We start from the raw sequence: 57,671 nt of genomic DNA on the forward strand, positions 1-57,671 counted from the left end.
CGCCGTTGAGGCCACCCACGGAGCGAGCCTTGTTGTCGCCGTCATAGATGGCGCTGGCGGCGATGCTCAAATCCGTGCCGCTGGCGATGTTGCCCTTCAGGGTTCCGGCGCTGATCGTGGTGCCGCCGGAATAGGTGTTGGTTCCGGAAAGAATCAGCGTTCCCGCGCCGGTTTTGGTTATGGAGCCGGAACCGGAAATAACGCCGTCAAAGGACACGTTGTTGGCATTGGTGTTCACTGTCACGCCGGAGAGTGCGCTGCCGGTCGGCGTGCTATCCAGCTCCCCAATGTTGGCGTTTCCGCTGTAGCCAAAATTTACTGATGCAAAGTTTCGTGCGATATGTACCGCGGCGTCGCTGTTTTTGTTCAACGTATTGCCGGTGAAGGCGTCGCTGCTTGAGATTCCGCCCGCTACGGTTGCAGTGCTCAGGTCTGCATTGCCGGAAATGTTCACAATATTGCCCGTGGCCTTGCCGCTACCCGAGGCAACAAAACCGCCATTGACGTTGCTTTGGACCGTCCCGCTGCTGATGCTTACTATGTTGCCCGTGGCACTGCCGGAATTGGATTCGCCGCCGCTGACGCCGGTCAGCGTGCCGCCGCTGACGTTCACGCTGTTGCCGATGACATTGCCGTTGGCGCTGTAGCCGCCCAGCAGCCAGTTGGCGGAACCGTTTGTCATGATCACGCTGTTGTTCTGTGCAAGGCCGGCTGCGCTCATCCCCCCGTAGATGTTGTTTGTCACGCTGCCGCCATTGAAGGTGACGCTGTTGTCCGAAGCCTCTCCGCTGCCGCTGTCCACATAGCCGCCGAAGGCATTGTTTTGTACCGTGCCGCTGTGGAGGGCCAGGCTGTTGCCCGTGGCGCTGCCGGAGCCGCTGTAGCCGCCCTGTACATATGTTGCCGTTACATTGGAGAAGTCGACGCTGTTGCCTGTGGCATTGCCGCTGGTCGTTTCGCCGCCGTTGACGCCGCCGCTCAATGTGCCGCCGCTGACCTCCACACGGTTGCCGCTCGCGTCGCCGCTGTCGCTGTACCCGCCCAGCAGCCAGTTGGCGGAACCGTTTGTCATGGTCACGCTGTTGTTCTGTGCAGGGCCGTTTACGCTCCGCCCGCCATAGACATTTTCTGTCACGCTGCCGCCGTTGAAGATGACGCTGTTGCCCGTGGCAGCGCCGTTGCCGTTTTGCACGTAACCGCCGATGAGATGTTCCCCCACTGCACCGCCGCTCATGGTCACGTGGTTGTCCTGAGCTTGCCCGCCGTCAACGGTGGCGATGCCGCCAAAAATTCCCAAGGTCACGCTGCCGTTTTTCATGACAACGGCGTTTTCCCGGGCAGTGCCCTGTTCCACGCGTCCGCCGTAAATGACGTTTGCTTGGGACGCCGCGCCGTCCAACGTCACGCTGTTATTCAGAGCGTTCCCCTTACCGCTTTGACCGCCGTAGATATCTCTTACGGTTCCGCCGCTGATGGTAACTGTGTTCCCGATAACATGAGAATTTACCGAGCGGCTGTAGCCGCCGAGGACGTTGCCGGTTACGGAACCAGAATCGAAGATGGAGACGTCGTTTCCGTTTACGGTTCCCTCTGCAGCGCCGTAGCCGCCATAGACGCTGCCTAATACTGAACCGAAACCGGAGATGGAGACCTTGTTGCCGGTCACGGCACCATTGTTGGCTCCGCCCAGGATGTCGCCGCCGACCGAGCCGCCCGACAGAATGACCGTATTATTGCTGACCGGGCTGAACGCGGCGTCCACGTCATTGCCATAAACGTCGCCGCTCACATTGCCGCTGTTGATGGTGACCTTATTATCGCTGAGGCTCCCCGCAGGAAAAAGGCTGTTGCCGATATTCCAGAGGGGGCCTTTGTCAAGGTTTGAGCCGGGGTAGGTAACGTCAGCGGCGTTGGCCGAAGGCGCAAAGCCGGGCGGCCCAACCAGCAGGGCGGCCAGCGCGCAGGCTGGAAGAAGCCTTGTGCAGGTAAAGCGGAATCTATGCGTCATAGGTAGCCTCCTCATGTTGTAAGGGTGAAGGATGCGGCTTGCGGCAAACGGCGCGCAACGCAAAAGGCCTCACCCCGAGAAGGGGCAAGGCCATGTTTTTGGACGGAGTGGAAACGCGGAAAGCCGCGCTACGCCTGGACGCGAGCGCGGTGGATGGGCGATGAGCTGTGTGTGTGTGTGTGTGTGTGTGTGTGTGTGTGTGTAGCAAGAAGCGGACCGGAACGCGCTTGCGTTCAGGGCCGCTTCCGCCAGCCACGTTCCTTGCTTACACGCAACCCGGCCCACCGTCAAAGGATGACGGCGGAAGGACGGCGGATGGTGAAGCGGAACACGCGGCATGGAAGACATCCGATGATTACGGGCAAAAAGGTATTTATGTCAGTTTATGTTTCCTTTTGGGAAAAAAAGCAAATAATTTCTGCGTCTCACCCTTTTGGGGTGATACCAGGATGCCGTTGAGCGAGTCGCACCTCATTGTATTTTGAAAGGGCACAAAGGACAATAAACAGTACAAACGTCTCTTCAGGGGCCATACTGAGGATAAGGCGAAGCGTGTATCAGTCCGCTTCTCCTTCCTTCGCCCGTCTGTTGCGACGATTTCGCTATTTTTCCCCGTGGAGAAGTCTTCTCAGTTCCGGGCGGTTGTTTGCGCCGCATTTCCGGTACACAGTCTTCAGGTGCGTTTTGACGGTGTTGAGGCCGAGGCCCACGCGGCATGCGATCTCCGGGCCGGTGCGTCCCTCGGCGGCGAGCCGCGCGATCTCATACTGTTTGACGGACAGACCGAACGGAATTTCCGAAGCGCGTGTTCCGGGCAGTCCCAGATGGCGCAGCCACGGTTCCGCCAGGGCCAGAATGCGCCGCACGCCGTCTTCATGGCGCGTCTCTTGCGGCGCGAGCAACAGCAGCAGGACAAGATCGGCGTTTTCCACAAAAGGCATGAGCACATCGTCCGGCAGGGCCGCGTCCAGAGCGGCGCGCAGAGACTCAAGCGCCTTTTCCCGCGCGTCGAGCATGGCATGGGCGGCGGCCAAGAAGATATGGGCGTAGATGAAGAACAGGCGGTGCTTGTCGAAGAGAGGGGGTTGCAGCAGGGCGTGGAACAGGCCGAGCACGGCGGCGGCATCCCCGGCCAGCAGCAGAGCGCGGCCCTGCGCCAGCCGGAAATCGCCCTGGGCGAAGGCGTACATGCGTTCACCCCTGCCCTCGTGCACCCACGCGGGGATTTCGTCCGGACGCCGGAGGAGGCCGGAAAGGCGCGCCGCGCAGACCTCCGCCGTGTGCAGCAGAAAATAATCCTGTTTTTTGGTGATCAGATCGCGCATTTCCCGCACGGCGGCGCAGGCCGTCGAGGTGTTTTTCCGCGCCAGAGCCAGACGCGCGCGCAAAAATAGGGCGCAAAGCGTATTGCATAGTTGCCCGTGCAGCGCGGCCACGGTCTCGGCCTGACGGCAGAGGCGGAGCGCCTCGGTAAAATTCCCCGCCATGTACAGGGCTTCCGCCTCGAAAAGCAGCTCGCCGCCCGCGCCGTGCCAGTCCGCCGCTTTGTAGTAATGCGGCATACATTCCCGCATCAGCCGGATTTCCTCCCGGAGTTTGCCGCTTTCCCTGTGGAACATGAACAGCACGGAGGGACAGCCCATGCTCCAGGTGGATTCCGGCGGATACAGCCCCGTGGGGCGGCCCAGCAGTTCCCATGCCCTGCGGTGGCGGACGGACATGGCCGCGATGTCGTTGTATTCCGCAAGAGCCAGCAGCATTTCCAGTTCGCCGCGCAGCACGGGCGTGGCGGGATGCGCCTCGTCCAGCGCCGCGCAGTAGCGCGCCAGCCAGCGGCAGCGGTCGGCAAAGGCCGGAAAGTCGGACGCGGAAAGCGCGGCCAGGGCGTGCTTGAACGCTGCCCTGGGGTGCCGGGACAGGACCTCCTCCGGGCAATCCTGAAAGAGCCGGGCGAAGAAGGCGGCGCTTTCCGTGACCAGATGGCGGGCCATGTCCCGTTCCATGACCGAAAGTGCCCGCTCGAAATCGCGCGCCGCGTGATAGTGCTCCATCGCGGGAATGAATTCGTCCTCCGCCGCGAACCAGTCGCCGCAGCGGCGGTGGACGGCCTGCCGCTGTTCGCGTGGAAGTGCACGGAACAAGCGCAGCAGCAGGCTCCGGAATATGGCGTGGACGGTGTACACGCCGCTCCCTTCCCGGCGGCGGACAAACGAGTTCTGTCGGACAAGCGCCTCCAGAGCTGCCCGAGTATCCGTGCCGCAGCAGAAATCCGCCTGCGGCAGGGTGAACTGCTCCAGCGGGCAGAGCGCGAAAAGCATGTCCCGCACGTCCGGGGAGAGTGGGCGATAAAGCTGTTCTTCCAAAAGGGCGGCCATATCCGGTGGCAGTTCGTTCTCGGAATACTGCGGGGAAGATAAGGAGGAAGATTGCGGGGAGGGCAGGGTGAAAGAACGGGCGAAGGCGGGCAGGGAAAAAGACCCGTGTTGCGCGTAATGGCGGCAATGCAGATATACGCCGCTGACCCATCCGCCCGTGGCCCCATGCAGGGCGCGGATCTGTTCCGAGCTGACCTTGAGGCCGCACAGGGCGCAGTATGCCCGGATGTCTTCTTCCGAAAACGCCAGCAGGGCCGGGCCGAGGCGGGCGAGCTCTCCCTTGAGGTCCGATAGCAGGGCGTCGTCCGTTTGGAAATGCCGGGTGGTGAGCACGATGTGCAGATTGCTCATGGCCTGCCGGGCCAGTATCTGGAAAAAGCGGACGCACGACGGCGCGGAAGCCAGCAGGTGCACATCGTCCACGACCAGCACGGTGGGTCTGGCAAAGTCGAGGCTCTCCAGCAGTTCCAGCGCCGCATCGCGTCGGGCCGCGTCATCGGGCGCGAAAGGCGGGCCGAGCCTGCGCAGCGCCCGCGCCGTTTCCGCCGTCTCGGGCAGACGCTCAAACTCCCTGCACAGGGAGCGCCAGAAGGCGCCGTCCGGGGAATCCAGCACGGAAACCCAGATCACGGCCAGGTTTTCCCGGCGCAGAAACTCGCGCACGGCCACGGTCTTGCCGTAACCCATCGGAGCCTCAATGACGGTCAGGGGTGAGGAAAGAATGCCCGTAAGCGCGGCCAGCAGACGCGGGCTGAAGTAACGGACATCCGAGATGCCGGTGTAAACATTGTGTTCCATAGGAACCGCCTGAGGAGGATTTTCCCTGACGGTATCCTGTTTGGTGCTCCCTTGGCAAAGCGTATTCGGTGGCATCCGAAGTGGACGGCGTTCGCTCCACATTCCTCATTCGGTCTATCCGGTTTGAGAGTGAAGCCTGAAGGAGGTTCCGTTTCATTCCGCATAGCCTTTTCTACATCCCTCGTCTCACTGTTCAGAGTGGAATATTCCTGTTTTTGGCCTGTCCATTTTTTCAGTAAGGAGAGCGGGGTACCCCTCCCTTAAAATAGTGGAGACCAAAACTGGAGACTTCTGGTAAACCCTCCCCAGGAGGGAGCCATGAAGAAGTCACGGTTTTCTGAACACCAAATCATCACAATCCTGAAGTCTGGCGAAGCGGGCAGGACTGCCAAGGACGTATGTCGTGAGCACGGTATCAGCAGCGCCACGTTCTACGCCTGGAAGAGCAAGTTCGGCGGCATGGAAGCTTCGGACATCAAGCGTATGCGCGACCTTGAGCATGAAAACGTCCGCCTCAAACAAATGTATGTGGACTTAAGCCTGGAAAATCGGCCCTTGAAGGATGTGATCGAAAAAAAGCTCTGAAGCCAGGCCGAGAAGCGTGACGTCGTGCTGTTCGTTCACGAAGAGCATGGACTTTCCGTCAGCAAGGCGTGCACGGCATTGCGCATAAGTCGAAGCATGTTTCTTTACAAACCAACGCTGCGTGACGGCAGCCTTGTGATAACGACGCTTCTTGAGCTGGCCGAACGCTACCCGCGATACGGATTTGCCAAATATTTTGCTGTGCTGCGTCGCGAGGGATATACATGGAACCATAAGCGCGTCTACCGAATTTATCGGCAGCTGCAGTTGAACATGCGCCGCAAAGGAAAACGGCGCCTGCCCAGCCGAGCTCCCGTCCGTCTGGAGGCGCAAACCGTCGTCAACGGTTGCTGGTCTGTGGACTTTATGAGCGATGCGCTGATGCACGGTCAGCGTGCTTGACGATTTCAGCCGTGAAGGCCCGGAATTTGTCTCGGCGCAACTTGCCGGATGGGCTGAACAACACGGGATTGACCTTGAGTTCACTCAACCCGGCAAACCCACGCAAAACTCATATGTGGAGCGGTTCAACCGCACCTTCCGCGAGGAGGTACTGAACTTCTATGTTTTTAGCAGGCTGAGTGAGATTCGCACCATCGTTGACGCATGGGTACAAGAATACAACGAGCAAAGGCCACACGAATCATTGGGCAATCTCACACCAGAAGAGTTTGCCCTCAACATGCCGGGGGCTCCAGTTTAGCTTTGCACTAACTGCGGGGGCTTTACACCCGGCCCTGGTATATTTATATAACTATAATAAATTAAAGAATAAATATCTATATTAGACGTGCTAGTCAGATATGTGAGGGACACACACTCTCTCTTCCACATGGCCTGACTGTGTTTTTCGCGCTCATATCTCTTTCGCAAACATGCTCAAGAACGCTATGATGAGAAAGAGGCAGCAGAACAGAATGGCTTTTTCAGCGAAGAGGGCGGACAAGGCGGCTCCCAGCGTCGCGCCGAGCGCGAAAAAGACGACGATTTCGTAGTAGCTGAGGATGGTTTTCCTTGTATCGGGGTCTCGTGTGCGGACATAATGGAATATCTGCTCGGTAGCGCTGCGGAGATTGCCGGTACACATGGTCGTCGCCACGCTGTGCCCGTTGACTTTCCTGAAACTTTCCACTTGTACGGCGCAGACGAAGGAAACCAGGATATTGACGGCTGTATCCCACATCCCCGAGGCCATGAAGGCCGGAAAAAACAGGAGAAGCGCCTCGAAGAAAACAACGATCTGCCTCCAGTGCAGCAGATCGTATTCCTTGAACTTGGCCCGTATCCATTCCGTGAACAGGATGCCCAGGGCAAACGCGATGATGGGGAAGAGGTAAAAGGCGACTTCCTTGATATTGCCTTCCGCAAGGTTGAGCCCGAGGAGCACGACATTCCCTGTCTGCGCATTGGCAAAGACATGCCCTCGCGTGATGTAGGTGTAGACATCAAGGAATCCTCCCGTCATCGTCAGCAGGGCGCAGAGCAGGAAAGATTCCGATACCTGAATGTGTTTGCCGTGTTTCATCCTTTGATTCAACCCGAACGGCGACTTTCCCTTGGAAAGTCGCCGGATGCGCCGGCCGGTTCCTTTTCTCCTGTGGGAGGGCGGCTGGCCGTATTCCTGTTTGCCTGCGTTCCGCAACCTTTTGCAGAAAGTATTTGGAACGCAACGGGGTGAACAGGTATCCCCGTTGGATTGAGAAGTCAAGTAAAGCAATGTGATACATCATACGGAGAAGCGTTTTTCATTTCTCCCTGTCCATTTTTCTCTTCTCTTTTCGCAACGCGGCAATAGAAATGTGCGTGGCATGTTTTCGGGGGAACACGCCACGCACATTATGGGGAGGAGATACAGCTTACGCGGTATCCCTGTTGGAGCGCTGAAGGAATGCCAGCGGTACATCCGTATAAAACCAGACAGAAAGCTATGGAAATCACGAAGGGAAAAGATGAACGTTTCCCATTGATCCGCTATGTGGCGGCGAGGCTTTCTTCAGGCTTATGGGATTGATCAAAGGAAGGACATCCTGTGTTGCCATGTCCGTATTCAGCACATGAGTACGCTCTTTTTCTATCATACTGAAAGAATATCCAAAAGGCAATGCGCCTCGGCAAGGCTGCAATGTCCAGGAAGAAAAACGAAACATGGCAACGCGGGCTACGCCGCCGCAGCAAACAAAAAGCCCTGCCGGGATTCCCGGCAGGGCATAAAGGCGGGGAAGTAAAGACGGCTTAGTTGGCGGGAACCACAGCGCCTTCGTACTTCTTGGTCATGAATTCCTTGACCTGATCGCTCTTGAGAGCGTCGATCAGCGCCTTGAGTTCAGGACGGTTTTCATCTCCGGCACGCACGGCGAGGATATTGGCGTAGGTCGTCGCGGCGATGGAGTCGGCCTTTTCGGCGGACAGCGCGTCGGCCACTTTGAGGCCGCCGAGGATGGCGTAGTTGCCGTTGATGATCGCGAGGTCGACGTCAGGCAGGGCGCGGACGAGCTGAGCCGCTTCGATTTCTTCGATCTTGAGCTTCTTGGGGTTTTCCGCGATGTCGCGGCGGGTGGCGGTGAGGCCGGCGCCGTCCTTCAGCTTGATGAGCCCGTTGGACTGGAGGAGCAGCAGTGCGCGGGCTTCGTTGGTGGTGTCGTTGGGCACGGCCACCATAGCGCCGTCCTTCAGGGCGCCAAGGGACTTCGTCTTGCCGGCGTAGATGCCGAAGGGTTCGTAGTGCACGGTACCGATGGAGACCAGCTTGGTGCCCTTTTCCTTGTTGAAATCGTCAAGATAGGGCTTGTGCTGGAAGAAGTTGGCATCCAGCTCCTTGCCTTCGAGCGCCATGTTGGGCTGCACGTAGTCGGAGTATTCGATGATCTGGAGTTCATAACCCTGCGGTTTCAGAACATCGTTGGCGACCTTGAGGATTTCCGCGTGAGGCGTCGGGGAAGCGCCGACACGGATTTTCGTGGTGGCCTGAGCCGCGGTTGCGGAACCGGCTGCGACGACAAGGGACAGGGCCGCGGCCAGAAGGGCGGAGCGGAAGTTTTTCATGATACCGTATCCTTATCAAAGGTTAAAGGTTCACGGCCGCGGGCGTGGGCCCAAGAAGCCGTTTGTCGCGGAAAAAGATCAGGAAATGCGCCTGTCGCTTCGCTTGGTGGCCCAGTTGCCGAAGCTCTGGAATACCTGCACGATGACGATGAGCAGGACGACGGTGATGAACATGATGTCGGTCTGGTAGCGGTTGTACCCGTACATGATCGCCAGTTTGCCGAGGCCCCCGCCGCCGACGGCGCCCGACATGGCGGAGTAGCCGAGGATCGTGGTTGCCGCGATGGCGCTGCCGTTGATGAGCGAAGGCAGCGCTTCGGGCAAAAGCACCTTCATGATGATCTGCATGGTGGACGCCCCCATGGACTGCGCCGCCTCAATGACGCCGCCGTCCACTTCGAGCAGGGAGGATTCCACAAGCCGGGCCACGAAGGGCGCGGCGGCGATGACCAGCGGGACGACCGTGGCGTTGTTGCCGATGGTCGTTCCCACGAGCAGGCGGGTCAGGGGAATGACCGCGATCATGAGGATAAGAAATGGGAACGAGCGGGTCAGGTTCACAACGACATCAAGCACGGCGTAGATCATGGGCCGGGGCGTGATGCCGTCCTGACGGCAGATGACGAGGACCGTCCCCATCATCATGCCGAACACATAGGAAAAAAAGGTGGAAACCAGCGTCATGTACAACGTGTCCACGACGCCTTCAAGCAACATTTCGATGGTAGCCTGATCAAACATTCTTCATTTCCTCCAGCATCAGTCCCTTGGAGTCGGCATAGGCGAGGATACGCCGGACGACCTCTTCGTTGTCCGGAAGTTGCAGCACCATCTGGCCGAATGCCGTCCCGCCGATGTCGCGCGTGTCGGCAAACATGATGTTGACGGGAGCCCCGCATTCCAGCACCAGATTGCTGATGACCGGCTCAAACGAGGAGCGGCCGTTGAAAATGATCCGGTACAGCCTGCTGTGCGGCATGTCCTGCAAGGCCTCGGGAATGACGAGCTGGCGCGCCTCTTCGGTCTGAGGGTGGAAGAAAACCTCTTCGACCGAGCCGGTTTCGGCAATCCGCCCGTGGCTGATGATGGCGACCTGATTGCAGATTTTCTCGATCACGCTCATTTCGTGCGTGATGATGATGGCGGTGATCCCCAGGCGCCGGTTGATGTCCTTGATGAGCGAAAGGATGGATTCCGTAGTGGCGGGGTCGAGGGCGGAAGTGGCCTCGTCGCACAGGAGGATCTTGGGGTTGGTAGCCAGAGCGCGGGCGATGGCCACACGCTGCTTTTGCCCGCCCGAAAGCTGCGACGGGTAGGACTGTGCCCGGTCGGATAGGTTGACCAGCTCAAGCAGCTCGCGCGCCCGCTCGCGGGCGGCGTCCTTTTTGACTCCGGCAAGCTCCAGCGGAAAGCAGATGTTTTCCTCAGCCGTGCGCTGCATGAGGAGGTTGAACTGCTGGAAGATCATGCCCATGCTGCGGCGGGCGATCTGCAAATCCCGGGAACCCAAACGGCACATGTCCCTGCCTTCGAACATGACGCTTCCGCCGGTAGGCCGCTCAAGCATGTTGATGCAGCGCACCAGCGTGCTTTTCCCGGCGCCGCTTTTGCCGATGATCCCGAAAATATCCCCTTTCCTGATGGTCAGGTTGATGCCCTGGAGGGCATAGACTTCGGTATTTTTGCTCCTGAACCGCTTTTCAAGGTCCTGGATCTGAATGATGGCTTCCGTCATCCGCGTTTTTCTCCTGTTCCGTTTACATCAGGAGCTACAATAGTAGCGTGCGCGCACGCCGTCAAACGTCCGTGCGCGCGATACTATTACCTACTTTTGGCTCTTTGAGAACGCCGGAAGCATCATTTTTCTGACGAAAAAATTGATCTATTATTCTTGATGGATAGGACGGTGATCCATCTCGTTTCCCGCGAATGGGGAAACGTGACGCTTATGGTGCTTCGCGGCGGGCTGGGGTTGTGCTCACAGATCTATGGATTTGATGTGCGGATTGTCGCTGAGCAGGCTCATCAGTTGCGTCACGTTGTAATTCCTCGGCAATTTTACATAAAGGTCCAGCGAAATAAGCCCATTGCCGTTATTCCGGGACTTCATGCTGATGATTTCGAGGTTGTGGCTCAGGAGCTTGTCCCGGATGGAGGCGACACCGTCCCCCGTATCCTCGATTTCCATCGAGATCTGCTCGGCCACGGGGAAGTTGAGCCATGTAAAGTTTTTGTGGAGCGTCATCTGGGCCGCTACGATGAGCAGGGTGGCCGCCACGCCGAGGAAGTAGAGCCCAGCGCCGATGGTCATGCCGATACCTGCCGTGGCCCAGACGCCCGCCGCCGTGGTCAGGCCGCTGATGGTCTGGTTGCGGACGAAGATCATGCCCGCGCCGAGAAAGCCCACGCCCGTCACGATCTGCGCGGCGATACGGGAAGGATCCAGCGCCACGCCCTTGAGGGTGGTCACGTCGGAAAAGCCGTATTTGGAAACAACCATGATGAGCGCCGCCGCCAGTGCCACGATCAGGTGCGTGCGGATTCCGGCCTCTTTCAGACGGTTGTTGCGTTCGTAACCGATGAGGCCGCCGCATATCCCGGCGATGAGGATGCGAAAAAAGAATTCCAGCTCTGTAAAGACGGTGATGTCCATGAGCCTCCCCGCTTGTTGGAAAGTACAATCATTGTCATATGCCAGTTGTGGTGTGGCAGTTCATGCTGTTCCCGTCAAGTCCCGAAAGGAGACATGGGCAGCGGAGAAAGGCGCTTTGGAAGGGGAAGCAATACGGGAAAAGCATATGGGTTCCTCCCTGATCGGCTACAACGATACAAGGCTTTGACCGCAATTCCGCGTCGGCGCTGCAACATTCCGGTGTGCATCACGGCGTCAAACGGTGTTCGTCCATGACGGAAAAAGCCCTACGGGCCATCTGCAACAAAAAAAGCTCTCCTCGGGGGAGAGCCTTGTGCGTTTCGGGTATTGGAACGCGGATCACGCGTAGAGGATCAAGGCGATGAATTCGAGATCTTCAGTACCGTCGTTCTCCAGCATGTGCTCCTCTCCGTCTTTGCAGATCATCACGTCACCGGCGGTTACTGGCTTCAGTTCGCCATTGTCGAAGTACAGGCCAGTGCCGCTGAGAACATGGTACACCTCGAAATCACCGACATGGCGATGCCGGCCGACGGAACAGCCGGGTTTGAGCACGCAATGGTTGAAAACGCGGCCCTTACCCGCGAAATCTTCGCCGTTGAGCAGTTCCGCGGCGAGGATATGCCCTTTGCCGCCTTTGTGCTGCATGTCCAATTTGGTCAGTTCATCATAATGCCGTATCATGAAAATGCTCCTTTCGGCCCATGATACGGCACTTCATGACCGTTGTGAATGATGGGCGAGCGGCATTACTTGATCCCCGTGAATGTATACGGATCATCTCCGATATGTTCGCCGCAGTCCAGCGCATCAATCCGATCCATATCGCCCGGTGTGAGTATGAAGGAAAACACGTCGCCGTTTTCATGTATCCTGCTTTCGTTGCTTGATTTAGGGATGGCGATGTGCCCTTTCTGGATATGCCAGCGCAGAATAATCTGGCCCGGCGTTTTCCCGTGGGCGGCGGCGATTTCTACGATGGCCGGATGCTGCATGAGTTTGCCCCGGAACAGCGGTCCCCACGCCACGAGCCGTATGCCGTTTTCCCGGCAGTATGCGCACAAATCACGCTCCTGATAAAGAGGGTGCAGCTCGATCTGGTTGAGTACGGGGAACCTGCCGAACGCGCTCCGGATTTCCTCCAGATGTTTGATCTGGAAATTGGATACGCCAACCCGGCGGACGAATCCTTCCTCACGTCGCCTCAGAAGTTTTTCGTATGCGCTGAGACGTTGTTTCCGATCCGTCCCCGGCCAGTGGAGAAGGCAGCAGTCCAAAACGTCTATTCCCAGATCCCGCAATGATTGCGCAAGGGAAGCATCCGGATCGTCAAAACGGGTCGGCCAGATTTTCGAGGAGATGAAAAGGTCCTCACGCTGTACGCCGCATGTACGGATCGCTTCGCCAACCTCGGCTTCATTTCCATACATGGCCGCCGAATCGATGTATCGGTAGCCGTCCCGGACGGCCCAGCGGATCGCGTTGATGATTTCTTCGCCGTGCGCGGCGTAACACCCAAAGCCATATCCCGGCATGGCCGTGCCGTCATTCAGAGACACGGGCTCCGCTATGTCGCGAATGCTCATGGCTGTTCCCCCTAAGGAAATGTTTTTTCGGAACTATCGGACAGGGAATGAAAAGAAGCAAGGGAAGGGTGCCGGCATATGAAGACGGCTGTGCGGAATGATTGCTTTTTGACGAGGAGTCCTTTAGGCAGGAAAGACATGTACCGGATCTCCCTTTTTTACCCACAGGAGTGAACAAGCATGATTGAGCGTACCCTTTCCCTGATCAAACCCGATGCCGTACAACGGAATCTGACCGGCGAAATCCTTGCCATGATCCAAGGGGCTGGCCTCAAGGTCGTGGCCCTCAAGATGATCCACATGACCAAGGCACAGGCGGAAGGGTTTTACGCCGTACACCGGGAACGTCCTTTTTTTGACAGCCTGACCGACTATATGAGCTCCGGCCCGGTGGTTTGCTCCATTCTGGAAGGTGAGGACGCCATCCATCGGTATCGTGAACTCATGGGTGCCACCAACCCGGAAAAGGCCGCTGAAGGGACGATCCGCAAGAAATACGCGGTCAGCCTCGAGGCGAACTCCGTGCACGGTTCCGACGCGCCGGAAACGGCGGCTTTCGAAACCCGGTATTTCTTCAGCGCGTTTGAAATAGTGTAGGGTTTACCTGTTCAAAAAGAACATGAAGGCCACGAGGACAACGAACAACAAAACCAGCGACGTGGTAATCATACGAGCCTCCCTTTGTGAAAAGCCCCGGTCATCCCGGGGCTTTTTCGTTACATGCCGAACCATGTGTAGCCGCTGTAGAACAGGGCGCGTCCGCAGACCTCACCCGCTACGATGGGCAGGAGGATGATTCCGGCCCTGATCCAGAGCGGGCAGGGGCAGGTTCGGCAAGCGCCCGGAAGCATCTCATTGACGCCATTACGGATGAGCAGCAGAGGGCCCAGCGCTGCGCCGAAGAGCAGGAGCGTCAAATGCCATGCCAGCAGATAGGTGGAGAACGGCGATTGCGCCAACAACAGCTGCAACGGGATCACCAGCATTTGGAGTATGAAGGCCAATACGATGAATACGGGATACCAGCCGAGCAGGAGCGTTGCCTTCTTTTCGGGATCCTTCCGGGCGGCAAGGGCGTCCATGAAGAGCAGCAGGCTGGAACCGAGCAGCAGGCTGGTGGCGAGAAAGAGCCAGTAGGTGAACAGCGAATTCCAAAAAGGAACGGTCGGGATGGTGTAAACCCGGCTCATGACATAGACAAAAGCAAGGCCGAGGATGGCGGCCAGACGGCGTGCCCATGCATTGAGCGTGATCAGCCAGAGGAGAAGCCCGGCTCCAAACAGCCCGACGAACAGGATTTCGCGGCTCAGCCACGATGTCCCCACGTTGGTGATCGTGTAAAAGCTTACCGTAGGATCGGAAAGATGTTCCAGTGAAGCCAGCGCGCCCACGCCGAGCAGGATGCAGGCGGCCCACGCCTTGGCCCGCGACGTGTCGGCGGTACGGCTGAAGAAGGACAGGATCAGCATACCCGCCGCGGCTTGGCCGAGCAGGGTGAAGATGACGAGACTCCAATAACCGTGCATGGCTAAACCTCCTCGGGATTGCTGATGCGTTTCCCGCGCAGCCCTTCGGTGCTGCCTTGCGGTTTGGAATGACGGTTGGGAGCACAGATGAAGTGGGGACGGGTGAGTTCCGGCCCCGGAAGCGGCGCGATGGCGGCCTGTTCCCCATAACGCTTGAGCAGTTCGTCGTATTCGCCGTAATCCAGCGCGCGGCAAGGGCAGGCCGCGACGCAGGACGGGGGCAGGCCTTGCTCAAGATAGTCGCGGCAGAAGTCGCATTTGGTCATCTTCTTGCGCTCGGGGTCAAACTGCGGCGCGCCGTAGGGACAGTTCCATTCGCAGTAGCGGCACCCCACACAACGGTCCGGATCCACGGAGACGATGCCGTTCTCGTCCTTGTGCATGGCCTGCGTGGGGCAGGCTTCGGCACAGACGGGGTTCTCGCAATGGTTGCACGACAGCGACACGTAGTAGGCGAAGACGTTTTGTTCATAGGCGTCGCCCACGGGAAGCCATTCACCACCGGAATATTCCAGAACCCGCCGCCACAACACGCCTTTGTTCAGGTTATGCTTGTCGATGCAGGCGATCATGCAGGCCTTGCAGCCGGTGCATAGTTCCGAATTGAAGTAGAATGCAGGATTTTTGATCATGAATCGGTCCTTTTCTTCGGCCTGAGATACGGCCGCCCGGAGAAGCGGCCGTCCCTCCGGAGCGGTTACGCTTTTTCCACCTGCACGAGATTGGTGTGGTGAGGGTTCCCCTTGGCCAGGGCTGTCGGGAGAAGCTTGGTCAGCACGTTGACGCAGCCGTTGGTGTCTTCCCCGGCGGCGTTGGGCGTATGCCATGCGCCTTCGGGAAGTGACACCACGCCCGGCATGATGCGGGGCGTGATCTTGGCTTTGACGAAGGAAACGCCGCGCCCGTTGAACACCTTCACACGATCCCCGAATTCGATGCCGCGGGCTTTCGCGTCGATGGGGTTGATCCAGAGCTCTTGCGGCGCGACTTCCTGCAGCCACCAGCAGTTCCCGTAGGTCGAGTGCGTGCGCTGCTTGTAGTGGTGCCCGATGAGCTGCAGCGGCCACTCCTTGCGTTCCGGGCTGATAGCGCCTTCGGGGTTGGGGATGTACTCGGGCAGCGCGGTGATGGCCTGACCGGGCAGCAGGGTCCATGTTTCCGCCAGCTCGGCGAGGCGCGGCGAATAGATCTCGATTTTGCCCGACGGCGAGGGCAAGGGATTGGCCTCGGGATCGTCCCGGAATGCTTTATAGGCGATATGGTTTTCGGGGAAGTACCTTTTGTACACGCCCATCGTGTAGGCTTCCTCCAGCGTGGGCGGCAGTTCGGGGATGGCCTTGCGGGACTCCGCGTACAGTTTCTCCAGCCATTGGTATTGGGTACGGCCTTCCGTGAAGGCCTCCTTCACGCCGAGCTCGTTGGCAACGCCCGCGCAGATATCATAGATGCTTTTGGCTTCGCCGAGCGGCTCAATGCACTTGTTATCGAAGATCACGTAGGCGATGTTGCTGTCGCCGTCGGAAGTCCAGTCATGCTCCTCAAGGTTCAAACAGCTTGGCAGCAGAAAGTCCGCATAACGGGCGGAAGGCGTCAGTGTCGTGTCGATGACCACGATGGTCTCGCACTTTTTGTCGTCCAGCAGGATGGGGTGCATCTGGTTGATGCCGCCGTGCTGGTTCGTCAGGCAGTTCCCCGCGTAGTTCCAGATGAATTTGATCGGCGCGATGAGCCTTTCGCGTCCCCGGATGCCTGCCGTGGTGGCGGTCATCTGCTTGTAGTCGTCGATGGCCTGATACCAGTTGAAGCAGGAGAGTTCCGTCTTCACGGGATTTTCCAGCGTGGGGAAGGTCGCCATGGGAAGCTTGTATCCCGCGTTTTCGCGCGCCCCGGTATTCCCGCCCTTGATGCCCACGTTGCCGGTGAGCACGGCGAGCATACCGATGGCGCGGGAAATGTTTTCCCCGTTGGTGGTGCGCTGCGGGCCCCAGCCCTGACAGATGAAGCACGGCCTGGCCCCGGCGATCTCGCGGGCCAGCTTCTCGATGCGGGCCGGGGGAATCCCGGTGATGCGCGAGGCCCATGCCGGAGTCTTTGGCGTCTTGTCCGGGCCTTGCCCCTGAATGTAGGATTTGTAGGACGAACCGGCTGGAGCGCCCTTGGGCAGGGATTCCTCATCATAGCCGATGGTGTATTTGGCGAGGAAGGGCTTGTCGATAAGGTCTTCAGTGATCATCACGTAGGCCAGCGCCGCGCTGAGGGCCGCGTCCGTACCCGGGCGGATGGGAATCCATTCGTCGCCCACGGACACCATGGAATCGGTATAACGCGGATCGATGATGATGACGCGGGTGTTACGGGTGAAACGGGCGTGCTGGAGCGTTTTGGCCTTGCACCCCGACATGCGCGTTTCCGAGGGGTTGTTGCCGAAGAACACGGCCAGTTCGCTGTTTTCCATGTCGGAAAGCGAGTTCCCGTCAACCCAGCTCCCGCCGTACAAATAGGGCATACCTACCGTGATCTGGCAGGTGGAGTAGTCCGAATAGTGGTTCAGGTAACCACCCACGAGATTCATGAGCCGGGCTACGGGCGTGGCGGCCGGAGGCCAGCTTTTGCCCATGGTGCTGCCGAGGGCACCCGTGCCGTAGTTGAGATAGACGGCCTCGTTGCCGTAGGTGTCTATGGTGCCGCGCAGCCTTTGTCCGATCTCCTTGAAGGCTTCCTCCCAGCTGATACGTTCGAATTTGCCTTCTCCTCTGTTGCCCACTCGGCGCAGGGGATAGGGGATGCGCTGTTCGGCATAGATGCGCTGACGCATGGAGCGCCCGCGCGGACAAGCACGGAGCTGCTGCATACCGTAGCGGTCGTCTCCGGTGTTGTCCGTCTCTACGCGGGTGATCACGCCGTCTTTGACGTGCACCCGCAGGGCGCAACGGCTGCCGCAGTTGACGTTGCAGGAGTTCCAGAGGATGCGCTCTTCCCCTGTCCCCGAGGGGGCGGGCGGTGCGGCGACGGCGCTTCCCGCATTGAGGATTTCAATGGAAAAAGGAAAGAATGCCGAAGCGAGGACGACGGCGCCGCCCTTGATCACGTCGCGCCGTTTGAGCAATGCCTGCTCGGTACAATGAGGTTTCCGCATGAGCCCTCCGCAGAAAAAGGATTCCGTTCCCGGAACGTCCCGATGGGACGGGATTCGAGGAACAGGCAGGCTTGCAGCATACCGCACAGGAAAGGCGGCTGTCAGTGATAAGTGGGGGCCGGAGGTTCACGTTATGGGATATAAAAAGGGGAAGGCCGGAGCCTTCCCCATATGGAAACGAGCGTGCTTGAAGCGCTACTTGAAGAACTTGTCGATATACCCCTGCACGAAAACGAAGAACACGATGAACGGCAGGACATATTTGACGTACAGGCGCAGCCCCTTCGGGAACATGAGGCCCTTGCCGGTGTCCGCTTCGGCGATGAAGTTGTCCCATCCCCAGCCGCGCTTGTAACAGCAGAAGAACAGGAACACCATAGAGCCGAGGGGCAGCAGGTTGTTGCTGACGATGAAGTCTTCCAGATCGAGGATCATGGAGCCGGGGCCGAAGGGCTGGATGCCGGACAGCACGTTGAAGCCGAGGGCGCAGGGCAGGGAGAGCAGGAAGACCAGAACGAAGTTGACGGTGACCGCCTTCTTGCGGGTCCATTTGAGCACGTCGATGCCGTAGGCTACGATGTTTTCCAGCACGGCGATGATCGTGGTGAGGGCCGCGAAGCTCATGAAGACGAAGAAGAGCATGCCCCACAGCTGTCCGCCGGGCATGCTGTTGAACACGTTGGGAAGGGTGACGAACACGAGGCCGGGACCGGAGCCCGCATCGACGTCGAAGGCGAAACAGGCCGGGAAGATGATGAGGCCCGCCATGAGCGCGACGAACGTATCCAGCAGCAAGATGTGGATGGACTCGCCGGTCAGGGAGCGCTGCTTGTCGATGTAGCTGCCGAAGATGGTCATGGCGCCGATGCCGAGGCTCAGGGTGAAGAACGCCTGCCCCATGGCGGCATAGATGGGCTCCCAGATGCCGTGCTGGAACATCTTGCCGAAGTCGGGCTTCAAATAGAACAGGATGCCTTTTTCGGCCCCCGGCAGGGTGACGGAGCGGATCACCAGAAAGAGCATGACGACAAGCAGGCAACCCATCATGATTTTGGTAATGCGCTCGACGCCCCTCTGCAACCCCATGGAGCAGACGAGGAATCCGGCGACGACCGTAACGGCCATCCAGCCGACCTGATCAAAAGGATCGCCGAGCGTCCCGCCGAAGAACGCGCCGATCTGCTCGGGCGTAAGGCTCGAAAGCTGACCCGAGCCCATGTACCAGCAGTAGGACAGCATCCACCCGGTGACGGTCGTATAGAACATCATCAGCACGTAACAGCCGATGATGCCCCCGTAGCCGTACAGATGCCAGAACGTCCCCTTGGGTTCCAGCTTGCGGAACGCCAGGCCGATGCCCTGCTTGGCGGCCCGGCCCACGGAGAACTCCATCACCATAATGGGAAGGCCGAGAATGACGAGAAAAACGAGATAGATGAGGACGAAAGCCGCCCCACCGTAGGCTCCGGTGATGAAGGGGAAGCGCCAGACGTTGCCGAGGCCGATGGCGCAGCCGGCCGATAACAGCAGGAAGCCGAGGCGGCTCCCCAACTTTTCGCGTTCGATACCCTGTTCCACTGTTGTTCCTCCTTAGGGTGTGGGAGGATGAATAGGTGACTTTTGCGCCTGAGGCAAGCGGAGACTGCCCGCCGGAAAACGTGCCGATTTCTCGCGCCAAAGGGAAAGGCGATACGTTGTCGGGGATTAGGCCATGTTCTTATACCGAAGAGCAGCCGGGCCCGCTGACGGCGCTGCGGCCTCCGGTTTTGGGAGTGACCTGTATCTGCGTCCCGATGCGCTCCTTCAAGGCCGCCACATGCGAAATCACGCCGATGAGCTTGCCGTCCCGGTGCAGCCCGGCCAGCGTATCCAGCGCGGTGTCCAGCGTATCCTCATCCAGCGTGCCGAACCCTTCGTCGAGGAAAAGGGAGTCCACCCGCACCGTCTTGCTGGCCATTTGCGAAAGCCCGAGGGCGAGGGCAAGGCTCACGATGAAACTCTCGCCGCCGGACAGGTTTTTGGTGGAGCGGACTTCTCCGGCCTGATAGCCGTCGATGACGTCGAGCTCCAACGGCTGCTCCTTGTTGCGGAGAAGCAGATACCGGTCGGTCATGCGCCGTAGCTGGCGGTTGGCGTGCTCGATCATGATTTCAAACGTCAACACCTGCACGAAATTGCGGTATTTTTTCCCGTCGGCGGAGCCGATGAGATCGTGCAGATCGTTCCAGCGGCGGCACTCGCGGCGCTGCGCCTCCACCGCCGCCGTGCGCTCCTGATGCGCCAGCTTGACCATGTGGTTGTCGTGGAGCTTCTGCCTCAGGCCGCCAATGGCTTCTTGTTGGGTCTTCAGCGTGTCCCGAAGCGTTGCCAGCGTCTCGTCGAGTTCTTCCCGCGTGCGATCCGTCACCTGTTTTTCGCGCTCGGCAGCCAGTTGCGCGATACGGTCGGCCAGGCGCGCTTCCAGTTCGGCCCGTTCCGTGAGCAGCTCCTGTTCCCTTTGAGCCAGCGTGTTCCGCACCGTTTCAGTGAGGCAGGCGTCCCGGTATTCCACTTCGTCGGCAAAGCCGGTTTGTGAGAGGCGAAGCCGGAAATCCTCTTCCAGCGGCCCAATTTGTGCCTGACGTTCCGCGATCGAGCGATCGAGCGTTTCCCGTTTGCTGGTCAGCCCAGCAAAGCGCTGTTTGGCGGCATCGACGGTTTGGCGGACGCCTTCAAGCCGCTTTTCGGCTTCTTCGACGAGCCCGTTGAGCCGTTTCTCTTCCTCATCCGGGGATTTGTCCCCGAGCAGCCGCCTCCGGTCGAGCCGCAGCTTTTCCCGATCCTCCGACAGGGAGCGGGCCGCTTCCCGCTGCTTGCCCAGATCTTTCTCCATATCGAGAAGCCGGGAAGCGAGATGCCGGGACTCCAGTTCCAGCGCGCTCATTTTTTGCTGTAAGAGGTCACGCCGCTTTTCCCGGGATACCCAGCGTTCACGGCGTTCAGACAGGCTGTGGAGCAAGGTTTCCGGCCCGTCGGCGGCCAGCGCTTCGATGCCGTAAGGCCGCAGTTCCTGCAAAACGGTTTGGCGCAAGGCCGTGTACTGCTCCAGAAGCGAACTCCGCTCGCGTTCGGCGCGTACGGCTTCCTGCTCGGCGCTGCCCTTATGGTGGAGGGCGGTTTGCAGGGCCAGTTCCAGCCGGTTTGCTTCGTGCCGGGCCTTCTCCCATGCCGTCATGTCGGCTTGCAGCCCGGCGTCCTCCTGTTCAGCCTGTTGCAGGATGCGTTCAGCCAGCCGCCGCTCGGTCTCCGTCGTTTCCCGCAGATTTTGGAGCGTAAGGAGCAGGGTGGCCGGAAGCGGCTGCTTTGGCGTGGCGGGGGTGATGGAGGGATGTGCCAGTGCGGCAAGGCATTCGCGCACGTGCGTTTCGTGTTCGGACAGTGTGGCGGCTTCTTTTTGCAGCTGTTCCGTCACCCATTCCCGTTCACGCGACAGCCCGGCGAGATCGCCTTGGAGGGAAGCCAAAGCGTTTCCGGAGCGTTTCAGTTCTTCCTTGAGCCGCGCAAGATGTTCCTCCGGCCCGGCGGGGGCGGGAACGGAAAATCCGGTGAAGGGGTGTTCCGTGGCTCCGCACAACGGGCACGGTTCCCCGTTATGGAGATGCCTCCGCGCTTCCTCAAAAGCCCGCAGGCGAGAGCATTCGGCCTGTTCGGCTTCCCGTTTCTCATATTCCGCCTCCAGACGGCGGTGCTCTTTTTCGGCGGATTGCAGGCGCTGCGTGAGTTCGGCCTCATTGCGGGCACGTTTTTCTTGCCGCTGCTCAAGTGTCTTGATTCCCAGAAGGCAGGTTTCGTATTGCCGCCGCGCCTCTTCGGTTTTGTCCAGCAGGCTGCTGCGGGTTGCCGTGTTCATGAGGCCTGCCCGCCAGTCGGCGACGCTCCGATCGCCTAAGAGTTCCGCCAGGGCCTTCCGGCGCAAGGCGACCGCTTGTTCCAGACGGGCCGTTTCCCGATCCTGCCGTTCCTTGAGGGCAAGCGCGTCCATATGCGCTTTGGCCGTCTCTTGTTGCCGGGCCAACGCCGCCTCGAGGGCACGTTTTTTTTCGCGCCCCGTTTCGGCCAGTTGACGCAATTGTCCGCAGGAATGCTGGATAGCGGACAGGTGCTCGATAAGTCCCTGATCCGCAGCCGTGCGTTCCAGGGCTTCGAGCACGCCCGCAAGGGCGGCCTGGGCTTCGGCACGCTGGGCGGTCAGGTTCCGGCTGGTTGCCTGCGCGGTTGCAAAAGCGGCTTCCCGGTCGGCGAGTTCCCGCTTGAGGGCGGACAAGGCCGTTTCTTTTTCGGCAAGTTTGACATCGTATTCCCGTACGGAACGGATCGTCTTCAAGCCTTGTTCGCGTTCCCGCTTGGCGTGTTCCAGCGTCGCTCCGGATGAGGCGAACGCCGTTTCCGTTTGCCGCAATTCAGCTTCACATACGGGCAAAGCCTCGCCGTATTCTTTTTGCTGGCGGAGATCCTGCGCCTGGGCGTTCCGGAGGGAAACGAGCCCGGCATACGCCCCGGAAAGCTCCAGCGCCTTGTTGGCGCGTTCCAGCTTGCGGCGTTCCGGCTGAAACGCTTCGAGCCGTTCCGCAAGCTGTTTCTTGCGGTTTTCCAGCATGGCCAGTTCAGCCTGAAGGGTACGGATGCCCTCCAGCCAGAGCAGGGCCTGTTGCGTCCGGTCGGACTGCCGCGCCGCTTCGGAAGCCTGTTCGATCAATGATGCCAGATCCGCATGGAGGCGCTGTTCTTCCGCTTCTTCAAGGAGGTGGATGCCCGCCAGCTCCGCCTCCAGCGTTTCGAGCTTGGTACGCTCAAGCACGACTCGCGCGTGCACGCGTTTAGATATATCCGAATAGATTTCCGTGCCCGTGAGCTGTTCCAGAATGGGGGCGCGCTGATCCGCAGGCGCTTGCAGGAACGCGGCGAAGCCCCCCTGCGCAAGGAGCATGGAGCGCGTGAAGCGTTCGAAGTCCATCCCTGTGGCTTCCTCCACTTTGTCGGCCACGCCTTGAACATTGCTTTCGAGGATCTGACCCGAAATGGCGTCGGAAAGTTCGCGGCGCGGGGCCTGCAATTCCCCGGAGGCTTTTTTCCTCGCCCGCCACTGGTGCCAGTGGCAGCGGAATGTTCCCGAGCGGGTTTCGAAGGTGACTTCGGCAAAACATTCCCCGGTCTGGCGGGACATGATTTCGTTTTCGCTTTTGGTGACGCGGGGCAGGCGCGGCGTGCGTCCGTACAGGGCAAGGCACACGGCGTCGAGGATGGTCGTCTTGCCCGCACCCGTGGGGCCGGTGATGACGAAAATGCCGTCCGACAAAAAAGCCGGATGCGTAAGATCAATGGCCCATTCCCCGGCAAGGGAATTGAGGTTCTTGAAGCGGATCTGGAGAATGCGCATGGTGTTTCCGTTAGGCGTGAGGGTCTTCTTCGAGGAATGAGGCGACGGTTTCCCTGTAGGCCAGACGGAGATCAGGCCTTTGCTCGTCGGGCACGCCGTGGGCGGCGAGACAGCGCTCAAACACCTCGTATACGTCCAGCGCATCCAGCGTGTCGGCATCGTCATCCCGTTCCAGGGCGCGTTCCATGATCCGGGCGTTCTTGATGCGCAGGACTTCCATGTCCGCTCCCACCGTAAGCGCTTCGACCCGGTCGCGGAGATCGCTGATGAGTTCGCTGCCCGTATAGATGATTTCGAGCCACGGATTCCCCCCCTCGGCGGCAATGGCCTTCAGGCGGGATTCGATGGCCTCCCATGCCCCTTCAATGCGTTCCAGCTCCTGAAAAACAGGAACGGGCAGGCACTCCACGGATGCCTGACGGCCCGCGAAATCCACGAGGCAGACGCTCTTGGCGCCGCGCTCACCGAAGCCCATGGGCACGGGGGAACCGCTGTAGCGCCGGGTTTCGGAGCCGCCGATTTTTTGTGGGATATGCAGATGCCCGAGGGCGAGATAGTCGATGTTGTCCGGGAAGCAGTCGGCGGTCACTTGTGCGAGCGACCCGACATAGAGTTGTCGCACGCCGTCGCCGTCGGCGGTCTGGCCGCCCGACGCGAAGAGGTGCCCGGTTGCGAGAATGGGGAGATCCGGTCGCGTCCGGTACGTTTCGGCCTGCGCGCTGATGGCGGCGTAGTGGCGGCGGATGCCGTCGATGAGGTTCCGCTCCTTGTCTTCAATGCTTTCGCCGGGCTCAACCACTCGGATGTCCCGATCCCGAAGATAAGGGACGGCGCAGACGATGAGCTCGGGCTCACCGTCCGGGCCGTCGAGCCGAAGGATCTCGTGTCCGGGGTCGTCCGAGATCGAGCCTACGACATGGACGTTGAGGGCGCGCAGGAGCTCTTTCGGCGCGGTCAGGAAGGAGGGCGAGTCATGATTGCCCGCCACCACGACGATATGGCGGCAGAAAGGCATGACCCGGCAGAGGAAGCGGTAATACAGCTCTTGCGCACGGTTGCTTGGGGCGCTGGTATCGAACACGTCTCCGGCGACGATCAGTACGTCAACGTGTCGGTCGCGGACCGTATCCGCCAGCCAGTCGAGGAAGGCGGAAAAGGTTTCGTAGCGCCTGCGCCCGTAGAGGGTGCGCCCGATATGCCAGTCGGACGTATGCAGTATTCGTAAGGATGTTGTTTTCATATCGAAGGCTCCGTAGCCGGCCTCCGTCAGAGGCCGGTTTCTACAGATAGCCTGTGAGCACGGGGCGGGCAAGCCCCCCTTACTTGGCCGAAGGGGCGGGAACCTTGGGAGCGGCGATGTCGCTAGTCTGTTCCTGCTTTGCCGGATGCCGCTTCTGATACTCCTTCCAGCCCCAATAGCCGCCTCCGGCGAGCAGTGCGGCGAGGCAGACGACGCCGAGCGCCACGGCCCATTTTTTCCAGCGGCTCTGCTTGCGGAAGGGATCGTCAAAGGAGCGGCTGGCATTGGGAGGCAAGGCCGCCGCGTCGGTCAGGCAGGATCCGAGCATGAAATTGATGGGGATTTGGCTGTTCACCGCCCATCCCGAGGCATCAAGGACAGGACCGAGCGTCCTGCGCCGCAGCTTCAGCCATGCGAGGAACATGGAGGGGCCGGATATGCACAGGAAGATCCCCACGAACAGCAGGGGAAACTGCCACCATGCCAGAGAGAACAACGCCGCCGCGATGCTGGCGAGCGCCGTGCCGATGGCGCCGAGGGCGAGCCCGATAGCCGCGAAGATCCCCATGCTCCGCCCGATGTCGAACGGCTTGGCTTCCTTCTGGGCATCCGTAGTCAGTTTATCAATGGATTTGGAGGCGTCGGACATGAGCGCTGAATCTTTGGACGACGCGAGCTTTTCGAGCTGGTCGGTGATCATGCGCCCGAACCGTTTGTAAGGCGCGAACATGGCTGTACGGATACTGATGGGGTTATCCACCAGCTTGACCAAAACGGCTTCCCAGCTCTGCCCTTGCGTGTCCACAAAAACGCCGTGCCGCCCCGGTATCAGCAGGTTGGAGTCACCCGCCGTAACCGCCGCGACGATATTCATCTTTTGGCCCGTGTCGAGGCGTGAGCACTCGCAATAGGCAAGGCAGAGATGGCTGGGCTGGGCCTGTGCCGCGTGGTTGGTGATGTCGTCCACGCGCAGGCAGAGATTGCAACCTCTGCCGTCGATGAACAGCGTGCCGATCTGAAAGGTCGTAGGCCGTGAAAGGGCGTAGAAGTCGCAGAAGGAAACGAAGTTCATCAACAGCCGGTGCAGGTGGTGATGGTAGAGGACGAGGCGCTCCACGTCCGTGAGCGTTTTGAGGTGGCCCGCCGCGTCTTCGTCCTGTTGCGTCAGCGCCTCGAAACGGGACGGGAGGTCGCTGGAGAGCAGTTCTCCAAGACGTTCCATGCCGAGTTTTTCCACACCGTTTTCGGGCTTGCGGGCAACCAGTTCCGCATACGGGGCGAAACGCGTTTTGATGGTCTGCCATTTATCGGAGGTCAGCTCGTCCCGTACGCCGAGGAGAGGAACGGCAATCGTATCTTTCAGAGCGATGATCTGATCGCGCCATGCGGGGTTGAGGCCTTTTTCAAGAGGAAGCGGCTGATCCGCCGCGATATGCGCGAGAGGCAGTTCGCGCATGGCCTCGTCATCCGTGTTGAGGGGGTGATCGACAAGCTGGGCAAAAATCGTTTCCGGGGCATTGAGCGCATCCGAGGCCCGAACGTCAAAGGCGACAAGCTGACAGCGCGTGAAGTAGTCATCGATTTTGGGTCGTACGGATTGGAAAATCTGGAAGGCCGTGTCCGTACCGGAACCAAGCGGAAACGTGTCCGCATAGGCCGCAAGTTCGTCGAACCACGCCTTGTAATCCTGTATGTTGCGCATGAACGTTTGGGCCAGTTCGAGCGTGGCGCCTTGCTGGCCTCCGGCGTCGGTTGCTCCGCCCGTCGTTGCGACGATGTCTTCGATGAAGCGGTTCATATCGGGATCGAAGGAAGGGTGCGGCGTCATCACGCCGTCGCCGTTGAAGGCGGTCTGTGTAGCCGCGTCAATGGCTTCCGCTATATCCTCCTGCGTGAGAGCCCCCTCTTTTCCACCTTGCGTGAGGATACGGCTTGCTGTGGAATAAAGCAGGCGGCCTTCATCCGTATCCTGCCTGATTTCCTCAAGGGCCAACTCCGGACGGCTTTCGGCCAGCAGTGCCGGATCGCTGAGGCGGTCCACAGTCCAGCGAACGGCGTCGAGAACCTCTTGAATGCGGATGCGCCCGTCCTTGTCGGCGTCAAGCAGTTCCAGCGTCCGTGCGTCGAACTGGAGTTTGTCGATAGGGCAACTGAGCGCGACCCAGAGTTTGGGGTCAAGCTCGTTGAGGTGCAGCAGTTCTTCAGGCGTCCGCAAGGTCACCTGATCCAGACCGCCGATCCTGTGAAACTTCCAATTGAAGGCCGCATGATTGGGCATGGCGTTCTCCTCTAAGCATGGTGTTCTTTTGGCTGTAGCCCGGATCGGGGATGTTTCAAATGAAAATATGCGGGGGGTGGCGTACGGACCGTAGCCTTTTGCGTGAAGAAGACGTACAAACGGGAGACCTCGCCTCAGTGGAGAGGTTTTTCCCTGAAAAGGCGTAACAGAAACCTAAAGGATATGACAATGCCGAAGTTGCAAGCGGCGCGAGTGACGCAATGCGGGCTGGATTTCGCGGTGGTGCTGGTCGACCCCAAGCTGTTTATGAATCCCAGCGAACTGGAAGCGTTTTCGGAACGCGCCCAAGCGCTCTTTCCCGGCGTTCCGGTGGCGATGCTGAGTTATGACGATCTCAAGGTGACCCGCTATCATGGCCCCGATGATGTTGTAGCCTTCCTCAAGCAGGTGCGTGTGGTCAGCCTGCCGTGGGTTGAGTACACCATCGGTGAATAAATCGAAGGGACCGAAGCGATTCGGTCCCTTTCCGTTACGGCGCAAGCAGGCGGAGCGGGGCGGAAACCACAATATCCAGAATGTTGAGGACTCCGCTGCCGATACTGTTGAAGACATTGGCTAAAATACCGGTAGCGTTGAAACTGCGCTGCGGCGCGTCAAGGCTGCCGTAGTAGCGCACTGGAATTTCCGGGATACCGGGCCCGGTTACGTTCAAGGCATAGTTGAGCGTTTTGTTGATAAGATTGATGCTGCCTTGGCCTCGGACGGACAGGCCGCCGGAGAGGTTGAGATCGCGTGTGGTCAGGATTCCCTTGGAAAGCGCCCCGGAAGCGCTCAGGGAACTGAAACGGCTCATAGGGCCGGGTTTCTTCGCATCCAATTCCCCGTTCCGGATAACGAAATTGAGAGTGCCACTCAGGGCGGCGGGGATATCCGCGCCGGAGCGGAGCAGGCCGGAAACGTCCGCGTCAAGGCTTCCCGTGCCGGACAGCAGTTGCTCCTGCCCCCGTTCCTTGCACAGCGTCAGGACATTGACGGCGCTCAGCGTATACCGCAATCGCGCGAGCAGCCCTCCCGCAGTGCCCTCCGCGCGCAATCCGGCCCCCGCCGTTCCCCCAGCGACACGGGCCTTGATGGGGTCGGCCGTGAGCACACCGTTTTTGATGGTCACGGGAACGGTCAGGTTTTCATGCGGAATGCGGGCGATGACCAGACGTTCCACACTGAGATCCCCATCCAGCTGCACTTTTCTGAGCCATTCGGTCTGCCACGGTGTACTCGGTTGGGCGTATTTGGAAGACGCGGGCAGATAGTCCCCCAGACGCAATGTCCCAAGCCGGAGCTTGGCGGTCCAGTGCGGAGGAGTTCCTTTGGTGCCTTCGATTTGGCCGGCAAGGCGGGTATCATCGACGCGCCCTTCAAGCTCTGAAAGGCGCAGTATGGACTCGTCCGCCCGGATTTTTGCTTTGATCTGCGCCTGCCTGAGCGCCTGTTGGGGAAGGCTGGAGGGCAACATGCCCCATTGGGCGAGGAGGGCACGGAGGTTTCCCGTGGAAACGGACAACGAAGCGTCCCATGCCGGATTGGCATCCAGACGGGTTCCGCTTACGGAACCGGTGAACGAGGCGGAGGCGTCTTTCGTGAGAAGCTGCCCGGAGAGCTCTTTAGCCTCCAGCGTGTTGGCTTGCGTATTGAGGGACAGTTTGCCTGAAGCCTGCCCGCCGATGCCGTTGGCTGAGAGCTTGCCTGAAGCGGAAACGGCGTCGGCGAAAAGATTGAAAGGACCGCTCGTTGGGAACTGGAGCGCACCCGTCAGGTCGAGCGAACTCTGCCCGGCCGGCGTCGTCAGGCTGCCCTGCCATTTCCCGGTGTAGGCATAACGCGGCTGCGTTCCCTGCGTCCGGCTTCCCGCCCCCTGAAAAGCGACGCGCAATTGAGAGAAGGCGAGATTTTTTTCTTTTTTGGCCCGAGAAAGCGATAGATTGCCTTTCTCGATAAGCGCTTCCCCCTTGCCTTTCAGCGAGGAGAGGAAAGCGGCGGGCGAAGTCGACCGTGCCGTAAAACTGGCCGAACCTGTCAATGTGCCTTTCAGAACGGGATATCCCGCTACAGGGCTGAACAGGCTGTCGACGTTGACGCCGCTGGCCGTGAGGTTCAGGGCCATGACGTCGCCGGGGATGAGATCGCCTTGTGCCGATCCGCCGTACAGTGAGCCACAGCGGATGGCGACTTTGGTCTGTTCCGTTCTACTGGCCGGATCGGGCGTAATGCGGACGGAAACGCCGTTGGCCGCCCACTTCCAGAATGTGGCGCGGGCGGCTTCCAAATGGATGTCATAGCCCACCGCCGCATTGGAATCGTCTCCTCCGAGAAGCGGCGGCACTTTGTAGGACGGCGCGGAAACCGCTTTGTTTTCCACTTCGGGGAATACCCGGTTCAATGGGGCGTCTTTGGTCGCAAGGTGCAGCGCAATGACAGGGTTGGAAAAATCGCTGACGCCTCCGCCTCCCGCAAAGACGGTATTCAGCGTCGTCGCGGTGACGGAAGAGGCGACGAGTTTTTGCGGGGTCAGCTCAAAAGGAAGCGTTCCCGAGATGTTATCCAAGGCGACTTGCACGCCCGGCGGGAGATCCCGCGCAAAGCCGAACCAGCGGGGAAGGCTGAGGTGCTTGAGGGCGAGCGTCCCCCGCAGCGTCGGCACATAATCCGCGCCGAAGATCAGCCGTCCGTCCAACGTGGCCTGATCCCCTTCGACTTTGAGGCTGGCCCCTTTGATGGCGATCTGCGGGAGAGGGGCACCTTGAAAGAGGGAGCCCAAAGGGGCTTCCGTCGTGAACGGAAGCAGGACATGGACGGGAACGGATTGGCGTTTCAGTGAAAAAGTGCCGTCAAGGGAGGCCACGCCGTCAATGGCGAGCGTGCCTTGAGTGGTGTGGGCCGTCACACCGAGGACAAACCGGGGGCTGCCCTCGCCAAAGGAAAGCGGCATGGCGCAAGTGGCTTTGAACCGGAGCATGGCCGTGGCATCAGCCGGGAACGCATATTCCAGATCGGATATTTCCAGATCAACATTGCTGAGGGTTTGGATTGGGGTGGCCTGCCCGTCCTTTTCCGGCGGCGAGTTTCCGTACCATTCCATCTTGCCCACCGAGAGCGAGAGCTCACCGGGTTCTCCGCTTCCCGGAACGGTGGCGCTTCCGGAAATGCCGGACATCCGCCACTGAGAGTGAACCCCGGACTTGTTCGCGCCGGGAAGGAGAGAGGCGATGGTTCCGTCTTCGAGATCGATATCCATTTCAGCAAGTTGCGGTGGTATGGAGAATCGCGGCTGTTGCGTCGCGTCCGGCGTCGTTCCGGCTGGCGACTCAAGCAGCAGCGTGGGCTTGAGAAGACGGACTCCGGCGATGCGCATTTCTCCGTGGAGCAGGGCCCAGAAATCAGGATAGACGGCCCCTTCGTCCACGAACAGCGTCATTGCCGGGGTACGGATGGTCAGGCCGGAAACGCTGGCCGCCGGACGCGGAAAGAGGGAGAGCGAAGCTTGATCCGCCGACAGGACAAAACCGGCTTCAGGAGCGGAAAAGCGGGCGGACAGCGAGCGGGCGAGCCCAACGGGATCTTGATTGAACGTATAGATGAAGAAGCCGAACGCAAGGACGAGCGCCCAGAAAAGGGGGAGCAAAACATAAAGGAGGATGGAGGTGGAACGCTTCATGTCTGTAGCTGTTTGTAATCAAGGCGTTTGAGATCGAGGTATACCAGTACGCCTCGGACAGGCCGGGGCGCCGCCTTGGAAATGAGGCGCATATAGCGTTGGAGCTGGATTTCGTGCGCTGGAGTTGGCGCTCCCGTTTTGTATTCGACCACGGTAATCCGTTTCCCGTCGTCGACTACAAGGTCGGAGCGGTACAATTCGCCGGATTCGTCAATGATCTCCTGCTCGGGCGTCCCGTATCGCAGCCATTCCCCGGCCTCGGGCAGGGCCGCGTACCATGCCAGCATCTCCACGATTTCGTGTTCGACCGTTTCGGGGTCACGGATCGGGAGCGGGAACGTGCGCAAGCCCTGTTTGAAGGCTTGGCGGGCATCCTCTTCCGGGTGCCCCGTCAGTTGCCCTGCCGTTTGCAGGCAAGCCAGACAGTGGTGCGCGAACGTGCCGCGGCGTTTTTGGGTAAACGAAAATTCTTCCAGCGGATTTCGGAAGATGCGCAAACGCGGCAACCAGTGCATGGGACGCCAGCGTTCGTTGCCTTGTCCTACCGGGATGCTTTCCGGTTCGATCAGTGCCAGCTCTTCGGCAACAGCCTTGCCATCCCGCATCGTTTTGGGCTCCCGAGCCTGTTCGGCGGGGCGGACGAAAGGAGGCGCACCTGTCTCAAACGTTTCTTCAGTCATGGGAAGCGCGCCGAGAAGCACGTTCAGGCCGCTTCCGAGCCCCGATGCATTGCGGCTGGAGGACGTTTCCGTCAGGAAGGCGTGCAGCTCCTCTTCCGCCCGCGTCCACGCCACATAAAGCAGGTGCAGCGCTTCACGGGCGTTGTCCGCAATGGCCTTGTAGTGTGCGTAGCCGGAGGCCGGGCCGCGCGGAGCAAGCACCGTCAGCCCGTCCACATGCGTCTCCACGGCAGGGCTGTCCACCCGTTGGGAAAAGTTGTGCCACGGCACGATGACGACGGGGAATTGCAGCCCCTTCGATTTGTGCATGGTCATGACCCGCACGGCGTCTAGGGTTTCCGGCATGGGGGCTTTTTCCTGTTGCCCGTGCTTGTTCCAATAGTCGAGGAACGAGGATAACGAACCGTATCCTTGTCCTTCCGCGACGTGAATGATTTCCAGAAAGCGGCGGACAAAGGCGGCCTCATCGGGATAGCGGCTCCATATGTCGAGGCGCCCCAACGCTTCGCGGGTGACGTCATAGGGCGTGAGCAGCCCCGCGTCGGCATGGAAAGGCGCGATCCACTTCCTCCAGATGTCGGGGAAATCTTCACGGAAGGCGATGAACAGCGGCATGTTGCGGCGCTCCGACGTCCGGCGGGCGGCGGCCCAGTCTTCCAGCGCCTGTTCGCTCAGAGGGATAAGCGGCAACAGCATCTGGCGGCCGGAAAGGAATGTCCAGAATGCCAGATCGTTGCGCGGGGAATCGAGGAACGTCAGGAGCGCCGTGAGCTGTTCCACCAGAGGATGCTCGGCGAGCAGGAAGCTGTTGTCGGTGACGACGGGGATCCCTTCCTCCATGAGCCATCCGGCGACCTGTGCGGCCTTCCCGTTGGAGCGCACCAGCACGGTGACGTCCCCCCACGGACGGCGTGAGACGACCTCCTGAACGCATCCCAGCAGACGCTCGCGGACTTCTTCGTCCAGATCTTCGCTCTTGTCGCCGTAGACGCGCTGGAGACGCAGGAAACCTTCGGCCTTGTCGGGCGCGACTTTCTGTTCGGAACCGGCAAAGCCTTCTTTGAGCAGCTGGGCCCCTTCCTCAAGAATGGTTGCCAGGAGGGCGGACGGCGTGTCTTTGGGGAGCATGGCGGACAGCACGGCTTTAGCCGTGGCTGTTTCGGAAAGCTGGCGGAACAGGGTGTTGTTGGTTTCGACGATGGCCCGGCAGCTCCTCCAGTTGGTGGGGAGGATGTCGACGCGCGGTTCGGGCGCGACGGCGCACAGTTCCGCATCGGAGCGGACCTCGTCAAATAGCGTGGCGTCGCCGCCGCGCCAGCCGTAGATGGCCTGTTTGACGTCGCCCACCCATGTGAGCGAACCGCCGCGAGAAAGGGCTTCCAATACAAGGGGATGGATGGCTTCCCACTGTTCGCGGCTGGTATCCTGGAATTCGTCCACGAGGATGTGGGTCAGGCTCGTCCCCAAGCGGCAAAACGCTTCGGGAACGCCATAGTCGCCCGACAGCACCTGACGGGCCAGACGGGGGACGAAGGCGGCGGGAACGGCCCCTTCGCGCTTGAGGAAGTCGGGAACCTGACCGGAGAGTTCCCGCGCCAGTTCCACAAACGGCATGACCGTCTGGGCCCGGCGGAGCAGCACGCCGTCCTCGTCCCATTTCCGGATGATGTCCCGCATGGCGTCGAAAGCCCGTTCCGCGTCGGGCGACGCCTTGCCTTTGGATGCCTTGTTCAGGCAGTCGTCCAGACAGGCTTTGCGCAGCATGGCGGAGTTTGGCGGCAGGTTCGCCGGGGCGGCCTTTCGGCACGTCTCAAGGGCTCTGGCCAGATGCGCGGAGCAGGAAAGTTTTTCTTCGGCAAGCAGGTGATGCAATTGCTCCACGGCATCGCGCAGATCGCGGGTCATGGCTCCCAGGCGTTCCGTAATTTCAGAGGGATGCGCGAGTGTGACGGATTGCGTCCCCATGATCGGAAGAAGCAGTTCCATGACCCGTTCGCGCAGTGTTTCTCCGGCGAGAAAACCGCGCTGCGGGGAATGGAAAAAAACGTTCCGACATGCTTCCTCCAGCAGGGAGTGAAGCCGTTCGTCACGCCGCGACTGTTCCAGCAGGTTGTCCAGAAGCGGCGCGATGGCCTCATCCGTGGCGAATACGGGTTCGAAGTCGGGAGGCAGATCCAGCTCCAGCGCGGTCAGCCTGACGATAAGATGCAGGAGGCTGTCGATGGTACGGACGTTGAGAGCCCCATAGCGGCGGAGGATGATCCCCACCCATCTCCGGGCCTGCTCGCGCGTCCATCCGGGGGCGGGCTTGTCCGTACCGAGGGCGGTATCCTTAAGGCGCCCGATGATCCGTTCCTGCATTTCGGCGGCGGCGCGGTTCGTGAAGGTGACGGCAAGGATTTCGGGCCAGCCGTGCGGTCCGGAATGGACGGCGCTGCACCCGGAAAACGGACCGCCGCCAGCTTCTGCGGCACCCGAAAGGTGCTTCAGGAAGCTGGTGGTCAGTTCATAGGTCTTGCCCGAACCCGCCGAAGCGCGGATCTGCCTGAGCTGTGGATCGTGTGAGGGCATGGAGGACACGGAATGTTACGCTTTTTCGCCTTCGGGCAACATACCGGTCAATTCGCCCTGTCCGGTCGATTCGAGCACGGCACGCCACAGCCCCGAACGGATGTCGAGCTTGCGGCGTTTTTTGGTGACGAGGTCCAGCGGGATATGGACGTAGCGGTCCATGATCTTGGCAACGACCATTTCGGTCCTGCCCGCCATGGCGGCATGGACGGCGTGCTGACCGAGGAAACCGCAATAGACCCGGTCGTTGGCGTTGGCCGGGACGGAACGGATGATGTAGCTTGGGTCGATGTATTTGATGCTGATGGGCATTTTCCCGTGGAAATAGTCGACGATGGACGTCCTCAGCAGGCTCCCCACGTCGGACAGCACGGGATTCCCGGAGGCGTCGCGGGCCTCGTTCTGCTGGAGGAGGTGCTGGCCCGCGCCTTCAGCCGCGATGATGACGGCGTGCCCGCGCAGTTTGAGGCGCCGTTCCAGCGCGGGGAGCAAGCCGCCGTCGCCGTGCAACTGGAACGGCGCTTCGGGGATGAGCACGAAGTTGGCCTCACGCAGGGCGAGGGCGGACTGCGCCGCGATGAATCCGGACTCACGGCCCATGAGCTTGACGATGCCGATGCCGTTGGGCGTGCCCACGGCTTCCACATGCGCGCAGCCGATGGCTTCGGTGGCCTTGTCCACGGCGGTGTCGAAACCAAAGGACTGCGGCACGAAATTGATGTCGTTGTCGATGGTCTTGGGGATGCCGATGATGGAAATGCGGATGTTGCGCTGGCGTACTTCCTTGGCGATGGCGGAGGCGGCCTTCATGGAGCCGTCGCCGCCGATGACGAAGAGGACGCTCACGTTGAGCCGTTCGAGCGCATCGACGATTTCGGAAGGTTCCTGCGGCCCTCTGGAGGAGCCGAGGAGCGTTCCGCCGAACTGGTAAATATGCTCGACGCTGGCCGGCGTCAGCTCCATCACGTTGTGGCTATAGGAGGGGATGAAGCCTTCGAGCCCGTAACGGATGCCCAGAACGGAAGGCGTGTTGTAGGCGTGGTAGGCTTCAAGGACAATGGCCCGGATCACGTCGTTGAGGCCGGGGCAAAGGCCGCCGCAGGTGACGATGGCGCATTTGGTTTTGCCGGGATCGAAATACAGATCCTGACGCGGCCCCGCTTCTTCAAAAAGCAGGGTCTGATGGGTATCGATGTCCTCATCGTATTCATGGCTCAGGCTCAGCATCACCTTTCCGGTATTGATCATGTTCCCGTAAGGAAGCGGAGAGGGGATTTTGGCCTGGCCGAGCGTGGCAATGGGGATTTCGCGGACCGGGATGCTGTATTCCGATGTCATGGCTATTCTCCGGACGGATTTTTTTCGAGATGCTGGCGGGCGAAGCAGCTTGTCAGGATGCCGCCCGCCTGCGCCACATTGAGCGAATCGAATGTCCGCAGCATGGGGATGTGCAGGAGATGGTGGCAGCGTTTGGCAACCTGCGGGCGTATGCCGTGTTCTTCATTGCCGAGGACGAGCAGGGCGGGGGTATGCAGGCGGGTGGTGAAGGCGTCGAGGCTACCTTCGCCGAACGCGGCCCCGTAGATGAGGAATCCCGCGTCCCGTGCCTCGTCCAGCGCCCGGGCGATGTTCATGACCTTGGCGACCGGAAGGCGTTCCAGCGCTCCGGCTGCGGCGCGGCGCGCCCCGGCCCCCAGAAAGGTGCCGTTGTGGCGGGGTATGACCAGCCCGGCCCCGCCCATCGCGTACAACGTGCGGGCGAGGGTTCCGGCGTTGCCGGGGTCCTGCACCTGATCAAGCACAAGGATGAGCGGCAGGGGAGCGTCCGTAGCGTCCGTGAGCAGATCGGCGAACTCGGTGAAACCGGCCTCGAAAAGCCGGGCGACGACGCCTTGATGCCCGGCGGGGCAAAGCCGATCGAGGCTTTGGGCATCCGCAAGCGTAAAACGGACTTTGGCGGTACGGCACAGGTCGAGGATGCGATCCGTATCTTGCGAACGTTTGCCCCTGCGGACAAGAACGGCATCGATGCGTTCCGGTTCCCGTTCCAGGAGTTCCAAAACCGGCTTGACGCCGGAGAGGACGGCTTGTTCTTCTTTGGAATCGGAACAGGAAGCATTTTCAAGAGATGCGTCCTGTTCAAAAGCCTTCGGGGCGGAACGGAACGCCTTGCGTGGGGAGGTATTTTTCTCTGTAATCATGAGATCCTTAAAGGTTGTCACGTCTCGGAGGATTGCCAAGCTCGGCCTCGTCGAGTAGACTGGATATGGATTTATGCCCCCGGAATGGCCCGGGGTAACATCACGAGGTGAGTAGAGTGTATCGTGTTGTCCTTCCCGCGTCTATGTTTCTCCGCAGGGCAATCGGAATGCGCTTGAACGGCGTTTTGCCGTCCTGTGTGGCTTTTCGCCCTTCCGGCGTTTTGGGGGTGCTGCTGTTGTGCGTCCTCGTTGCGCTGACCGGCTGCAGCTCCAAAAATATCACGAGCAAAGGCCCCTTTGTATTGCAGGAGCCCTCCAAAGGGTATCCTTCGGTGCCTTCCTCTTCGGGACAGAAAACGGGAACGGTCTATTTGCCTTCCGACGACGGCAGGCCGCTGACGAAAGCCGAACAGGAAGCGTTCCTGTCCGAAGGGGAAATCGACAGGAATCTGCCGCAGGAAGAGCTTGGGGACGTTCTGCTCCATTTCAAATATCTGGTGCATAAGGATCGTTATACCGTCGAGAAGAACCTCGAGCGCGCGCAGCTGTATATGCCGTTTATTTACGAGACGCTGCGTTCAAGGGGATTGCCGCGCGAACTGGCGTATGTCGCGTTTATCGAGAGCGGATACAACCCGATGGCGACTTCGAGCAGCGGGGCCGCGGGAATGTGGCAATTCATTTCGAGCACGGGCAAGCATTACGGCATAGAGCAGGACTGGTGGATGGATGAGCGCCGCGATCCGTACCAGTCCACGCGGGCGGCGGCGGATTATCTCGACAAGCTTTATAAGATGTTCAACGACTGGCATCTGGCGGTTACGGCCTACAACGCGGGGGAAGGAAAGATCCAGCGCGGGCTCGCCGCTACCGGCGCCAAGACGTTCTTTGAGTTGCGCCGCAAGAACGAGCAGATTTACAGTGTCCGGGATCGCCTGTCCGATGAGAACAAGCAGTATCTCCCCAAGTTTTTGGCTGTCTGCAAAATAGTGCGCAATCTGGATAAATTAGGGTTTTCCTGCGCGACGTTCGCAAGTTCGTCGCAGATTGCGGAAGTCAGGGCCAAACCGGGGACGGACCTCATGCTGTTCTCCAAGAGCATCGGCATGAGCTGGGAGGAGTTTTCGGCGCACAACCCGGCGTATCAGCGCTATGTGAGCCACCCCTCGCGCTCTACCAAGATTTATGTGCCCCGCGCGATGGCTGGCAAGGCGCAGGCCCTGCTTTTCAAGCTGCCTCCGGCAAACAGCGGCAAGAGCTATGCCGGGCTGCGGGATTATAAGATTTCGCGTGGCGACACGATGGCGAGCATATCCCGGAAGACCGGCGTTCCGGTGGCGGAACTCCGGCGCATCAATCAGGTCAGCGAACCTTTGCGTGCTGGCCGTGTGTTGAAGATCCCCGGAACCAACCGGACGGGCGTCGAACCTCGCGCGTTGGCATCCGTGCGGGAAGTTCCGTCGGCAAAGGGGACGTCCGTTGCGTCCGCCGGGCGTCAAGTGACCCCTTCGCGCACGGTTTCCGCTTCCGCGCCGGTGCGTGAGAAAGTCGTATCAACCGCTTCCGCCGCATCGCACGAAGTGAAGCAGGGGGATACCATGTACTCCATTGCGAAGCGGTACGGCGTGACGCAGGAAGCGATCCTCGCCGCAAACGGCATGAAAAATCATAATATTAGCCTTGGCCAGCAGTTGCGGATTCCCGGCAAGGGAGCGGCGGTGGCGTCTCAGTCCGCTAAAAAGGCTCCCGTAGCCTCTTCGGTTCGCCCTGTGGTTGCCTCTGTTTCCAGCGTTCCCGTTTCCCGCCCCGTGGCCGAGGCTAAGGCCACGAATAAGATCGTCCAGTATACGGTTCAAAATGGTGATACCCTCTGGGCCATTGCCCGCAAGTTCAACGTCTCTCCGGTTGAATTGCTTTCGCTGAACAACATGAGCCGGAATACGGCGCTGCGCCCCGGCGACACGGTCCGCGTGGCGGTCAACTAGACAGGTGCGTGCCGTAAGATCCTTTGCCTGCTTCGGTCAAAGCGTGCCGCGGTTTTTCCGGGCATGGCGCGGCGTCATCGCGCTGGCCGTCCTGCTGATCGGAGCGGGGTTGGCCTTGCGCTGGCTGGCGCCTCAGGCTGAAACCGTCACGCGCTGGATAGATGTCTATATGCCGAGCGGTTACATGGGAGGCTTTCTCTATGTCTGCTCGGTGGCGGTGCTGATTTGCCTCGCCGTCCCCCGCCAGCTGCTGAGTTTCGCCGGGGGGTATGCATTCGGCCCGTTGTTCGGAGCCGTGTTCGCAACGCTCGGCGTGACGCTTGGCTGTGTGCTGGCATTCGGCATGGCCCGGTACTGCGGGCGTTCCTTCGTTGAACGGAGGTACGGGGGCAAGGCTGCCGCATTCAATCGTTATGCGGTCCAGCGCCCCTTCATTCTTGCCATCCTGATCCGCCTGTTTCCGTCCGGGAATAACTTGGTGTTCAGTCTGCTTGCCGGGGTCAGCCGCATCCCGGCATGGCCTTTTTTTCTGGGGTCGTGCCTCGGGTATATCCCTCAAAATCTGCTGTTTGCCATGATCGGAAGCGGGATGCGCGTAGATGAAGGATGGAGGATCGGGCTCAGCGCGTTATTGTTTGCCGCCTCCTGTGCTCTGGGATGGTGGCTTTACAAGCGCTATGCCGCCGCGTACCCGATGGGGGCACGGAACGAACATTGAGCGTCTTGCAATGAAAAGGAAATGATATGAAAGGATTGGAACTTTCGAGGGCCTATTGGGAAAAGTGCGCGCTGCCGCTGTTCCGGCGGGAACTGCCCGCGTTTTTGGAACGCGCCGCTGTCGGCCTTGTCGGAGAAGGCTCCGAATGCTTTGGTTTTGATGATGAAATCTCCCAAGACCATGATTGGGGACCGGGATTTTGTCTATGGTTGCCTGAAGGCGAGTGGGCGGAATGGCAGGACGCCGTGGAAGCCTTGCTTGCCCGCTTGCCCGATACGTATGAGGGGTTCCCTGCTCGTATGGCGCCCGCCAAGCGTATGGGACGGGTCGGGCCTTTGTCCATTGAGGGCTTCTATGGCCGGTTCATCGGGATGCCGCAGCCTCCTCAGACGTGGAAACAGTGGCGGCTCGTGCCCGAGCAGTTCCTCGCGGTAAGCACGAACGGCGCTGTGTTCAGTGATCGGCTTGGGGCTTTCACGGCTTTCCGTGAAGCGCTGTTGGGCTTCTATCCGGAAGATGTCCGCCTCAAAAAGATTGCAGCCCGGTGCATGGGCATGGCGCAGGCCGGTCAATACAACTTGCTCCGGTCGTTGAAGCGGGGGGAGACGGCAACGGCCATGCTTGCCGCCGCGCGTTTTTCGGAACAGGCCGTTTCAATGACGTTTCTTTTGAATAAGCGGTACATGCCGTTTTACAAATGGGCGCACCGCGGCGTTGAACAGTTGCCGATCCTCGGCAAGGAAACGGCTGCGTGCGTAACGGCATTGGCCGGGCTGGATTGGCGTCTTGGCCCCCGTGTCGAGGCGGTAGCCGGGGATATTGTGGAATCGTTGTGCCGTGATGTGGCTGGGCGGCTGCGCTCGGACGGTTTGTCCGATGCCGACGGCGATTGGCTGGTGGAACATGGGCCGTCCGTTCAGGCACGCATCGAAACGCCGGAACTGCAGAGGATGTCCGTTATGCTGGAATAGCTTTCCCAGCGGATCGCATGAAAGGAAGGGGCCCAACGGCCCCTTTTATCATCATTGCGCTGCGGATTGTTTCACTGCGTTGCGGCACAGGTTCAGGTTGTTGCGGCAGGTAACGGCCTCCGGGCTGTCGGAAAGCCCGAGGCTCTCATAGCAGGAGAGCGCTTCCTCAAGCGTCTGGGCGGCTTTCTCCCACTGCGCATCCCCGGCCAGCGCCGCGCCGCAGTTGCCGAGCGAGAAGGCCGTTTCCGGATGGATGCCCAGAATTTCTTTACGGATGGACACGGCTTCCTGATGGTACAGGACTCCCTGACGGGTTTCGCCCCGCTCCTCGCAAATGCGGCCGAGATTGTTCAGGCAGGTGGAAACGCCGAAACAGCGGCGGCCTTCCTTGGCTTCCCATAGATGCAACGCCATTTTCAGGTTCGCTTCGGCGGCGTCATATTTTTTGGCGGTGTACTGATGGGAGGAAAGGTTCAGCAGTGCGTCGGCGATGCGCAGATCGTCGGCGGGCAGGTTTTGCTTAAGAATGTCGAGCGCCCGTTCGCCGAGCGTTGCGGCCTCTTCACATTCTCCCCGCTCAGAACGGAGCCGGGCAAGGTTTTGCAGCCCGCCCGCCACATGGATGTGGTTCGGCCCGAACAATTCCTCAAGAAAGCGCAGTGATTCGCGGAAGAACGTTTCGGCCTCTTCCAGCCGTCCTTGAATGTGCAGACAACGCCCGAGGCCGTCCAGAACCAGAACCCGGCCTCCTGCGGGCAGATCGGGTTTCAGCAGATCCCGGTAGATTTTTTCCGCGGCAAGAGCCTTGCCTTCCGCAAAAAACATCCGGGCCTCATTCAAGCGTCGCTGAAAATGTTCGTCAAGCTGCATAGGGCTCTCCCTCTGGAATGAATGCCGAAGAGGCGGCGCGTGTGCCGCCCGACCGGGACAGTCGCCCTGCCCGCGGGTGCGGGCAGGATCGGACAATGGAGAGTGTAGGTCATTTCGCCTCAAAAGGCTACCGAGGGCTTAGCTGGAAGTGCCGCTTTCCAGAATGGAAACGATGGAGAACAGGGTGAAGCAGATCCCGCCAAGGCCGACCATGACCCGGGCCGGGACCATGTAGGCGGGGTTGATCGTCGCCGCCTCGAAGAGGAAGGCCGCGATGAACAGGCAGGTCAGAGCCGTCAGCACCGGGATGAGGGGAATGCGCTTGGCGAGGGGATAGGGATGCCGCCACACCAGCGCCAACAAGAGGACCTTGCTCAGGATGCTGTAGCAGACGATGCCGAGGCCGATAAGGACGAATCCGGGGGCGATGGTGACCGGGCCGTACTGGAAAATCAGCAGGTAAAGACCCCAAAGGATGTCGATGGTGCCCATGACGATGACCAGCCACGGCCAGAAGCGGCGATCCGCTTCGGAGTAGGTATTTTGGATCTGGCGCACGACGCTGGCGACGAGGGCGACGAGGCTTGCGCAGACCAGCCCTATGCCCGCCAAAACGTGTCCTGCCACAACGTTCGGCGTTTCGTCGGATCTGACGATATCGATTCCCCAGACGATGCCGATCAGAGCGCAGATGATGGGGATGGCGAACAAAAGGGCGACCATGCCGCCGCTGAACGCTTGATCGGGGTGGTGTCCGGGCCCGGCCTTGGAGTTGCTCGGGATGAGAATGAACTTGGTGGAGGATAAGGCTACGGTGGACACGCAGCATGTGATCAGCCCAAGGCCGAAAACGACATGCCCGGCGACGAAATGTTCGGCCCCTGTGCCGGAACGGACGAAGATCAAGCCTCCGATGATGCCGATGGCCGCGGCCACATACCCGATAAGGGGCAGGGCGACCTTGAAGGCCGCGCTGTAGGTATGGATGAGCTGGCGGATGATGGTCGCTGCCGTTGTAAACAGCGCCACGCAGATGATGCTCAGGAAGAGCACGACATGCCCGGCGACATACGTGTTGGCGTCGCTGCCCATATCCCAGATGTACCAGCCATAGCCAAGGCAGATGGCGCCCATGGCCAGAGGGATGATCCTGAAGAGAACGCTGATCCAGTAATTCATGGCTTGCTCCTTTGCGGGTGGAATGTATGAACAGAGCCAAGCACACAGGATTTATGAATACCATTATAAATTAAATGGGTTAGATGTATTAAAACCGGAGTTCCATAGCGTTGGCTCCCGGTGTTTCCGTTCGGAATATCAGCTTTTCAGTTTAAGGGGGCTGGTCATTTCGGCGTTCCCACGGTAGAGCTGTGTCCCATGATGCGCTTTATCCAAAATCACGTTTCGTTGTCCGTACGGGCAGGGCTGGCGCTCTTCGGTGCCGTGCTCCTTTGGAGCAGTTCTTTTATAGCGCTCAAGATCGCGGTATCGGCGTTTGATCCGATGGTCATGGTCTTTGGCCGCATGTTGAGCTCCCTGGTGGCGCTGATGCTTTTGCGGGTGACCGTCTGGCGGCGTGCCGAAGCCCCTATGCTGCTGGACAGGCGGGTGACGCGCCGGGAGTGGAAGTACATTGTGCTGCTGGCGCTGTGCGAGCCCTGCTTCTATTTCGTGTTTGAGGGGTACGCCATGATCTACACGACCGCGTCTCAGGCCGGGATGGTCGTCGCGGCGTTGCCTTTGGCGGTCGTGGTCGCGGCGTGGCTGCTGCTCGGCGAACGTCCGCACCGGCGCGTCTGGATCGGGTTTGTGCTGGCCGTCGTCGGGGTCGTCTGGCTGAGTGCTGGATCCGAAGCCACGGAAAGCGCGCCGAACCCGATTTTCGGCAACTTTCTTGAAGTATTGGCCATGCTGTGCGGCGCTCTTTATGTAGTGTGCGCCAAGCAGCTTTCTTCCCGGTGTTCGCCGGTCTTGATCACGACCATGCAGTCGCTGATCGGCCTTCTTTTTTTCCTGTGCCTGCTGCCGCTTCCCGCGGTCAAACTTCCGGACAGTTTCCCCTTGTTGCCCACGTTGGCCATCCTCTATCTGGGCGTCGGCGTGACCATGCTTTCTTTCTTGCTGTACAATTTCGCCGTCCGTTCCGTGCCCGCCTCGCGCACCGGGGCCTTTCTCAATCTTGTGCCCGTGTTGACGTTGTTCATGGGGATGGTTTTCCTCGACGAGCGGTTGACCGCAGGGCAATGGGCCGCTTCCGCGCTGGTGTTCGGGGGCGTGATCCTCAGCCAGTGGAAAACGGCGCAGTCGGAGGAAAAGGCAGATTCGTCGGCAACGGCTTCCCTTTCGGAAGGTGCGGAATGAAAGAAAGAGAGCGTTTGCCGGAGCTTCTTGTCCCCGCCGGAGGCCGGGAGCAGTTGGAATCCGCCATCCTCTATGGGGCTGATGCCGTATACATGGGAGGGCCGGAACTGAGCCTGCGGACCGCTTGCGAAGGCTTTTCGGGTGAGGAGCTGGGGCTTGCCGTAGCTGACGCGCATACCGCCGGAGTGCGGGTGTATTATTGCCTCAACGCCATGCCGTATGACGCGCAATTGCCCGCCGTGGAAGCCGTGTTGGAGCGTTTGCCCGGGATGGGCGTGGACGGCCTCATTGCCGCTGATCCCGGCGTGATCTGGCTGGCGAAGAAACATTGCCCGTCAGTGCCGCTGCATTTGTCCACACAAGCCCATTCCGTAAACGGCGCCGCTGTGGCGTTCTGGCGTGAGGCCGGGGTGGAGCGGATCAATCTGGCCCGGGAACTGGGCTTCAAACAGATCCGAGCACTGGCGGAAGCGTTTCCCGGTGTGGACTTCGAAGTATTCGTGCACGGAGCCATGTGTTTGGCCCTGTCCGGGCATTGCCTGCTGTCGGCGTGGGTGAACAACCGCCCCGCCAACCAAGGGCGGTGTACGCAGCCGTGCCGTTTCGAGTACCGCGGCCTGTCCTTGCTGGTAGAGGAGCAAAAGCGCTCGGGCGAAGCCCTGTGGGAGATCCGCGAGGGCGAAGCGTTCAGCGGTTTTTGGGCCCCGCAGGACTTGTGCCTGTTGCGGTACGTGGGATGCCTGGCTGACTTGGGGGTACGGGCGCTGAAATTGGAAGGTCGCACTAAAAGCGGCGGGTACGTCGCGCAGATTGTGGACGTATACCGTACGGCGCTGGATCGGCACGCGCGCCGCGAAGCGGGAGGTCCCGACTGCGGAAAGGTGGAGATTTCCACGGCGGCGTTGCTCGAAGAATTGTTTCATACGGCGTCACGCCCTCTGTCCACGGGCTTTTTCCTTCCCCGCAGAAGGGTGGAGGCTCCCCCGGCCGGTTTGCTCCCCCGGCCCGTGGTGGCGCGGCTTGCGGAACCGGAGGGCGACGGCTGGAGGGTGCAGGTGCGTTCCCCGTGGTCATCGGATCGTGAAGCGTCCGTTCTCGTGCCGGGGATGCGGCGTCCGGCACTTCTCCCCGGCGCGTATCAGCTTGAAAACCACAGGGGAGAGCGCGTGGATCTCCTGCACCCCGGCATGGAGGGCGTGCTGCATTGCGAAATCGACGGCCTCGGAAAGGGGCTGTACGTGAGGGCGTAGGCGAGTATTTCCACTCTGAAAGGTGGATTCTTCCCAAGGCAATCTGTGCCGGAAAGGGCTGTGGAGCGAGATTGGGTAAGCCCAAAAGTCCTTGGAAAGGGAGAGATGGGCTCCGCGCTCGTAGATTTGAGGAAGGGGAACGCGTTTCTCCAGAGTTCCCCTTCCAATGTTTCTAGGCTGTTTCAGAGCCCATCCATTCTACTGTTCCAGTTTCGCCCACGTGAGTTCGTGCTTGTTGCAGGACAGGTGCATAAGCCTCGAGCCAGGGATGGCCGCGAATTTCGCTGCGGTGGCGTGGTCCGTCTCGGCCTGGAATTTGAGGGTGCACACGAAGTTGCGGCAGCTCCCCAGCTCGATCCAGCGGCAGATGACCTCATACAGCTTGTCAGGGTAGCAGATCATGTCCGAGAACAGCCAGTCCACGGCTCCGGCATGGCGGGGATCAAGGGCGAAACCGCTGCCGATGCAGTGGCTCACGCCGGGCATGTGATCCACCTGCGGGGCGAGTGGGGCTTTGTCGATGCTGAAAACCTGCGCGCCGAGGCTGGCGAGCACCCATGTCCAGCCGCCGGGGGCCGAACCCAGATCAAGGCACAGATCGCCGGGGCCGGGGCGTTTGGGCAGCAGGGTGAAGGATTCCCAGAGTTTGAGGTAGGCCCGGCTTGGCGGATCGATCTTGTTTTCATGGAATTGCACCACGCCGTCGGGGAACGGCGACGAGCACCGGGCCGAAGCGAGGATGAGGTTGGGCTCCCACAGTGTCCATGAGCCGAGCGGGGCCGTGGGCGCGGCTTCGCCGAAATGACGCGGCTTTTCGGAGACGTGGGGGAGTTTCTCCTGGATGAGGGAGGCCCGGCGATGGTTTTCCTCGGAATGCAGGTGCCAGTTCCGCTGGATGGCGGTGAGCTTGCGTGCGCCGTCTCCGATGGATTCGATGGGCAGGAAAACGGGCGTTTCCCATGTGTTTTGAGCCCAGGCTGCGGAGCGGGGCGCGCCCTTGGCGAGCACGAGCCTCCCCCGGACTTCAATGACCTCGTCTCCGAGTTCGGCAAGAAGATCTTCGAGAAAACCCTTCGCGGCAAGATATGCGGTAAAGGGAACCGTAATGGGGGATGCGTTTCCAGAAATGGAGGCGTCGGCGGATATTTTTTTCATAAAGAGAAGAAATGACCTCTGAGGGACAAAATCGGCTGGAATGTTTATGCCTTGCAAAGGCGGTGCCGAGTCTCTATACTCCACCTTTGTTTTATCCACAATCCGCGAATGGGGATTTCCCGCCAGACATAAGGAAACTCACATGCCTCATAAAGGCCCGCACATTTCCATTGCTCCTGATTTTGTCGTCAACCGCATTCTCCGCATCAATCTCGAAGACTTTGCCGACTGGCCGGAATCCGTGCGGCATCTGGCTACCGAAATCGCGGAAGAGTTGTTCCTTGTTGCATACAACCCCTTCGTGGATTCAGCCACGGTCAAGGCGAGTGTGAAGGAACGCTTCGATCGGGAAGTGTTTGCCCTGGCGCACCATTATGCGAACACCATAGGCGAAGGCATCACCCTGTTCTGGAGCGGGCATGAGGCGGAAGTCGCCTTCCGCAAGGAACTGGTCGAGCGCCTGGGCGCCTTCCTGCCGCCCGACGCTATTGTCACCCGTCCGAGCGCGCTGGTGGCCTGCGCCACGGACGCCACCGACTTGCGCATGGAACTTCCGCTCATGGTCGTGGAGCCCGCCAACGCGGAACAGGTGAGCGAACTGGTCAAGCTGGCCAATGAATTGAAGTTCGCGCTGATCCCGCGCGGCGGAGCGTCCGGGCTGACCGGCGGTTCGGTGCCCATGCGGCGGCGTTCCGTCATCGTCCGCACGACCCGGTTCACAAAGATGTCGCCGGTGGATCATGAAAACATGAGCGTAACGCTGGATGCCGGGGTGATCACGCAGGCGGCCATCGACGCCGTGGCGAAGGAAGGGTTCCTCTTTACCGTCGATCCTGCTTCAAAGACCGCTTCGACCATCGGCGGGAACGTTGCGGAAAACTCCGGCGGTCCGTTCGCCTTCGAATACGGGACGACGCTGGACAACCTGCTTTCGTGGCGCATGGTGACGCCGACCGGCGAGATCATCAGCATTGAGCGCAAAAACCATCCCCGCCACAAGATTCTGCCTGACGAAGTGGCCGTGTTTGAGGTCAAGGACATCAGCGGCGGCGTGCGGAGCGTCGTGGAGCTGCACGGTTCCGAAATCCGTCTGCCGGGCCTCGGCAAGGACGTCACCAACAAGGCGCTCGGCGGCCTTCCGGGTATGCAGAAGGAAGGCGTGGACGGCATCATCACCGATGCGACCTTCATCGTGCACAAGAAACCCGCGCAGTCTCGGGTCATGGTATTGGAATTTTACGGGCGCTCCATGCATCAGGCCGCCGTGGTCATCGGCCAGATCGTGGATCTGCGCAACCGCATCCGCGAGGAAGGCGATTACGCCCGTCTGTCGGCACTGGAAGAGTTCAACGCCAAGTATGTGCGCGCCATCGAGTACCAGAAGAAGTCGGACAAGCACGAAGGGATTCCCATTTCCGTCATCATCATTCAGGTGGACGGCGACGAGCCGTACCTGCTGGAGAAGTGCGTTCAGGAAATCGTGGATATCGTGGCCCCGCACGACAACGTGGCGCTCCTCGTGGCGAAGGATGAGAAGGAAGCCGAACTTTTCTGGGAAGATCGCCACCGTCTTTCCGCCATCGCCCGCCGGACGTCCGGATTCAAGATCAACGAGGACGTGGTCATTCCCATGCAGCGCATCCCGGATTTCGCGCTGTTCCTCGAACAGCTCAATCTGGAATGCTCGGCTACCGCATACCGTCAGGCGTTGCAGGAGCTGGGGCGTCTGCCCGGCATGGCGCTGGAGGACAAGGATCTCAACCGCGAATTCGTCAATGTGACCCGCGTGGCGCAGGGCGGCGTCCCTTCCTCCGAGCTTTCCGACGAGGAAATGGAAGAACGCGCGGTGGAATTCCTCCGGCTCATGGCCGAGCGCTATGACCGCCTTGCCCCCAAGATCAAAAAAATCAGCGACAATATGCTTGTCGGCCGCGTTGTGGTGGCGAGCCACATGCACGCGGGCGACGGGAACTGTCACGTCAATATCCCCGTCAACTCCAATGACCTGCACATGCTTGAAATCGCGGAAGAAGCCGCCATGCGGGTCATGGCCGAGGCGCAGGAAATGGGCGGGGCCGTTTCCGGTGAGCACGGCATCGGCATTACCAAGATCGCCTTCCTCGGGAAGGACAAGATGGACGCCATCCGGGAGTTCAAGAACCGGGTGGATCCGCGCGACGTATTCAACCCCGCCAAGCTCACGCAGCGTGAACTTCCCGTGCGTCCGTTCACCTTCTCCTTCAACCGCCTGATCGAAGACATCCGTCAGAGCGGCCTGCCGGATAAGGACCGGCTCATCAGCCTGCTTGCCTCCGTGCAGATGTGCACCCGCTGCGGCAAATGCAAGCAGGTGTGCCCGATGATGTACCCGGAATGCTCTTACCATTTCCATCCTCGGAACAAGAACATGGTGCTTGGGGCGATCATCGAAGCCATCTACTATTCGCAGATCAACAAGGGGCGGCCCGATCCGTCCATCCTTGCCGAACTGCGGGCCATGATGGAGCACTGCACGGGATGCGGCCGTTGTACGTCCGTTTGTCCCGTGAAGATCCCCTCCGCCGATGTGGCGTTGCAGCTCCGCGCCTTCCTTGATGAAGAAGGCGCGGGCGGGCATCCCCTTAAAAGTAAAGTACTGAATTGGCTGGTGCGGGATCCCGCGCACCGTATCCCTCAGGCTGTCAAGGCGGCGGCGCTGGGCCAGAGGATGCAGAACAGGATTATCGGCGTTGTGCCGCAGGCCATCAAGAAGCGTTTGTATAACCCGCTGTTTTCAGGTAAAGGTCCGGAACCGGGGTATAGGAACCTGTATGAGGCGCTGCATCTGGAACGCGGGAACATCTTTGTGCCCCGCTCCGGGGACGGTGCCCCGGTGCAGGAGAATACGGCGCTTAAAGAAGCGGTGTTGTATTTTCCCGGTTGCGGGGGAAGCCTGCTTTCCCGCACTATCGGCTTGTCAGCCTTAGGGCTGTTGCTGCGGACGGGCGTCGCTGTTATCCTGCCCGAAGCGCATTTGTGCTGCGGCTACCCGTTGCTGTCTTCGGGGGCCGACGCACAGTTCGCCTCCAACATGGCGCGGAACAAAAAGGCTTTGCAGGCGACCATCGCTTGCGCGACCAAGCGCGGCTTCCGGGTGACGCACATTGTCACGGCATGTGGTTCGTGCCGTGAAGGTATCGAACGCCTTGAGCCGTCGACGTTGCTTGGTGAAGGGGGCGGGGAACTCGTGCATCTCGACGTGATGCAGTTTGTGCAGGGCCGGATGGACGCCAACCCCGATCTGTTCAAAGGTAACGTTCTGTATCATGCCTCCTGCCATCCCGAATGGGTCGGCGTCCACAAGGTAAAGGGCGTGCAGAAGCAGGCTGGCGCCATTGCCCGGCTGACCGGCGCGGCGATTGAAGTCTCGCCGGGGTGCTGCGGCGAATCGGGTATGGGGGCCATAGCGTCTCCGCTGGTGTACAATACGCTGCGCAAGCGGAAGATGGACGTTCTGGAAGCGGCTTTGGCCGACTATCCGGCGCAGAGCCCCATTCTCGTGGGATGCCCTTCCTGCAAGGTGGGCATTACGCGGAGCCTGATGGCCATGCATGAGCGCAGGCCCGTGCTGCATACGGTGGAATGGCTGGCGACGCTGTTGTTCCGCGAGCGGTGGGGCGAAAAATGGATTCGGGTTTTTCGGCGCCGGATTGCGCCCAGTGCGGATGCGCAGGGCGTGCGGATTGTCGAATTGGATGGATGACCTCCCTTCGGAGGTTCCGGACGCGGCAGGACAAGGGGGCTCGTTCGGGACAGGTGCGACGGGGTAGCTCGGATTTGGTGATTTGAAACAAGGAGTGCCTTACACATGCCAACCACGATCCTGCATAAGGAATCGTTGATTCCTGGTCGAACGAGTAAACTGGTGCTGGATGCGCCGCAGATTGCCGCCACGGCGAAACCGGGGCACTTTGTCATGCTGCGCGTCAACGAGCAGGGGGAGCGCTTCCCTCTGACCATCGCTGATACGGATCCGGAAAAGGGAACGATCACCATCGTCTATCTGGTGATGGGCAAATCGACGATGATGCTGGAAGCGCTTTCCGAAGGCGACAGCATTCTTGACGTCGCTGGCCCGCTCGGGAAAGCCACGCATATCGTCAAGGGCGACAGCGTGATCTGTGTCGGTGGCGGCACGGGCATCGCCGCGATGCACCATATCGCCAAGGGCCACCACAAGGCCGGCAACTACGTGATCGCCATCATCGGCGCGCGCAGCAAGGATTTGCTCCTGTTTGAGAACGAACTGAAATCCTTCTGTGACGAAGTGCTCATTTCGACGGACGACGGAAGCTATGGGCACAAGGGGTTTGTGACCGATCTGCTGAAGGACCGCCTTGAAAAAGACAAGAAGGTTCAGGAAGTCGTTGCCGTGGGTCCGGTGCCCATGATGCAAGCCGTAGCGGGCACGACGCTGCCCTTCGGCGTGGCCACGACCGTCAGCTTGAACTCGCTTATGGTGGACGGCATCGGGATGTGCGGCGCGTGCCGCGTGACAGTTGACGGGGAAACCAAGTTTACCTGTGTCGACGGCCCGGAATTTGATGGGCACAAAGTGGACTTCGCCGAACTGCGTCAGCGCTTGTCCGCCTTCCGGTCTCAGGAAAAGCAATCCATCGAACATCACGAGCACAGGTGCAGCTGCCATGACAAACACTGAGAATGTGAAGAAACCCGCCAAAACGCCCCGCGTCGACATGCCCTGCCAGCCCGCTGCTGTGCGGGCGCACAACTTCAAGGAAGTCGCACTCGGCTACTCGTTGGAACAGGCGCAGCTTGAAGCCAGCCGTTGCCTCCAGTGCAAAAATCCGCGCTGCCGTCAGGGGTGTCCGGTTGAAGTCCGTATTCCCGAATTCATCGCTCAGGTCGTCAAGGGTGACATAGCGGAAGCCTACCGTATCCTGAAGAGCACCAACAGCCTTCCCGCCGTGTGCGGCCGTGTGTGCCCGCAGGAAAACCAGTGTGAAGGCAAGTGCATCCTGGGCGTCAAGGGCGAGCCGGTGGCTATTGGCCGTCTGGAACGCTTTGTCGCCGACAATGCCATGCATGATCCCTGCGTGGGCGTGTCCGATAACGACGCTTGCGCCGTCACCAATCCGGATTTGAAGGTTGCCTGTATCGGCTCCGGCCCGTCTTCCATCACTGTCGCGGGATACCTCGCCGCGCGCGGGATCAAGGTAACGGTGTTTGAAGCGCTCCATGAAGCGGGCGGGGTGCTTATCTACGGCATCCCGGCCTTCCGTCTGCCCAAGGATGTCGTGGCTGCGGAACTTGATGGCCTGCGCCAGAACAACGTTGAGTTCCGTACCAACTGGGTCGGCGGCCGGACGGTTTCCGTTCAGCAGTTGTTCGATGAGGGCTACAAGGCCGTGTTCATCGGCGTGGGGGCGGGTCTGCCTCAATTCCTCGGTATTCCCGGAGAAAACCTCATCGGCGTGTTTTCCGCCAACGAGTACCTGACCCGCGTGAACCTCGGGCGCGCCTATGATTTCCCCAATTTTGACACGCCGACCTATCCCGGCAAGCATGTGACGGTATTTGGCGCCGGGAACGTGGCGATGGACGCCGCGCGTACGGCTCTGCGCCTCGGGGCGGAAAGTTCCACAATCATTTATCGCCGCTCGCGCGCTGAAATGCCCGCGCGTCATGAAGAGATCGAACACGCGGAAGAGGAAGGCGTGAAGCTTTTCGAGCTGGTGGGGCCGTTGCACTTCAACGCCAGCGAGAGCGGCGTTCTGAAGTCCGTGACCTTGCAGCGTATGGCGCTTGGTGAGCCCGATGCCTCCGGACGTCGCCGTCCTATGCCGATTGAAGGGGAGGTTTTTGAGCACGAGACGGATCTCGCGGTTGTAGCCGTGGGGACGCGCTCCAACCCGATCCTGCTTGAAGCGACGCCTGGACTCGAACTCAACAAGCGCGGCTACATCGTCGTCAATGAAGAGACGGGCGAAACGTCCATTCCGAACGTCTTCGCTGGCGGCGATATTGTGACTGGTGCGGCCACGGTTATTTTGGCCATGGGAGCCGGGCGCAAGGCCGCTCAGGAGATCGCCAAGCGTCTGCTCGGCTGATGTCTTTTCACGAGCCGTATTGTAAAGGGAAGGTTTCGGCCTTCCCTTTTTCTGTTTATTCTGTCAATCGGTTCAGGAAACAGGAGAAATCGGAGTGTACTCCTGAAAAGCGGAGAAGCGATATTACTCTATACTTGACAAAGAATTTCAATATCATTATTTCTTTTACTAACGAATGTGCAGCTGCACATCTCCTTGAGAAGGATTGGAGGCAACTCGATGGATATACAGCTTGTTATTGTGAGCCTTATTGTTTTGGCTGCAGTGGGGTATATGGTCTGGCGCGCAAAGAAAGCTCGAAAGGGTCAGTGCTCTTGCGGATGTGGCGGTTGCGGAAAGAGCTGCAAGCCGAAGACGCTTTAAGCCGTCAAAAGGAATATATTATTTTGGGGGATACGCTCTGATAAAAATGTAATGAACGCTTATCGCTTCGTATAGGGCTATCCTATTTCCCAGTGTGTGGCGCTGTGCAGAAGAGATTTTGGCGAAAATGCAAACGCCCTGCAACAACGATCTGTTGCAGGGCGTTCTTGTTGTGTAAGGCGGCGTCTCCTCCGTCCTTTCTCATGATTTCCTCTTTGGAATCGCGTCACCGCAAGGGCAATCCGTGCCAGAAAAACTGTGAACAGACTTCGATAAGCACACATTGGGGGAAAGGGAGGATTGGGGCGCATAAACAGGTTTGGGGAAGGAGAACTTTTCTCCAGAAAAATTCTCCTTCCCCATCCCATGCTTTCAAAGCTAGTCCGCTTTAACGTTCGGCCCCGGCGGCATCAAGCCGATCGGTAATGGTGTTTTTGATCCACTTGGGATCCAGCCAGTCAAGCGGCTGTACCTGGATGCCGTGCATGAGGATGCCGAAGTGCAGATGATCGCCGCCCGCAAGGCCGGTTGTACCGGTAAGTCCGATGATGTCTCCCTTTTTTACCGTAGCGCCGACGTTCGTCTGGATTTCACTCATATGGGAGTAGAGGGACTGCAAGCCAAGCCCGTGGTCGATGATGACGAGGTTGCCGAAAATACCGAGGGGCTCCGCAAAAACGACCTTGCCGTCATTCGCTGCGGGAATCGGCGCGTGGGCCACGGAAGCGAGATCCTGCCCCATATGCGTCTGCTCGTCGATTTTCGTCCCATTGTGCATATACGTGCGCTGATCGCCAAAAGACGCTTTGGAGGCCGACCCCGGCAGGCGCTTGAAAGCGCCGCTCCACAACATGGTGGGAGAGGTATTTTTACCGATTTCCAACAATTTTTTCTCATTGGAAATGCGCACTTCGTTGTTGATCTTCACATACCGTTCAAGGTTTGAGATGTCATCAGGAACCAGTTCTTTAAAAACATCCTCTTTGCTGTTCAGGAAATTGTCGCTGATATTGAGGGTATCCTTGCGGAAATTTCGTTCCCCGGCGTTGACGAGGACCCTGTTCCGGGATTCGTTCCCGGCAAGATCCCGGGTGAGCAGTTCCGGCGTAAATTTTCCCTTTGGGGTGTCCAGCGGGAAGGGGAAGAAGCAGTAGTACAGGCCGTTCGGCTGAAGGAAGGCCGGGAAGAACTGCTCGCCAAGCTGGACGCCGGTCATGCTGGCGTCTTCCGAAACGCTGTAGGCTATGGCTGTCACGCTGCCGCGGCGCAGGGCGGGGACCGTCGTTTTAATGCGGACCTTGGGCGGCTGCGTGTCCAATTGCATATTCCACTTGCGCGTGGTCCCGTTCCCCTTGCCGAAGCTCATGAGGGAATTGTCCCGCGCCGTGATTTCCAGTTCAAAGGCACCGTCCCGCAGGCCCGCGTTCTTGAGGTTGAACGAAGTCGTTTGAACGGGGGCCGGCTCGCTGAATACTTTATCGAGAATAACCAGAGACTGATTATTGCGGTGGATGGTGACGACAACGGAGCGGACCCCGGATTTGGCGTCCGCAAGTTTGAGAGTGATCTCCTGCGTCGGCGAGATCCGCCCGGTATCGGGCGTCATGGTGACTTCAGGCCCGTCAAGGTCGTCCAGAAAGAGATAAATGCAAAAACCTAAGGCAGCTAGAATGAGCGTTACAAAGCCATAGCTGATGGTATTACGAATGATGCGACCCATTTTTTTTCCTTAAAGCGCGCTCGGTGATGAAGGGGGCTCCAGCGGTTTGATGTAATGGAAGATCAGGCGTCGTGCAGCAGCGCGATGGCCAGACGCAGGAAATCTGCTTCGGTAATGATGCCAACGAGTTTGTTGTCCCCATCGAGGACGGGCAAACAGCCGTACTTGTTCCGGTAGAGGATCTCCGCCGCTTCCCGGAGAAGGGTATCGGGCGCAACGGTCCTGACGTCGGTTTGCATGATGTCGCCGACCAAAATAGAGGATTCGATTTCTTCTTGCTCTTCCCGGTTGATTTCCGCAAGATGTGATACCGCATAGCCGAGGAGATCCCGGTGCGTGAGCAGGCCGACGAAACGGTCTCCATCTTCAGTCACGGGAATGTGGCGGATCTTGGCAAGCTGCATAAGGGAACACACGTCTTGAAGGGTGTCCGTACGTCGAAGCGTAAACACTCTGCTCGTCATCAGGTCACTGACATAAATCATATTTGTTCTCCATAAAAAGGTGCAGCATGGTCCGGCAGAATGGTGAGGATTCGTCGAAGCGCGAATCAAGGGGCCGTGCAAAATACCTGTTTGAGGCGGTGGCGGGAGCTTGCATTCTTACGCAAGACGGTCATACTGTAAGAAAGCATTTTCGCACAGGGAAAGCGTCTAGGCAAGTGTCGGCCAACGCCTTCCGGTATGCTTTTGGAAGCCGTTCGGCGGATACTCGCAGTATTTTTTACTGGAACATTCATGACAGAACTTGGACAGCACAGGATTTTTCCCGACTTCAAACGCCAGCGCGCACGGATGGTCAAACTGCTTGAAGAGCAGGGCATCACGGATGAGGCTGTTCTTGCAGCTATGCGGACGGTCCGGCGTCATCTTTTTGTCCCCGAAGCCCTGCAGGGGAGGGCTTATGAGGATCACGCCCTGCCTATCGGGTTTGGGCAGACAATTTCACAGCCATACATCGTCGCGTTCATGTCACAGCTGCTTGAAGCGAAACCGGGGATGAAAGTGCTTGAAATCGGTACGGGATCCGGATATCAGGCGGCGGTGCTGCGTGAAATGGGGCTTGAAGTGTTTACGATAGAGCGTGTGCGGGAATTGTACGAGGCCGCACGGGAGCTTTTCCCGGAAGGAAGCCCGGGGATCCGCATGAAGCTCAGCGATGGGACCTTGGGCTGGCGTGTCCAGGCCCCTTTTGATCGCATCATCGTGACGGCGGGCGGGCCGAATTTACCGCTGCCGCTTCTTGAGCAGTTGGCCGATCCCGGGATCATGGCTATCCCGGTGGGGCGGGCGCGCAGGGAGCAGAAGCTGCTCCGCGTATCCAAGCGTGAGGGCAGGGTAACGGCAAGGGCTTTCGGCAATGTCGCCTTTGTTGATCTTGTTGGGGATCATGGCTGGTAAGGTTTCTTTTCCCTGCCTTTTGTGGCAAACCGGGAAGGTCCTTTTAGGGGACTAACGCTTTTCAGGAGTCTTTTCATGTCGTCATGTTCCAATCAGGCCCCGCAGGGGCAGGCTACGATCCCCATGACCGCGGCTATGCAGAACAAAGTACTCACGCAAAATCTGAAGGATGTGCGCCACAAGCTGTTCGTCATGAGCGGCAAGGGGGGCGTGGGCAAGAGCTCCGTAACGGTCAATCTTGCCACTGCTCTGGCTTCGCGCGGCTTTACGGTCGGCATCCTTGATGTGGATATTCATGGGCCGAGCGTGCCCCGCCTGCTGGGTGCTTCCGCGTCCGTCATGGCTGACGAAAACGGCAAAATGCTGCCCGTTCCCTGCGGTGAGCGCATGTCGCTTATTTCCATGGATTCCTTCCTGAAGGATAAGGACACGGCGATCCTCTGGCGCGGCCCCAAGAAAACGGGGGCCATCAGACAGTTTTTGACCGACGTACAGTGGGGGGCTTTGGACTATCTGGTCATCGATTCCCCTCCCGGCACGGGTGATGAACATCTGACCGTGCTGGATGCCATCCCCGACGCTGGGTGTATCGTCGTGACCACGCCGCAGGAGATTTCCCTTGCCGACGTCCGCAAAGCGCTCGATTTCCTCAAGCAAGTACAGGCCCCTGTCCTCGGCATCGTCGAGAACATGAGCGGGTTGAGCTGTCCGCACTGCGGGAAGGAAATCGATCTGTTCAAGAAGGGCGGTGGGGAGCAGCTTGCGAAGCAATATGAGCTTCCGTTCCTTGGCGCCATTCCGTTGGATCCCGCTACGGTCATCGCTGCGGATCGGGGTGTGCCGGTTGTCTCCCTGACGGAAAACTCCCCGGCGCGCCAGGGGTTCATGGCCCTTGCGGACGCCGTTATCGCCGCGACCGAGGCCGAATAGGGACTTTCCGCACCCGATATGTTGCAAGGCGGATCAGGCCGCTCTGTCAGCCTGATCCGCCTGTTTTTATATTGCCTTGAACATGGGATAGTTATCCGAAGCAAAACCGCTGTGGCGGAGAATTCTGCTCTTTGCCTTTCACAATGGTTGTGCTATAGAAACCCAACAACTGTCGCCAAAAGCGGGTAATACTATGTTCAATTTGGCAAATCAGCTTACACTGGCCCGGATTTTTTTCGTCGTTCCTATTATTCTCCTGTTGTATTTTCCGGGGAAGATCACGTGCTTTCTTGCAGCGGTGCTTTTCGGCATCGCCTCGCTCACCGATTTTCTTGATGGGCATATTGCCCGTAAGGGGAATATGGTTACGAGCTTCGGAAAGTTTCTGGATCCCCTTGCCGACAAGTTGCTTATCTGCTCCATCCTGATCATGTTCGTTGAGCTGGGGTGGGTTCCGGCGTGGGTGACTGTCGTCATCATTGGCCGGGAACTTGCCGTGACCGGTTTGCGAGCAATGGCCATTGATGAAGGCGTCGTCATTGCAGCGGACAAATACGGCAAAGTCAAAACCGTCATGCAGATCATCGCCATCATTCCTCTCTTGCTCCATTATCCTCTTTTGGGCGTAAACGTGCATCTGATTGGAAATTTTCTGCTTTACATCGCCCTTGTGCTCACGATATTTTCCGGCCTGAATTACTTCTATAAGTTTTACGGCATCTGGCGGGAAAACGATCGGGCTGCATGATGAACGTACGAAGCACCGCAAATACATCTTCCAAGGCCACGCTTTGGAAAGTTTTTATTCTCATTCTGGCCATTATCGTCAACGTGGTTCTTGCCTCTCGTCTGTTGTGGGGGCCGCAGAGTCTCGTTTCGTATAGGGAACTGGCTTCACAATACGCGGAACTGCTCAAGGAACGCGACGGCTTTGATGTCGTTAATGCCGGGTTGAGCAGAGAAATCCGCCTCTTGCAGTCTGACGAGAAATATGTGGAAAAGATGATCCGGCAGCGGCTGAATTTCGTCCGGAGTAACGAAATTCTTTATCTTTTTACGGAAGATGCGAATGTGCGTGGAGCCCTGCCTCATGATGGAAAAAATTGAGTGGTATCAGGAAGTCCTCAAGCTGGACCCTGATTCCAAGGTTTTTTTCCCGCTGGCGAAACTCCTGAGGGACTCGCAGCAGCCGGACAAGGCCATAGAGGTTTTGCGGGCGGGGCTACAGCATTCGTCTGTTTTTCTTGAAGCGCGCCTCCTGCTGATCCAAATTCTTTTCGAACAGTCGCGTGCCGGTGAGTGTTCTGAGGAACTTTCCACTGTAACGGGATTGCTGGAGCGCTACCCTGCCTTCTGGGAAGTGTGGGCTGAGTCCGTTTCGGAGAAAAACAGGGATCTGGCATTGGCCATCCGGCTGATGGCCTCGACTATACGCCACCCGGAACATTCTCTGAGTCTGATTTTAGAGAGTGGTTTGGGTATATTGCAGGACGTACGCCGCAGTTTTTCCTCTTCCCAATCTATCGAGGCTTCGGATTCCGAGCCCCCATGCGGCGTTTCCCACGAAGAAACGCTTTGCACGGCTACGCCCTCCGCGCAGGAACTATCTTCTTGTACGGTACCCGTTGAGGAATCTTCCATTGCTGATGCGGAACTCCTTGAGAGTATGCTTGAGGAAAGCGCTCCTGTCCGAGAGCACCCTTCATGCGTGACGCCTTTTTTACCAAACAAAGCAAAATCAGTGCATTGGGTTGATCCTGATGAGGATTCAGACCTTATGGCTGATGAAAACCCTGAAGAGCCGACGCTGCGGACCCGTTCTATGGCTGACGTGCTCGCGGAGCAGGGGGACATTGTCGGTGCTCTTGAAATCTATCAGGAGCTTGAGGCCGCTGCGCCTACGCCGGAAGAAGCCAGAGAGTTGCACGATAGTGTCGCCGCATTGGTTTCCCGGATGGCCGGAAACAGTACGGAACCCGGAGAGCAGACGGAAATCGGAGAACCTTCGTATGGCGACGTGGGAGGGCAGAATCAGTTGATGTCCCTTCTGGAGTCGTTAGCGGATCGCCT

Annotated in this window: 41 protein-coding genes and 1 pseudogene (1 of these 42 running past the window's edge); 17 read left to right on the forward strand and 25 right to left on the reverse strand. The window is 59.4% G+C overall.

The window, feature by feature from the left end; all coding sequences use genetic code 11:
- The coding region (locus tag T370_RS0107320) for a beta strand repeat-containing protein (RefSeq protein WP_029435314.1) at positions 1-2,008 on the reverse strand (2,008 nt) is incomplete at its 3' end.
- Positions 2,009-2,610: 602 nt separating this feature from the next.
- Positions 2,611-5,181 (reverse strand): winged helix-turn-helix domain-containing protein, encoded by a 2,571-nt coding sequence (locus T370_RS22780; protein ID WP_034506029.1) that lies wholly within the window; start codon positions 5,179-5,181, stop codon positions 2,611-2,613.
- Positions 5,182-5,499: 318 nt separating this feature from the next.
- On the opposite strand from T370_RS22780, the pseudogene T370_RS22785 reads away from it, so the two are divergent.
- Positions 5,500-6,469 (forward strand): annotated as a pseudogene (locus tag T370_RS22785) (integrase core domain-containing protein).
- A 153-nt stretch (positions 6,470-6,622) separates the two neighbouring features.
- On the opposite strand, the gene T370_RS0107340 reads toward T370_RS22785, so the two are convergent.
- From T370_RS0107340 to T370_RS0107370, 7 genes are all read right to left on the reverse strand, one after another.
- Positions 6,623-7,291: a YoaK family protein gene (locus T370_RS0107340; protein WP_029435316.1), complete on the reverse strand. Its 669-nt coding sequence runs from the start codon at positions 7,289-7,291 to the stop codon at positions 6,623-6,625.
- Positions 7,292-7,998: 707 nt separating this feature from the next.
- Positions 7,999-8,808: a MetQ/NlpA family ABC transporter substrate-binding protein gene (locus tag T370_RS0107345; protein ID WP_005026606.1), complete on the reverse strand. Its 810-nt coding sequence runs from the start codon at positions 8,806-8,808 to the stop codon at positions 7,999-8,001.
- A gap of 78 nt (positions 8,809-8,886) precedes the next feature.
- On the reverse strand, positions 8,887-9,549 hold the full coding sequence (locus tag T370_RS0107350; RefSeq protein ID WP_005026608.1) for a methionine ABC transporter permease: 663 nt from the start codon (positions 9,547-9,549) through the stop codon (positions 8,887-8,889).
- On the reverse strand, positions 9,542-10,543 hold the full coding sequence (locus T370_RS0107355) for a methionine ABC transporter ATP-binding protein (RefSeq protein WP_005026610.1): 1,002 nt from the start codon (positions 10,541-10,543) through the stop codon (positions 9,542-9,544). Before T370_RS0107355 ends, T370_RS0107350 begins: the two co-directional genes overlap by 8 nt.
- Positions 10,544-10,786: 243 nt before the next feature.
- Positions 10,787-11,461, reverse strand: a complete 675-nt coding sequence (locus T370_RS0107360; protein WP_005026611.1) for an MgtC/SapB family protein — start codon at positions 11,459-11,461, stop codon at positions 10,787-10,789.
- A gap of 339 nt (positions 11,462-11,800) precedes the next feature.
- Positions 11,801-12,145: a cupin domain-containing protein gene (locus tag T370_RS0107365; protein ID WP_005026612.1), complete on the reverse strand. Its 345-nt coding sequence runs from the start codon at positions 12,143-12,145 to the stop codon at positions 11,801-11,803.
- A gap of 65 nt (positions 12,146-12,210) precedes the next feature.
- Positions 12,211-13,047 (reverse strand): aldo/keto reductase, encoded by an 837-nt coding sequence (locus T370_RS0107370; protein ID WP_029435317.1) that lies wholly within the window; start codon positions 13,045-13,047, stop codon positions 12,211-12,213.
- Between the two features lie 180 nt (positions 13,048-13,227).
- Between T370_RS0107370 and ndk the strand changes: the two genes are divergently transcribed.
- Positions 13,228-13,644 carry a nucleoside-diphosphate kinase gene (gene ndk / locus T370_RS0107375; protein ID WP_005026617.1) on the forward strand — a complete coding sequence of 139 codons (417 nt, stop codon included), beginning with the start codon at positions 13,228-13,230 and terminating at the stop codon, positions 13,642-13,644.
- Positions 13,645-13,763: 119 nt separating this feature from the next.
- Here ndk and T370_RS0107380 read toward each other — a convergent pair whose 3' ends face one another.
- The 7 genes from T370_RS0107380 to T370_RS0107410 form a co-directional block, all read right to left on the reverse strand.
- Entirely contained in the window at positions 13,764-14,573 is an 810-nt protein-coding gene (locus tag T370_RS0107380) for a dimethyl sulfoxide reductase anchor subunit family protein (protein ID WP_029435318.1), read from the reverse strand.
- A gap of 2 nt (positions 14,574-14,575) precedes the next feature.
- On the reverse strand, positions 14,576-15,205 hold the full coding sequence (locus T370_RS0107385) for a DMSO/selenate family reductase complex B subunit (RefSeq protein WP_005026628.1): 630 nt from the start codon (positions 15,203-15,205) through the stop codon (positions 14,576-14,578).
- A gap of 65 nt (positions 15,206-15,270) precedes the next feature.
- Positions 15,271-17,709, reverse strand: a complete 2,439-nt coding sequence (locus T370_RS0107390; RefSeq protein WP_029435319.1) for a DMSO/selenate family reductase complex A subunit — start codon at positions 17,707-17,709, stop codon at positions 15,271-15,273.
- A 195-nt stretch (positions 17,710-17,904) separates the two neighbouring features.
- On the reverse strand, positions 17,905-19,287 hold the full coding sequence (locus T370_RS0107395) for a sodium-dependent transporter (protein ID WP_005026632.1): 1,383 nt from the start codon (positions 19,285-19,287) through the stop codon (positions 17,905-17,907).
- A gap of 139 nt (positions 19,288-19,426) precedes the next feature.
- Positions 19,427-23,125: an AAA family ATPase gene (locus T370_RS0107400; RefSeq protein ID WP_029435320.1), complete on the reverse strand. Its 3,699-nt coding sequence runs from the start codon at positions 23,123-23,125 to the stop codon at positions 19,427-19,429.
- Between the two features lie 10 nt (positions 23,126-23,135).
- Complete coding sequence (locus T370_RS0107405; RefSeq protein WP_029435321.1) at positions 23,136-24,365, reverse strand: exonuclease SbcCD subunit D C-terminal domain-containing protein; 1,230 nt, start codon at positions 24,363-24,365, stop codon at positions 23,136-23,138.
- 79 nt (positions 24,366-24,444) lie between these two features.
- On the reverse strand, positions 24,445-26,643 hold the full coding sequence (locus T370_RS0107410) for a hypothetical protein (RefSeq protein ID WP_029435322.1): 2,199 nt from the start codon (positions 26,641-26,643) through the stop codon (positions 24,445-24,447).
- Positions 26,644-26,832: 189 nt separating this feature from the next.
- On the opposite strand from T370_RS0107410, the gene T370_RS0107415 reads away from it, so the two are divergent.
- Positions 26,833-27,099, forward strand: coding sequence for a hypothetical protein (locus T370_RS0107415; RefSeq protein ID WP_005026645.1), 267 nt, complete (start codon positions 26,833-26,835; stop codon positions 27,097-27,099).
- Positions 27,100-27,133: 34 nt separating this feature from the next.
- On the opposite strand, the gene T370_RS0107420 is transcribed toward T370_RS0107415, so the two are convergent.
- The 4 genes from T370_RS0107420 to T370_RS0107435 are packed head-to-tail and all read right to left on the reverse strand — an operon-like array spanning position 27,134 to position 35,807.
- Positions 27,134-30,316, reverse strand: a complete 3,183-nt coding sequence (locus T370_RS0107420) for an AsmA family protein (protein WP_029435323.1) — start codon at positions 30,314-30,316, stop codon at positions 27,134-27,136.
- Positions 30,313-33,567, reverse strand: coding sequence for a UvrD-helicase domain-containing protein (locus tag T370_RS0107425; protein ID WP_029435324.1), 3,255 nt, complete (start codon positions 33,565-33,567; stop codon positions 30,313-30,315). The genes T370_RS0107420 and T370_RS0107425 overlap by 4 nt, the downstream gene beginning before the upstream one ends.
- A 15-nt stretch (positions 33,568-33,582) precedes the next feature.
- Complete coding sequence (locus T370_RS0107430) at positions 33,583-34,905, reverse strand: ATP-dependent 6-phosphofructokinase (protein ID WP_005026649.1); 1,323 nt, start codon at positions 34,903-34,905, stop codon at positions 33,583-33,585.
- 2 nt (positions 34,906-34,907) lie between these two features.
- Complete coding sequence (locus T370_RS0107435) at positions 34,908-35,807, reverse strand: TrmH family RNA methyltransferase (protein ID WP_029435325.1); 900 nt, start codon at positions 35,805-35,807, stop codon at positions 34,908-34,910.
- Between the two features lie 128 nt (positions 35,808-35,935).
- On the opposite strand from T370_RS0107435, the gene T370_RS0107440 reads away from it, so the two are divergent.
- From T370_RS0107440 to T370_RS0107450, 3 genes are read left to right on the forward strand one after another with little or no spacing between them, the layout of a single operon-like run.
- Entirely contained in the window at positions 35,936-37,753 is a 1,818-nt protein-coding gene (locus T370_RS0107440; protein WP_029435326.1) for a lytic transglycosylase, read from the forward strand.
- Positions 37,754-37,796: 43 nt separating this feature from the next.
- Positions 37,797-38,471: a TVP38/TMEM64 family protein gene (locus tag T370_RS0107445; protein ID WP_029435327.1), complete on the forward strand. Its 675-nt coding sequence runs from the start codon at positions 37,797-37,799 to the stop codon at positions 38,469-38,471.
- Between the two features lie 26 nt (positions 38,472-38,497).
- On the forward strand, positions 38,498-39,442 hold the full coding sequence (locus tag T370_RS0107450; RefSeq protein WP_029435328.1) for a DUF4037 domain-containing protein: 945 nt from the start codon (positions 38,498-38,500) through the stop codon (positions 39,440-39,442).
- A gap of 51 nt (positions 39,443-39,493) precedes the next feature.
- Here the strand turns inward: T370_RS0107450 and T370_RS0107455 are convergent, their stop codons facing one another.
- Positions 39,494-40,312 carry a tetratricopeptide repeat protein gene (locus T370_RS0107455; protein WP_005026660.1) on the reverse strand — a complete coding sequence of 273 codons (819 nt, stop codon included), beginning with the start codon at positions 40,310-40,312 and terminating at the stop codon, positions 39,494-39,496.
- Between the two features lie 138 nt (positions 40,313-40,450).
- A complete protein-coding gene (locus tag T370_RS0107460; RefSeq protein ID WP_005026663.1) occupies positions 40,451-41,491 on the reverse strand; it encodes a DUF2776 family protein in 1,041 nt (346 codons plus the stop codon).
- A gap of 198 nt (positions 41,492-41,689) precedes the next feature.
- On the opposite strand from T370_RS0107460, the gene T370_RS0107465 reads away from it, so the two are divergent.
- Together T370_RS0107465 and T370_RS0107470 are read left to right on the forward strand one after the other, a co-directional pair.
- On the forward strand, positions 41,690-42,673 hold the full coding sequence (locus tag T370_RS0107465; protein ID WP_005026665.1) for a DMT family transporter: 984 nt from the start codon (positions 41,690-41,692) through the stop codon (positions 42,671-42,673).
- Positions 42,670-43,923 carry a peptidase U32 family protein gene (locus T370_RS0107470; protein WP_029435329.1) on the forward strand — a complete coding sequence of 418 codons (1,254 nt, stop codon included), beginning with the start codon at positions 42,670-42,672 and terminating at the stop codon, positions 43,921-43,923. Before T370_RS0107465 ends, T370_RS0107470 begins: the two co-directional genes overlap by 4 nt.
- Before the next feature lie 198 nt (positions 43,924-44,121).
- Here T370_RS0107470 and T370_RS0107475 read toward each other — a convergent pair whose 3' ends face one another.
- Positions 44,122-45,078, reverse strand: coding sequence for an SAM-dependent methyltransferase (locus T370_RS0107475; RefSeq protein ID WP_051643795.1), 957 nt, complete (start codon positions 45,076-45,078; stop codon positions 44,122-44,124).
- 142 nt (positions 45,079-45,220) lie between these two features.
- Here T370_RS0107475 and T370_RS0107480 point away from each other — a divergent pair, with 142 nt between their 5' ends.
- The 4 genes from T370_RS0107480 to T370_RS26080 all read left to right on the forward strand — a co-directional run bounded on the left by T370_RS0107480 (position 45,221) and on the right by T370_RS26080 (position 51,551).
- Positions 45,221-48,820 (forward strand): FAD-binding and (Fe-S)-binding domain-containing protein, encoded by a 3,600-nt coding sequence (locus T370_RS0107480; protein WP_029435331.1) that lies wholly within the window; start codon positions 45,221-45,223, stop codon positions 48,818-48,820.
- Between the two features lie 105 nt (positions 48,821-48,925).
- Positions 48,926-49,777 carry a sulfide/dihydroorotate dehydrogenase-like FAD/NAD-binding protein gene (locus tag T370_RS0107485; RefSeq protein ID WP_029435332.1) on the forward strand — a complete coding sequence of 284 codons (852 nt, stop codon included), beginning with the start codon at positions 48,926-48,928 and terminating at the stop codon, positions 49,775-49,777.
- Complete coding sequence (gene gltA, locus T370_RS0107490) at positions 49,764-51,188, forward strand: NADPH-dependent glutamate synthase (RefSeq protein WP_016360833.1); 1,425 nt, start codon at positions 49,764-49,766, stop codon at positions 51,186-51,188. Before T370_RS0107485 ends, gltA begins: the two co-directional genes overlap by 14 nt.
- 219 nt (positions 51,189-51,407) lie before the next feature.
- A complete protein-coding gene (locus tag T370_RS26080; protein WP_081637739.1) occupies positions 51,408-51,551 on the forward strand; it encodes a FeoB-associated Cys-rich membrane protein in 144 nt (47 codons plus the stop codon).
- 388 nt (positions 51,552-51,939) lie between these two features.
- Here the strand turns inward: T370_RS26080 and T370_RS0107500 are convergent, their stop codons facing one another.
- Positions 51,940-53,271 (reverse strand): M23 family metallopeptidase, encoded by a 1,332-nt coding sequence (locus T370_RS0107500; RefSeq protein ID WP_029435334.1) that lies wholly within the window; start codon positions 53,269-53,271, stop codon positions 51,940-51,942.
- A 62-nt stretch (positions 53,272-53,333) separates the two neighbouring features.
- Positions 53,334-53,756, reverse strand: a complete 423-nt coding sequence (locus tag T370_RS0107505) for a CBS domain-containing protein (protein WP_029435335.1) — start codon at positions 53,754-53,756, stop codon at positions 53,334-53,336.
- A gap of 252 nt (positions 53,757-54,008) precedes the next feature.
- Here T370_RS0107505 and T370_RS0107510 point away from each other — a divergent pair, with 252 nt between their 5' ends.
- The 5 genes from T370_RS0107510 to T370_RS0107530 all read left to right on the forward strand — a co-directional run.
- Positions 54,009-54,671 carry a protein-L-isoaspartate(D-aspartate) O-methyltransferase gene (locus T370_RS0107510; RefSeq protein ID WP_016360834.1) on the forward strand — a complete coding sequence of 221 codons (663 nt, stop codon included), beginning with the start codon at positions 54,009-54,011 and terminating at the stop codon, positions 54,669-54,671.
- 75 nt (positions 54,672-54,746) lie between these two features.
- Positions 54,747-55,601, forward strand: a complete 855-nt coding sequence (locus T370_RS0107515; protein ID WP_005026679.1) for an Mrp/NBP35 family ATP-binding protein — start codon at positions 54,747-54,749, stop codon at positions 55,599-55,601.
- 193 nt (positions 55,602-55,794) lie between these two features.
- Complete coding sequence (pgsA, locus tag T370_RS0107520) at positions 55,795-56,349, forward strand: CDP-diacylglycerol--glycerol-3-phosphate 3-phosphatidyltransferase (RefSeq protein WP_005026680.1); 555 nt, start codon at positions 55,795-55,797, stop codon at positions 56,347-56,349.
- On the forward strand, positions 56,346-56,708 hold the full coding sequence (locus tag T370_RS0107525; RefSeq protein ID WP_034506033.1) for an FtsB family cell division protein: 363 nt from the start codon (positions 56,346-56,348) through the stop codon (positions 56,706-56,708). The genes pgsA and T370_RS0107525 overlap by 4 nt, the downstream gene beginning before the upstream one ends.
- Positions 56,692-57,671, forward strand: the 5' portion of a protein-coding gene (locus T370_RS0107530) for a tetratricopeptide repeat protein (RefSeq protein WP_029435337.1). The gene runs 22 nt beyond the window's last position; the window shows 980 of its 1,002 coding nt (coding positions 1-980); its start codon is at positions 56,692-56,694; the stop codon falls past the right edge of the window. The genes T370_RS0107525 and T370_RS0107530 overlap by 17 nt, the downstream gene beginning before the upstream one ends.

It is taken from the genome of Bilophila wadsworthia ATCC 49260 (genome assembly GCF_000701705.1).
GTDB lineage: Bacteria > Desulfobacterota > Desulfovibrionia > Desulfovibrionales > Desulfovibrionaceae > Bilophila > Bilophila wadsworthia.

Coding starts and splice junctions, on each gene's coding strand:
- pgsA (WP_005026680.1), top strand. CDS start 55,795: ATGTTCAATTTGGCAAATCAGCTTACACTGGCCCGGATTTTTTTCGTC.
- T370_RS0107360 (WP_005026611.1), bottom strand. CDS start 11,461: ATGGACATCACCGTCTTTACAGAGCTGGAATTCTTTTTTCGCATCCTC.
- T370_RS0107405 (WP_029435321.1), bottom strand. CDS start 24,365: ATGAAAACAACATCCTTACGAATACTGCATACGTCCGACTGGCATATC.
- ndk (WP_005026617.1), top strand. CDS start 13,228: ATGATTGAGCGTACCCTTTCCCTGATCAAACCCGATGCCGTACAACGG.
- T370_RS0107430 (WP_005026649.1), bottom strand. CDS start 34,905: ATGACATCGGAATACAGCATCCCGGTCCGCGAAATCCCCATTGCCACG.
- T370_RS0107385 (WP_005026628.1), bottom strand. CDS start 15,205: ATGATCAAAAATCCTGCATTCTACTTCAATTCGGAACTATGCACCGGC.
- T370_RS0107370 (WP_029435317.1), bottom strand. CDS start 13,047: ATGAGCATTCGCGACATAGCGGAGCCCGTGTCTCTGAATGACGGCACG.
- T370_RS0107355 (WP_005026610.1), bottom strand. CDS start 10,543: ATGACGGAAGCCATCATTCAGATCCAGGACCTTGAAAAGCGGTTCAGG.
- T370_RS0107340 (WP_029435316.1), bottom strand. CDS start 7,291: ATGAAACACGGCAAACACATTCAGGTATCGGAATCTTTCCTGCTCTGC.
- T370_RS0107350 (WP_005026608.1), bottom strand. CDS start 9,549: ATGTTTGATCAGGCTACCATCGAAATGTTGCTTGAAGGCGTCGTGGAC.
- T370_RS0107415 (WP_005026645.1), top strand. CDS start 26,833: ATGCCGAAGTTGCAAGCGGCGCGAGTGACGCAATGCGGGCTGGATTTC.
- T370_RS0107410 (WP_029435322.1), bottom strand. CDS start 26,643: ATGCCCAATCATGCGGCCTTCAATTGGAAGTTTCACAGGATCGGCGGT.
- T370_RS0107455 (WP_005026660.1), bottom strand. CDS start 40,312: ATGCAGCTTGACGAACATTTTCAGCGACGCTTGAATGAGGCCCGGATG.
- T370_RS0107460 (WP_005026663.1), bottom strand. CDS start 41,491: ATGAATTACTGGATCAGCGTTCTCTTCAGGATCATCCCTCTGGCCATG.
- gltA (WP_016360833.1), top strand. CDS start 49,764: ATGACAAACACTGAGAATGTGAAGAAACCCGCCAAAACGCCCCGCGTC.
- T370_RS0107390 (WP_029435319.1), bottom strand. CDS start 17,709: ATGCGGAAACCTCATTGTACCGAGCAGGCATTGCTCAAACGGCGCGAC.
- T370_RS0107440 (WP_029435326.1), top strand. CDS start 35,936: ATGCGCTTGAACGGCGTTTTGCCGTCCTGTGTGGCTTTTCGCCCTTCC.
- T370_RS0107465 (WP_005026665.1), top strand. CDS start 41,690: ATGATGCGCTTTATCCAAAATCACGTTTCGTTGTCCGTACGGGCAGGG.
- T370_RS0107510 (WP_016360834.1), top strand. CDS start 54,009: ATGACAGAACTTGGACAGCACAGGATTTTTCCCGACTTCAAACGCCAG.
- T370_RS0107515 (WP_005026679.1), top strand. CDS start 54,747: ATGTCGTCATGTTCCAATCAGGCCCCGCAGGGGCAGGCTACGATCCCC.
- T370_RS0107420 (WP_029435323.1), bottom strand. CDS start 30,316: ATGAAGCGTTCCACCTCCATCCTCCTTTATGTTTTGCTCCCCCTTTTC.
- T370_RS22780 (WP_034506029.1), bottom strand. CDS start 5,181: ATGGAACACAATGTTTACACCGGCATCTCGGATGTCCGTTACTTCAGC.
- T370_RS0107475 (WP_051643795.1), bottom strand. CDS start 45,078: ATGAAAAAAATATCCGCCGACGCCTCCATTTCTGGAAACGCATCCCCC.
- T370_RS0107425 (WP_029435324.1), bottom strand. CDS start 33,567: ATGCCCTCACACGATCCACAGCTCAGGCAGATCCGCGCTTCGGCGGGT.
- T370_RS0107480 (WP_029435331.1), top strand. CDS start 45,221: ATGCCTCATAAAGGCCCGCACATTTCCATTGCTCCTGATTTTGTCGTC.
- T370_RS0107505 (WP_029435335.1), bottom strand. CDS start 53,756: ATGATTTATGTCAGTGACCTGATGACGAGCAGAGTGTTTACGCTTCGA.
- T370_RS0107450 (WP_029435328.1), top strand. CDS start 38,498: ATGAAAGGATTGGAACTTTCGAGGGCCTATTGGGAAAAGTGCGCGCTG.
- T370_RS0107380 (WP_029435318.1), bottom strand. CDS start 14,573: ATGCACGGTTATTGGAGTCTCGTCATCTTCACCCTGCTCGGCCAAGCC.
- T370_RS0107365 (WP_005026612.1), bottom strand. CDS start 12,145: ATGATACGGCATTATGATGAACTGACCAAATTGGACATGCAGCACAAA.
- T370_RS0107525 (WP_034506033.1), top strand. CDS start 56,346: ATGATGAACGTACGAAGCACCGCAAATACATCTTCCAAGGCCACGCTT.
- T370_RS0107345 (WP_005026606.1), bottom strand. CDS start 8,808: ATGAAAAACTTCCGCTCCGCCCTTCTGGCCGCGGCCCTGTCCCTTGTC.
- T370_RS0107500 (WP_029435334.1), bottom strand. CDS start 53,271: ATGGGTCGCATCATTCGTAATACCATCAGCTATGGCTTTGTAACGCTC.
- T370_RS0107470 (WP_029435329.1), top strand. CDS start 42,670: ATGAAAGAAAGAGAGCGTTTGCCGGAGCTTCTTGTCCCCGCCGGAGGC.
- T370_RS26080 (WP_081637739.1), top strand. CDS start 51,408: ATGGATATACAGCTTGTTATTGTGAGCCTTATTGTTTTGGCTGCAGTG.
- T370_RS0107400 (WP_029435320.1), bottom strand. CDS start 23,125: ATGCGCATTCTCCAGATCCGCTTCAAGAACCTCAATTCCCTTGCCGGG.
- T370_RS0107485 (WP_029435332.1), top strand. CDS start 48,926: ATGCCAACCACGATCCTGCATAAGGAATCGTTGATTCCTGGTCGAACG.